Annotated in this window: 49 protein-coding genes and 1 tRNA gene (1 of these 50 running past the window's edge); 24 read left to right on the forward strand and 26 right to left on the reverse strand. The window is 58.6% G+C overall.

The features are described from left to right. Window positions 1-70: 70 nt before the first annotated feature. Entirely contained in the window at window positions 71-451 is a 381-nt protein-coding gene (locus tag G6R15_RS03650; RefSeq protein WP_164658419.1) for a hypothetical protein, read from the reverse strand. 316 nt (window positions 452-767) lie between these two features. Between G6R15_RS03650 and G6R15_RS03655 the strand changes: the two genes are divergently transcribed. Further along, window positions 768-968, forward strand: coding sequence for a hypothetical protein (locus tag G6R15_RS03655; protein WP_164658420.1), 201 nt, complete (start codon window positions 768-770; stop codon window positions 966-968). A gap of 63 nt (window positions 969-1,031) precedes the next feature. Here G6R15_RS03655 and G6R15_RS03660 read toward each other — a convergent pair whose 3' ends face one another. Together G6R15_RS03660 and G6R15_RS03665 are read right to left on the reverse strand one after the other, a co-directional pair. After that, window positions 1,032-2,588 (reverse strand): hypothetical protein, encoded by a 1,557-nt coding sequence (locus tag G6R15_RS03660; RefSeq protein ID WP_164658421.1) that lies wholly within the window; start codon window positions 2,586-2,588, stop codon window positions 1,032-1,034. After that, window positions 2,585-3,964: a toll/interleukin-1 receptor domain-containing protein gene (locus tag G6R15_RS03665; RefSeq protein ID WP_164658422.1), complete on the reverse strand. Its 1,380-nt coding sequence runs from the start codon at window positions 3,962-3,964 to the stop codon at window positions 2,585-2,587. Before G6R15_RS03665 ends, G6R15_RS03660 begins: the two co-directional genes overlap by 4 nt. Window positions 3,965-4,112: 148 nt before the next feature. On the opposite strand from G6R15_RS03665, the gene G6R15_RS03670 reads away from it, so the two are divergent. Beyond that, a complete protein-coding gene (locus G6R15_RS03670; protein ID WP_164658423.1) occupies window positions 4,113-4,676 on the forward strand; it encodes a hypothetical protein in 564 nt (187 codons plus the stop codon). Between the two features lie 228 nt (window positions 4,677-4,904). On the opposite strand, the gene G6R15_RS03675 is transcribed toward G6R15_RS03670, so the two are convergent. The 14 genes from G6R15_RS03675 to G6R15_RS03740 all read right to left on the reverse strand — a co-directional run bounded on the left by G6R15_RS03675 (window position 4,905) and on the right by G6R15_RS03740 (window position 18,179). Beyond that, window positions 4,905-4,979 (reverse strand) — tRNA-Phe (locus G6R15_RS03675). A gap of 80 nt (window positions 4,980-5,059) precedes the next feature. Further along, window positions 5,060-5,242 (reverse strand): DNA gyrase inhibitor YacG, encoded by a 183-nt coding sequence (locus G6R15_RS03680; protein WP_164658424.1) that lies wholly within the window; start codon window positions 5,240-5,242, stop codon window positions 5,060-5,062. Then, window positions 5,239-6,261, reverse strand: coding sequence for a ribonuclease E/G (locus G6R15_RS03685; protein WP_164658425.1), 1,023 nt, complete (start codon window positions 6,259-6,261; stop codon window positions 5,239-5,241). Before G6R15_RS03685 ends, G6R15_RS03680 begins: the two co-directional genes overlap by 4 nt. Then, the gene (locus G6R15_RS03690; protein WP_164658426.1) at window positions 6,258-6,836 is read right to left on the reverse strand and encodes a nucleoside triphosphate pyrophosphatase; all 579 of its coding nucleotides are present in this window, start codon (window positions 6,834-6,836) and stop codon (window positions 6,258-6,260) included. Before G6R15_RS03690 ends, G6R15_RS03685 begins: the two co-directional genes overlap by 4 nt. Window positions 6,837-6,846: 10 nt before the next feature. After that, window positions 6,847-7,065, reverse strand: coding sequence for a translation initiation factor IF-1 (gene infA / locus G6R15_RS03695; RefSeq protein ID WP_005978431.1), 219 nt, complete (start codon window positions 7,063-7,065; stop codon window positions 6,847-6,849). Window positions 7,066-7,155: 90 nt separating this feature from the next. Further along, window positions 7,156-8,031 carry a carbon-nitrogen hydrolase family protein gene (locus G6R15_RS03700; RefSeq protein ID WP_164658427.1) on the reverse strand — a complete coding sequence of 292 codons (876 nt, stop codon included), beginning with the start codon at window positions 8,029-8,031 and terminating at the stop codon, window positions 7,156-7,158. A gap of 178 nt (window positions 8,032-8,209) precedes the next feature. Further along, window positions 8,210-10,429 carry a catalase/peroxidase HPI gene (gene katG / locus G6R15_RS03705; protein WP_164658428.1) on the reverse strand — a complete coding sequence of 740 codons (2,220 nt, stop codon included), beginning with the start codon at window positions 10,427-10,429 and terminating at the stop codon, window positions 8,210-8,212. Window positions 10,430-10,692: 263 nt separating this feature from the next. Continuing rightward, window positions 10,693-11,682 carry a HAMP domain-containing sensor histidine kinase gene (locus G6R15_RS03710; RefSeq protein WP_240336687.1) on the reverse strand — a complete coding sequence of 330 codons (990 nt, stop codon included), beginning with the start codon at window positions 11,680-11,682 and terminating at the stop codon, window positions 10,693-10,695. Beyond that, window positions 11,679-12,356: a response regulator transcription factor gene (locus G6R15_RS03715; protein ID WP_164658430.1), complete on the reverse strand. Its 678-nt coding sequence runs from the start codon at window positions 12,354-12,356 to the stop codon at window positions 11,679-11,681. The genes G6R15_RS03710 and G6R15_RS03715 overlap by 4 nt, the downstream gene beginning before the upstream one ends. Beyond that, window positions 12,337-13,833 carry a DUF4173 domain-containing protein gene (locus tag G6R15_RS03720; RefSeq protein ID WP_164658431.1) on the reverse strand — a complete coding sequence of 499 codons (1,497 nt, stop codon included), beginning with the start codon at window positions 13,831-13,833 and terminating at the stop codon, window positions 12,337-12,339. Before G6R15_RS03720 ends, G6R15_RS03715 begins: the two co-directional genes overlap by 20 nt. Before the next feature lie 88 nt (window positions 13,834-13,921). Next, window positions 13,922-14,671: an aspartate/glutamate racemase family protein gene (locus G6R15_RS03725; protein ID WP_164658432.1), complete on the reverse strand. Its 750-nt coding sequence runs from the start codon at window positions 14,669-14,671 to the stop codon at window positions 13,922-13,924. Next, window positions 14,649-15,848, reverse strand: coding sequence for a Xaa-Pro peptidase family protein (locus G6R15_RS03730; RefSeq protein WP_164658433.1), 1,200 nt, complete (start codon window positions 15,846-15,848; stop codon window positions 14,649-14,651). The genes G6R15_RS03725 and G6R15_RS03730 overlap by 23 nt, the downstream gene beginning before the upstream one ends. Further along, on the reverse strand, window positions 15,841-17,028 hold the full coding sequence (locus tag G6R15_RS03735; protein WP_240336650.1) for a diaminopropionate ammonia-lyase: 1,188 nt from the start codon (window positions 17,026-17,028) through the stop codon (window positions 15,841-15,843). Before G6R15_RS03735 ends, G6R15_RS03730 begins: the two co-directional genes overlap by 8 nt. Before the next feature lie 5 nt (window positions 17,029-17,033). Continuing rightward, entirely contained in the window at window positions 17,034-18,179 is a 1,146-nt protein-coding gene (locus G6R15_RS03740; RefSeq protein WP_164658434.1) for an amidohydrolase, read from the reverse strand. A 122-nt stretch (window positions 18,180-18,301) separates the two neighbouring features. On the opposite strand from G6R15_RS03740, the gene G6R15_RS03745 reads away from it, so the two are divergent. After that, complete coding sequence (locus G6R15_RS03745; protein ID WP_164658435.1) at window positions 18,302-18,751, forward strand: Lrp/AsnC family transcriptional regulator; 450 nt, start codon at window positions 18,302-18,304, stop codon at window positions 18,749-18,751. 73 nt (window positions 18,752-18,824) lie between these two features. On the opposite strand, the gene speB is transcribed toward G6R15_RS03745, so the two are convergent. The 5 genes from speB to G6R15_RS03770 form a co-directional block, all read right to left on the reverse strand. Continuing rightward, window positions 18,825-19,670 (reverse strand): agmatinase, encoded by an 846-nt coding sequence (gene speB / locus G6R15_RS03750; protein ID WP_164658436.1) that lies wholly within the window; start codon window positions 19,668-19,670, stop codon window positions 18,825-18,827. Next, window positions 19,667-20,836: a carboxynorspermidine decarboxylase gene (gene nspC / locus G6R15_RS03755; protein WP_164658437.1), complete on the reverse strand. Its 1,170-nt coding sequence runs from the start codon at window positions 20,834-20,836 to the stop codon at window positions 19,667-19,669. The genes speB and nspC overlap by 4 nt, the downstream gene beginning before the upstream one ends. 105 nt (window positions 20,837-20,941) lie before the next feature. Further along, entirely contained in the window at window positions 20,942-22,153 is a 1,212-nt protein-coding gene (locus G6R15_RS03760; protein WP_164658438.1) for a saccharopine dehydrogenase family protein, read from the reverse strand. 24 nt (window positions 22,154-22,177) lie between these two features. Then, window positions 22,178-24,067 carry a biosynthetic arginine decarboxylase gene (speA, locus tag G6R15_RS03765; protein WP_240336651.1) on the reverse strand — a complete coding sequence of 630 codons (1,890 nt, stop codon included), beginning with the start codon at window positions 24,065-24,067 and terminating at the stop codon, window positions 22,178-22,180. A gap of 105 nt (window positions 24,068-24,172) precedes the next feature. After that, window positions 24,173-25,048, reverse strand: a complete 876-nt coding sequence (locus G6R15_RS03770; RefSeq protein WP_164658439.1) for a LysR substrate-binding domain-containing protein — start codon at window positions 25,046-25,048, stop codon at window positions 24,173-24,175. Window positions 25,049-25,157: 109 nt separating this feature from the next. Here G6R15_RS03770 and G6R15_RS03775 point away from each other — a divergent pair, with 109 nt between their 5' ends. The 8 genes from G6R15_RS03775 to G6R15_RS03810 all read left to right on the forward strand — a co-directional run bounded on the left by G6R15_RS03775 (window position 25,158) and on the right by G6R15_RS03810 (window position 37,692). Next, window positions 25,158-26,705, forward strand: a complete 1,548-nt coding sequence (locus G6R15_RS03775; RefSeq protein WP_164658440.1) for a trimethylamine methyltransferase family protein — start codon at window positions 25,158-25,160, stop codon at window positions 26,703-26,705. Next, a complete protein-coding gene (locus G6R15_RS03780; protein ID WP_164658441.1) occupies window positions 26,702-26,992 on the forward strand; it encodes an aldehyde dehydrogenase family protein in 291 nt (96 codons plus the stop codon). The genes G6R15_RS03775 and G6R15_RS03780 overlap by 4 nt, the downstream gene beginning before the upstream one ends. Further along, a complete protein-coding gene (locus G6R15_RS03785) occupies window positions 26,989-28,284 on the forward strand; it encodes an aspartate aminotransferase family protein (RefSeq protein ID WP_164658442.1) in 1,296 nt (431 codons plus the stop codon). Before G6R15_RS03780 ends, G6R15_RS03785 begins: the two co-directional genes overlap by 4 nt. Next, on the forward strand, window positions 28,281-30,683 hold the full coding sequence (locus G6R15_RS03790; protein WP_164658443.1) for an FAD-dependent oxidoreductase: 2,403 nt from the start codon (window positions 28,281-28,283) through the stop codon (window positions 30,681-30,683). Before G6R15_RS03785 ends, G6R15_RS03790 begins: the two co-directional genes overlap by 4 nt. Beyond that, entirely contained in the window at window positions 30,680-33,097 is a 2,418-nt protein-coding gene (locus G6R15_RS03795; RefSeq protein ID WP_164658444.1) for an FAD-dependent oxidoreductase, read from the forward strand. Before G6R15_RS03790 ends, G6R15_RS03795 begins: the two co-directional genes overlap by 4 nt. Before the next feature lie 201 nt (window positions 33,098-33,298). After that, entirely contained in the window at window positions 33,299-34,660 is a 1,362-nt protein-coding gene (locus G6R15_RS03800; RefSeq protein WP_164658445.1) for an amidase, read from the forward strand. Next, entirely contained in the window at window positions 34,657-36,327 is a 1,671-nt protein-coding gene (locus tag G6R15_RS03805) for a thiamine pyrophosphate-binding protein (RefSeq protein ID WP_164658446.1), read from the forward strand. Before G6R15_RS03800 ends, G6R15_RS03805 begins: the two co-directional genes overlap by 4 nt. Before the next feature lie 168 nt (window positions 36,328-36,495). Further along, window positions 36,496-37,692 carry a glycosyltransferase family 4 protein gene (locus G6R15_RS03810; protein WP_164658447.1) on the forward strand — a complete coding sequence of 399 codons (1,197 nt, stop codon included), beginning with the start codon at window positions 36,496-36,498 and terminating at the stop codon, window positions 37,690-37,692. 7 nt (window positions 37,693-37,699) lie between these two features. On the opposite strand, the gene G6R15_RS03815 is transcribed toward G6R15_RS03810, so the two are convergent. Both G6R15_RS03815 and G6R15_RS03820 read right to left on the reverse strand, forming a co-directional pair. Continuing rightward, window positions 37,700-38,593, reverse strand: a complete 894-nt coding sequence (locus G6R15_RS03815; RefSeq protein ID WP_164658448.1) for a sulfotransferase domain-containing protein — start codon at window positions 38,591-38,593, stop codon at window positions 37,700-37,702. Beyond that, window positions 38,590-39,777 carry a glycosyltransferase family 4 protein gene (locus G6R15_RS03820; RefSeq protein ID WP_164658449.1) on the reverse strand — a complete coding sequence of 396 codons (1,188 nt, stop codon included), beginning with the start codon at window positions 39,775-39,777 and terminating at the stop codon, window positions 38,590-38,592. The genes G6R15_RS03815 and G6R15_RS03820 overlap by 4 nt, the downstream gene beginning before the upstream one ends. Window positions 39,778-39,986: 209 nt before the next feature. On the opposite strand from G6R15_RS03820, the gene G6R15_RS03825 reads away from it, so the two are divergent. Genes G6R15_RS03825 through G6R15_RS03850 form a run of 6 tightly spaced genes read left to right on the forward strand, consistent with a single transcriptional unit; the run spans window position 39,987 to window position 47,270 of the window. Beyond that, window positions 39,987-40,673, forward strand: a complete 687-nt coding sequence (locus G6R15_RS03825) for a sugar transferase (RefSeq protein WP_164658450.1) — start codon at window positions 39,987-39,989, stop codon at window positions 40,671-40,673. Then, window positions 40,670-42,913: an AAA family ATPase gene (locus G6R15_RS03830; RefSeq protein WP_164658451.1), complete on the forward strand. Its 2,244-nt coding sequence runs from the start codon at window positions 40,670-40,672 to the stop codon at window positions 42,911-42,913. The genes G6R15_RS03825 and G6R15_RS03830 overlap by 4 nt, the downstream gene beginning before the upstream one ends. Next, the gene (locus tag G6R15_RS03835; protein WP_164658452.1) at window positions 42,910-44,256 is read left to right on the forward strand and encodes a hypothetical protein; all 1,347 of its coding nucleotides are present in this window, start codon (window positions 42,910-42,912) and stop codon (window positions 44,254-44,256) included. The genes G6R15_RS03830 and G6R15_RS03835 overlap by 4 nt, the downstream gene beginning before the upstream one ends. Continuing rightward, complete coding sequence (locus G6R15_RS03840) at window positions 44,253-45,569, forward strand: lipopolysaccharide biosynthesis protein (RefSeq protein ID WP_164658453.1); 1,317 nt, start codon at window positions 44,253-44,255, stop codon at window positions 45,567-45,569. The genes G6R15_RS03835 and G6R15_RS03840 overlap by 4 nt, the downstream gene beginning before the upstream one ends. Next, a complete protein-coding gene (locus G6R15_RS03845) occupies window positions 45,569-46,438 on the forward strand; it encodes a glycosyltransferase family 2 protein (RefSeq protein WP_240336689.1) in 870 nt (289 codons plus the stop codon). The genes G6R15_RS03840 and G6R15_RS03845 overlap by 1 nt, the downstream gene beginning before the upstream one ends. A 13-nt stretch (window positions 46,439-46,451) precedes the next feature. Beyond that, window positions 46,452-47,270 (forward strand): sulfotransferase family 2 domain-containing protein, encoded by an 819-nt coding sequence (locus G6R15_RS03850; RefSeq protein ID WP_164658455.1) that lies wholly within the window; start codon window positions 46,452-46,454, stop codon window positions 47,268-47,270. On the opposite strand, the gene G6R15_RS03855 is transcribed toward G6R15_RS03850, so the two are convergent. Next, window positions 47,267-48,397 (reverse strand): DegT/DnrJ/EryC1/StrS aminotransferase family protein, encoded by a 1,131-nt coding sequence (locus G6R15_RS03855; protein ID WP_164658456.1) that lies wholly within the window; start codon window positions 48,395-48,397, stop codon window positions 47,267-47,269. The two genes, G6R15_RS03850 and G6R15_RS03855, sit on opposite strands and share 4 nt — an antisense overlap. 119 nt (window positions 48,398-48,516) lie before the next feature. Between G6R15_RS03855 and G6R15_RS03860 the strand changes: the two genes are divergently transcribed. Beyond that, complete coding sequence (locus G6R15_RS03860) at window positions 48,517-50,250, forward strand: GMC oxidoreductase (RefSeq protein ID WP_164658457.1); 1,734 nt, start codon at window positions 48,517-48,519, stop codon at window positions 50,248-50,250. Between the two features lie 2 nt (window positions 50,251-50,252). Here G6R15_RS03860 and G6R15_RS03865 read toward each other — a convergent pair whose 3' ends face one another. Then, window positions 50,253-50,645, reverse strand: a complete 393-nt coding sequence (locus tag G6R15_RS03865; RefSeq protein WP_240336652.1) for a DUF983 domain-containing protein — start codon at window positions 50,643-50,645, stop codon at window positions 50,253-50,255. 83 nt (window positions 50,646-50,728) lie between these two features. Here G6R15_RS03865 and G6R15_RS03870 point away from each other — a divergent pair, with 83 nt between their 5' ends. From G6R15_RS03870 to G6R15_RS03895, 6 genes are all read left to right on the forward strand, one after another. Continuing rightward, on the forward strand, window positions 50,729-52,189 hold the full coding sequence (locus G6R15_RS03870) for a PLP-dependent aminotransferase family protein (protein WP_306432338.1): 1,461 nt from the start codon (window positions 50,729-50,731) through the stop codon (window positions 52,187-52,189). Between the two features lie 83 nt (window positions 52,190-52,272). Continuing rightward, window positions 52,273-53,340 carry a nitronate monooxygenase family protein gene (locus tag G6R15_RS03875; RefSeq protein ID WP_164658459.1) on the forward strand — a complete coding sequence of 356 codons (1,068 nt, stop codon included), beginning with the start codon at window positions 52,273-52,275 and terminating at the stop codon, window positions 53,338-53,340. 61 nt (window positions 53,341-53,401) lie between these two features. Then, window positions 53,402-54,016, forward strand: coding sequence for a DUF2796 domain-containing protein (locus G6R15_RS03880; RefSeq protein ID WP_164658460.1), 615 nt, complete (start codon window positions 53,402-53,404; stop codon window positions 54,014-54,016). Between the two features lie 15 nt (window positions 54,017-54,031). Next, the gene (locus G6R15_RS03885; protein ID WP_164658461.1) at window positions 54,032-54,745 is read left to right on the forward strand and encodes an ABC transporter ATP-binding protein; all 714 of its coding nucleotides are present in this window, start codon (window positions 54,032-54,034) and stop codon (window positions 54,743-54,745) included. Then, window positions 54,742-55,995 carry an ABC transporter permease gene (locus G6R15_RS03890; protein WP_164658462.1) on the forward strand — a complete coding sequence of 418 codons (1,254 nt, stop codon included), beginning with the start codon at window positions 54,742-54,744 and terminating at the stop codon, window positions 55,993-55,995. Before G6R15_RS03885 ends, G6R15_RS03890 begins: the two co-directional genes overlap by 4 nt. 36 nt (window positions 55,996-56,031) lie before the next feature. Further along, a protein-coding gene (locus G6R15_RS03895; RefSeq protein ID WP_164658463.1) for a hypothetical protein crosses the window boundary here: on the forward strand, window positions 56,032-56,998 show its 5' portion. Its footprint extends 80 nt past the window's final position; 967 of the gene's 1,047 nt are visible here — the first part of the coding sequence; it begins with the start codon at window positions 56,032-56,034; its stop codon lies beyond the right edge, outside the window.

Here is a 56,998-nt window from a genome sequence, read left to right on the forward strand (position 1 = left end):
CGGCGCTGCTGGCTCATTGTAACGCCGCCGCGCACGCGTTTCGCTCTACCTGCCGGGGATTTGTTGCAGATCATTCCGAGTTGCATAGGGGCAATCGCCCATGGTCCCTCACGAAATCCCATATCAGCTTGCGTTCGGCGTATGAGATGTAGGGATGTAAGATTTCTGGATTTGGATCGATGTCGTCGGCCAAATGCGTTCGAATGATCAAACCCTCAGTATCGCCGCACAACTTGCTATGGAATGTCAAACCGCCTGCATGGCCTTTCTTGCCAGTGGTGGCCGACCGATGAAATGTGCGAATGCGATTTTTGATGCCTTTTCGACCCCACGTCCTACCGATGTAAATGAGGTTGGCGATTTCACCCCTTGAGATCAGGTAGATGCCTGCACGCTCTGGCAGTGATGTACGATCTTCCCAAGGGATGGGTTCGGTGATGAGTAAATCCATTGCGCCCCGATCTGCGAGCGCCCTCGCAATGCTGACTGGTGATCGGGGTGTTAGAAAACCGCGCGAAGACGGTCCCTGCGCCTTTAGCCGGAACCTGTTGTATAACACAGGCACCCCGACCATAGGTCATGGGTGTTGCTGGTCGCCCAGCAACGTTTCTTCGCGAGGGGTTTCTAAGACCCAACGTGACCGCGTCTGCCACGTCGAAACCAGTGGTAGCAGCAATGCGAGAAAAGCTAAAGACGTTCTGGGGTTATCCCTGACAGCCCACTGGCGGGCGTCTTATCGATCTGCATCAGAAACTTAGGAGATCGACATGCCCGACATCATCACGCTTAAAGCCCTTTGCGAAGAACTCAAGATCGACCCGCGCGAGGCCCGCGAACGCCTGCGCGCCGCTGTCAGTGACGCCAAGGCGAACCCCGAACTGGCAAAGGCGCGGAAACCACGTGCGCCGTGGCAATGGGTGAAGGGTTCCAAAAGCTTAGCGGAAGCGAGGAAAGCACTGGCCAGCTAGATACAAACCTCAAGGTTGCAATAGCGCAATAGACAGGATGTCTCGCGAAACGGAATTGGTTGTTCAGATATAGTACTTAAACGGCTGCCGTTCCGCATTTTTCGCGCTGCCCATAACAAGAATATCGCCTACCTTATCGGCAAAGCGAATGGTGACGGGCAGACCGTCACTGTAGCTGGCAGAATTGAAGTTCACCTTTGTTAAAGACAGGATATCGTTGAGCACTGATCGCAGTGGTGGCGTAGGACCGGTAGATCGCAAGATCGTGACGAATAGTGGGTTGGGGGTCTCTGGTCCCATATAGGTGTCTATATGTGGCACGTATCCCGTTGACCAAAGATATCCGTTGCGTTCGTCTAGCAGAAGCGATGTACCCCGAATGCAGGGGTAATCGCCATCACGGAAAAGCTTGATTTCACCGCGAGTCGGCTGAATTCGAACGGCAACTAAGTTGGTGCCTTCTGGAGCGGCTTCGGAGAAGGCTTCCCATTCTTCATCACTGAACTTAGTTTTCCCATGAATGAACAGCTCCTGGGGATAGGCTCCGAACTTTGACTTGTAAGTTCTCAAGACCTGCTCAACCAATTGCTTTGCTGCTTTTTTTGAAAGATGGAACTCATAGCGATCTGTTGCCCATGGGCCATTGGCTCCGCGGAAAACGACCCCATCACCTTCGCTGAGAAACATCTGTGCCGCGCAGCAAGCATGATTTTCTTTGTTGTTCGGCAGCATTTTGAAGACGAGGCCGATATAACAAACACCCTCACGCATGGTGGCAACTTTCCAAGGCGGTTCGTCTTGGCTTTTGTAATAGAGGCCCGTCGCCAAATTCCATGCTACCGTTGCGCGATCTTGGGTGCCGCGTAGCGGATACCCTGCCTTATTGAGAAATTTGTCTGGCGCGAGCGTTGTTTCGCGCGTCAATTGACATGTCTGCCCTTCCTTCAGCAACTTAGCTTTCACCTGCCTATGGAAATCAGGAATGTCATCAAAAGCGCTTTCTGCACTCTGATCCAATACTGCAGCAAGGAGCGGTAGGTCACTCCGTATCTTTTGCCTTTTCGAGAATTCCCCGGGGGTGAGTTCTACTTTTCGACGATTGCCCTGCATGGGTCGACACCGTTCAAAGACTATCTCAGGCGTCACCAAAACCCAGACATCGATTTCGCGTTCTTCTTCACGGCAATGCTGAAGTAGAGGGTTCAGGAACAACTCGACGGTTTTTTGAACAGCTTCATGGTGATTTTCCAGAAGAGTGCGGTCTTCAATATCGCTCAAACTGAGCGAGTATGTCACAAGCCGGTCTGGATCGAGCGTGATGCCATAGGCTTCTTCTAGGCCAGGGAAGTCAGACAGGTGCGGGCGGAATTCTTTTTCTCGTTCGGTTCGAGGTGGCACTGGAATACCAGCATTGGCCAGTTCAAGCCAATCGCGAAACATTTTGATGCCGTCAGTTGTACCGATGACGCCCACGGAGATTTCGGCCCGTCGTGGGGCTCTATTTGGGCCGTACAGAAAAAGCCCATCCTTGGGGCTGTCGCTCTTTTGTTTGAAACCGAATTCCAGCTCAGGTTCATCGAGGTGAATGATTTCGAGCGAACGTTCAGAAAAATCCGTCATGCATCCTCCTCATCGAAATAACCGCCCAATGTCGTAGCATCGACTTCTTCTGCATCCTCTCCAAGTTTAAGGGTGTTATGCGCTGTGACAGGCGACGTAGCTTGAATTGGTGACCCATCGACAACAACGTCTTGATCTCCTCCGACGCGTAAAGAGATGTAGGGGCTTTCACCCATCAACAGCTCAAGGTAGGCCATCAGGCGACCATGCCATGCGCGGTTCCGCCACGCTCCACAAACCGATCTGCGCAATCGATGTTGCGCTTTGTGGTCATCGATCACTGGGCCTTTGTCTTTTCCTTTACTCTCAGAAAACAAGACTCGGCCCTTCAAGCGAATATGCGGGAATGGAAACAAACTGGGATGACCGCTAGTGCCATATTCCCATACCTTTCCGCGTGCTCGATTGCGAAGTACTGAAAGTCGCTGCTCACCTTGGCGACCCCATCGAACCCGCTTATTGAGTTCAATTTGATTGCGCGTCGCTGTAAAGGCCATTCCGTTCGAAAACTCGTAAGGCATAAAACCCATGGCCTTGGCATGAGCTTCCCAAGCTTGCCGAATGAGATTGACGACTACGCGCCGCGCATCGATTCTGTCGAAGTCTTTTTCGAGCCATCCATCTTCGACAAAGTCCAAAAAGGAAACTTCGCTACGAGTTACAAAAGATGCTCTGCCTGCAAAGTGCTCATCAAAATCATGTGGCGCAGCGAATGTCAGGAACCCCTTTTCAAAAGGTGCAGTCGGGAGTGAAAATTCTTTGATAATTTTGTTGGTGGCTTTCTCCGAAACAACACCTTTTGGCACGACGAAACGTATCGTATCCGGGACACTGAGAATACGAAGCCAGTTTGACGTCAGAACCTCCGGTTCTTTGATCAACTTGATTGCGCGGCGGCGTTGGTAAGCGGCCCACTCGGGCTGAATGGTGGGAGTTTGAAGCTTAGGCACTCCCTGACGCTCAAGTGATTTTAGCAATTTCGACAAACCTTGCGCCCATCCGGATTCAAAGTCGATGTATTGCAAGCTACCGATACCAAAAACTTTCTTGTAACGTTTCAGCTTAAGCGGAATGATGAAATTGGGGTCGTCCAATGAGCGCACAAGATCCTTGGCGATTTCGATCTCTTCGATTACACCGTCGCGAGCCAACGTCTCGTCGCTACAGCAGAGCAGCATTTTGACGGCGGAATCTTGAAGATTAGTGGTAATTTTTCGACGCCAGCCATCACCAGCATCTAGATCAAGAATATCAGCAAACACTTCATATCCATGGGCTTCCAAGCGTGTGGCAAGCCACAAGGCGAATGGATCATCTCCGGGTGTCGCTTTGGATATGAAAAGCTTAGTGCGCTGCGAATCTGGCTCAATTGTCATAAAGAGATTGTAGCGCCTGCATTGCACAACTTATAGGGGCTAACGTGAGTGATAACACAGGATACAGTCATTAGTTGGTGTCATCGTTAGGTGGGTATGAGTGAAACCCAGTGATATTCTGACCACCTGCCAGAATTGAGAGTTGGAAATGCCAGACAATCAAGAATTCGTGGAAGAGCTAAGAAAGCGATTTGCTCCTGAGATTGAACGACTAGACAAGATGGCTTTGAACCTAATTGCAGTGAATAATATCCGGTTCATCTACACCCAGCTGAAGACAATTGATGTCGAAATGACGATGGAGTTCTTTATGGAAGTAGAAGCGTTGACGACGGCGCTTGTTATTTCCTACGGGCGATTGTTTGCGAAGACTGCCGGAACGACCAAGCTCCGAAGAGTAGCAGTTCCAACAGATCTACGTTCGATACATGATGAGTTAATCGAATACCGAAACGAACGCTTTGCTCACCATGGCGGCCACGAAACTATTCAGACAGGGATCGAGCTAGAATTTGATGGCGAGAGCATCACTGTAAACCCGGTGATGCAAATCGGTTTCTGGGTCGGCGCTTCAAGGGCTTGGGAACCTCTGTTTGTCTGGCTAAGCGCCCATATGCTCGATGTTTTCAATGCTCAACTCGCTCATTTGAGCAAGGTCAGTGAAATAGATTGGTCCATGAACTATGGCGACCCGCCCGCGTGGGTAACTTAGCCTTTTAAGGCTAACCTGTCGTTTCAAATTCCAAAGCATGTACAGATGTCCGCAAAGCCGGTCTACGCCGTACAAATTAGTGATGTGGCGAAGTCGTCAAATGTGTATGCGCAATTCTCCAAGGATTTTGAGTTGGCCAAACAGCACCCATATGGCACCCAGCACAAATGTTGCAATGAGCAACCTGTGTACAAATACACTTAAGCTATTGTTTTTGTTTGATTTAAGTGGTGCCCGGGGGCGGAATCGAACCACCGACACGAGGATTTTCAATCCACTGCTCTACCCCTGAGCTACCCGGGCACGGGAACGACGATTGTCGTTGGGTGGGGGCGTTCTATGACGTGCCACAGGCAGTGTCCAGAGGCTATTTTAGGTTTTTTTCACTGCAGGCGGTTTAGAGTATTTTCTTCTGCGAACACATCCAATTCCAGACTTTCTGGTGCTTTTGACGGCAAAGCATAGGAACCGTTGAGCCACTTGGCCAGGTCTAGATCTGAGCAGCGCTTTGAGCAGAACGGGCGGTACTTTTGTGCCGACTGGTCTTGGCAGATGGGGCAGCTCATTTAAGAGCCTCGGACAAAAGCACGCGGCCGCGTTTGCGCTGCAGTTCGAAGTGACCCAAGGGAGTCCACCCAACAAGCGTCGTCTCTTCCGGGTCGGCGCGGAAGGCCGCGCGTAACGAGGTCTCAAAGCCCCGTCGGTCCTTCTTGGGCATCGGGGCTAGGTCCAGTGTGATCTGGCCGCCCAGTCCGCGAACGCGCAGCGCGCGGGGCAGGGCCTTGGCACAGGAAAAATTGACTTTTTGCCCGGCCGCCAACGAGGTGTCGCTGCCTGTGTTCACATCTACTGCAATTAGGGCGCGGGTGGGTTCGATGTACAGGTACCCGCCGCCAGGCAAGGGTTCGGCAATGCCTTGCGCCTGATCCAGCGCGTCCAGGACGCCGTGGTCTTCGAAACCGCCAGAGGTCGTGATCACTTCGGCCGGGTCAGTCCAGTCGCGCCAGGCGAGCGTATGGGGGCTATCGCCTTCGACAAGGCGGGCTATGTCAGAGCTCTCGTCGGACAGAACCCTGGCTGCTGTGTCAGCCATTTCGGCAATGTCGTCGCTGATGTCATCGATATCCGCCCCGGCGCAGGACGAGCGCACAATCAGGCCGTATTCGGATGCGCCCATTTCGCCATGAGCGATTTCCAGCAGACGGTCACGTTCATCCTCGTCCCGGATGCTGCGTGAGATGTTCAGTCCGGGCGCATCAGGTGTGACGATGGCATAGCGGCTTTTGAACAGAACCTTGGTGGTCACTGGAATGGCCTTGCCGGCTTCGGCGTAGCCGGTAACCTGCACCAAAAGCATGGCACCTGGCGCTAGCCCTTTGACCTGACGCAAAAAGGCGGGGCCATCCGGCGTGCTTAGGAACATTCCACCTTGGCCCTTCACGGGGCGATCAGCGCGCGCACGGTATATTGTGCCAGGGGCAGGGGCTTCGCTTGCGATCAGGAAATCTTCGAGCTTGCCATCCACCATCAACGCCGCAGCTTCGCGGCTGTTGATGTGGTCCAGAACGATTGTGCGGCCCTTCATGTGCGCTCCTGGTACAAGGGGTATCCTGCGGCCTGCAACAGGCTCGCAGTTTCTGATAGCGGTAGGCCCACGATACCGGTGAAAGAGCCGTTGATCCATGGGATGAAAGCCCCGGCGGCGCCTTGGATGGCATAGCCACCCGCTTTACCCCGCCAGTCGCCGGTGGCGAGGTAGGCGTTGATTTCGGCATCTGACAGGCGTTTGACTTTGACCTGGCTTACCACATCACGTTCCCACAACTTGTCGCCACGTCGTACGGCGACAGCGGTGATCACACGGTGGCGGCGGCCCGACAGGGAATGCAGGAATTCGGCAGCCTCGCCTGCATTCGCAGGCTTACCCATGATGCGACGACCCAAGGCCACGGTGGTGTCGGCGCAAAGGACAATATCGCCTGGCGCGGCCTCAACCGCCTGCACCTTTTCGCGCGCAATGCGGGCGCAATAAGGGCGTGGCAGCTCGCCCTTGGCCGGGTCTTCGTCGATGTCGGGGGGGCGGACGGCATCGGGCTGCACGCCAAGCTGCGCCAGCAGGTCCAACCGCCGCGGGCTGCCCGATCCGAGAATGAACGCCATGAGGCTGGCGTTACTTGAAGCGATAGTTGATCCGACCCTTGGTCAGATCGTAGGGGGTCATTTCGACCTGAACTTTGTCGCCGGCCAGAACACGGATGCGGTTTTTGCGCATCTTGCCTGCCGTATGTGCGATGATCTCATGGCCGTTTTCCAGCTCGACCCGAAACGTCGCATTCGGCAGGAGTTCCTTCACGACACCGGGAAATTCGAGCGTATCTTCCTTGGCCATGTTGTCTCCATCTTGATGTTGCACCCGCAGAATCTGCGGGCCGTGCGCTTAAATGAGCCTATTCCCCCCTTATTTCAAGGCCTCAATCGCTCAAACAAGACTGTTTGTGACCGAATTGACCCGACTGTCCTGTTCTGCCCAGTGGGTACGGTTCAAAACCACGCCATCTGCGCGCACATGGGCGATAGCCTCCATGTCAACATCGGCGTAGGTCCAGCCAGGTTGGTTCAGGGTGCCTTCGGCCAGAACTCCGGTCATGGGAAAGCCGGTGTCAGGCGGACCAAAGACGCCGCCCATGCCAGTGGTTACATCCACAGACTCCGACCACGGCGCTTCGCCCACCAGCGAAGCCATCACGCTGACGCATTGATTCTCCAAAGCCCGCGCCATGGCTCCGATGCGAACACGCCAATACCCTGACAGGGCTTCGGTACACGAGGGGACAAGGAGGATTTCGCACGAGCTCAGCTCGCGTCCCAACAGGGGAAATTCGCTGTCGTAACAGATCAGTACGCCAATCTTTCCCAACTCGGTTTCAAAAATTTGCAAGCCATCTCCGGGCACCACATTCCAGGGATCACGTTCAAACCGGGTCATGATCTGTTTGTCCTGATGGCCACGCTTGCCGTTGGGCGCATAAAGCGTGGCGCGGTTGACGGGCCGGTCATAGCCATCGTTTACCGGGGCCGAGGCGCCCAGGATGTGAACGCCGTGTTCCGCCGCCAGTTTCTGGTACAGATCATGCACCGGCTCCATCCGGTCAGATACTGCATGCAGTGATTGCTCCAGATCGGCCGCCACGGTGGCGCCTGCCAGCGTGCACAGCTCCATTGCGCCATATTCGGGGAACACGAGAAGATCGGCGCCTTGTTCTGCCGCGTCGCTGACCCAATGGGCGATCTTGTCTTCGTACTGGGACCAGCTGTCCAGCCAGTCGAGCGGATAGGCGGCAGTCGCGATTTTCATGAACGTCTCTCCCTGTTGTTGTGCAGATTAAAGTCATGTCCGTTCTGGAGGGGCAACGGTAAAGCAAATGTGACGCACGGGCTGTTTAGGCACGGACAGCTCGGCCCGGATCCAGTTTTCAAGTGCGCCAAGAAAAAGGGCGCAGGTTAACCGCGCCCTTTTTCAGTTACTTAGGGATTTATGCGACGTCGAAACGATCTGCGTTCATAACCTTGGACCAGGCTTCGATGAATTGCTGCACGAAAGCCGCTTCGCCATCGCCAGAGCCATAAACCTCGGCCAGGGCCCGCAGTTGCGAGTTCGACCCAAACACCAGATCAGCGCGGGTGCCGGTCCATTTGACCTGACCTGATGCGCGATCCTTACCCTCAAAGACACGGCTGTCTTCGTCTGCGGCGCTCCATTCGATGCTTGCATCCAGAAGATTGACGAAGAAGTCGTTCGACAACTGACCGGGACGGTTGGTCAACACGCCATGCGCCGAACCATCCCAGTTGGTGTCAAGCACACGCATGCCGCCGATCAGTGCGGTCATTTCCGGCGCGGTCAGGGTCAGCAGCTGCGCCTTGTCGACCAGCAGCTCCTCGTCCGCGACGCTGAAACGGCCCTTGGTGTAGTTGCGGAAACCATCGGCGATGGGTTCCAGAACGGCGATGGATTCAACATCCGTCTGTTCATCGCTGGCATCTGTGCGACCTGCGGTAAAGGGTATCTCGACGGTGTGACCCGCGGCCTTGGCGGCCTGCTCGATCCCCGCGGAACCACCCAGCACGATCAGGTCTGCAAGCGAGACTTTCTTACTGCCGGACTGAGAACTGTTAAAGGCCGATTGCACACCTTCAAGCGCCGACAGTACCTTGGACAGTTGCGCCGGGTTGTTGGCCTCCCAGTCCTTTTGCGGCGCAAGACGAACGCGCGCACCATTGGCGCCACCACGCTTGTCCGATCCGCGGAAGGTCGAGGCCGAGGCCCAAGCCGCCGAGACCAGGTCTGATACGGAAAGCCCAGTTGCCAGGATCTGCTCTTTCAGCGCAGCCACATCGCCCGCATCCACCAGATCGTGGTCAACGGCGGGAACGTTGTCTTGCCACAGCAGTTCTTCGGCGGGGACATCATCGCCAAGATACAGGCTGCGCGGGCCCATGTCGCGGTGCGTCAGCTTGAACCATGCGCGTGCAAAGGCGTCGGCAAACTGATCCGGGTTTTCGTGGAATCGGCGCGAGATCGGTTCAAGGTCGGGGTGCATCCGCAAGGACATGTCGGCGGTGGTCATCATCGGCGCATGGTTTTTCGATGGGTCATGCGCGTCGACAACCATGTGTTCGGCCGCGACATCCTTGGCCTGCCACTGCTGGGCACCAGCGGGGCTTTTTACCAGCTCCCATTCGTAACCAAACAGCACGTCGAAATAGCCGTTGTCCCATGTGGTGGGGTTCGGTTTCCACGCACCTTCAACACCGCTGGTGGTGGTGTCTCCGCCCTTGCCGGTACCAAGGCCATTCTTCCAGCCCAGACCCATCTGTTCGATGGATGCCGCTTCAGGTTCTGCGCCAACCAGATCGGGATCGCCCGCACCATGTGCCTTGCCAAAGGTGTGGCCACCGGCGACCAGCGCAACGGTTTCTTCGGGGTTCATTGCCATACGGCCAAAGGTGTCGATGACGTCATTGCCCGACAGAACTGGGTCAGGGTTGCCATCGGGGCCTTCGGGGTTGACGTAGATCAGGCCCATCTGAACAGCGGCCAGCGGGTTTTCTAGATCACGCTCGCCCGAGTAGCGGCTGTCTTCCTTGTCCGAAGTTGCCAGCCATTCTTTTTCGGTGCCCCAGTAGATGTCCTGCTCGGGCTCCCAGATGTCAGCGCGACCACCGGCAAAACCAAAAACCGGCCCGCCCATGGATTCGATTGCAACGTTACCGGCCAAGATCATCAGGTCGGCCCAAGAGACACTGTTGCCGTACTTCTGCTTGATCGGCCACAGCAGGCGACGTGCCTTGTCCAGGTTGCCGTTGTCTGGCCAGCTGTTAAGCGGCGCAAACCGTTGGTTGCCGGTCGAGCCGCCGCCGCGACCATCAGCCGTGCGATAGGTGCCCGCGCTGTGCCACGCCATACGGATAAACAGACCGCCGTAGTGCCCATAGTCGGCAGGCCACCAATCCTGACTATCGGTCATCAGGGCGGTAAGGTCGGCCTTGAGCGCCTTGAGGTCGAGCGACTTGAATGCCTCGGCGTAGTCGAAGTCGGTGTTCATCGGGTTCGATTTTGACGAATGCTGATGCAGAATGTTCAGGTTCAACTGGTTCGGCCACCAGTCGCGGTTTCCGGTTCCGCCTCGTGATGTGTTCACGGGCGCGCCGTGCATCACCGGGCATTTCCCTGCGCTGTTGTTTCCGTCCATTTTGATCTCCGATCGTAGCTGTACTGTTCAATATCGCTGCGCGAATGTTGACTGAGGCGCACGTAGACCCACCCGTCTGATTCTCGCGGCATACGCAGGAATCTGAACACGGGTGGGGCCTGCGGGTATCCTCAATAGGTTGGCCACAAAGGAAAATGACCCTCAGCCGACCAACCTGACTTCAACGCTTCGACTCAAAGCCTAGCGGACAAAATGAATTGGAGAAAATTGTTTATCGTCATCGTTTTGATAGGTTTTAGTTATCACGTTGGGAGGCAGGCCGGATCCGAAAAAGAAATCTTGAAACACGCGCCTTCGTCCGTGGGAACCAGTGTGATTTCCGCGCCATGAGCCTGTACCAGATTGCGCACGATGGGCAGACCCATGCCAGTGCCACCGCTATCACGACGCGAGGTGAAAAAGGGTTCAAAGACATGCGCTTGATTGCCTTGGGACACCCCTGGTCCATTGTCAAAGATCAGCAGGTACGAACCCGCGTACACGACCCCGACGCTCAGATCGGCTCGTGTGGCCCCATGTTGCGTCGCATTGTCCAGCAGATGGGTCACCACGATCTGTAAGCCCTGCGGGGCAAGTGGCAGAGCGATGTTGCCGCCAGAGACAGTCAGTTTGATACCAGAGTTCGTGGATTGCAAAGATTCCGCGATGTCGTTCAAGGCGCATTTTCCGTGATAGGCTGGTTCGCGTGCAGCGGTGATGCGCTGAAGGGCTTTCAATTGGTCCTGCATCTGCTGCGCTGCCCCTTGAATCTGTGCGATCAGTTGTCGGTCCTCGGCTTTCAAGTCGGGGCTGTCTTCTAAGAGTTCAGATGCCGCATGGATAGCGGATACAGGCGTTTTCAGCTCATGCGTCACGTGATCCGCAAATGTGCGGATCGAAGCCTCTCGCCGTTGCAGGGTCTGCGCCATGTCCAGCACGCTTTGACCCAACCGGTGCAATTCCTGCGTACCATAGTGCTCAAGCGGTTTTGCGCCCTCAGAACGGCCGGTTCGAACCGCTTCCGCCCGACGGGACAGTTCTGTCACAGGGCGCAGCAGCAACCGCACCAGCAGAATGCCTAGTGCCAAAGTGGCCAAGCCGATCGCGGTTGCCAACAAAGCTGCTGCGGGGCGAAAACCGATTTCAGGTCCAAGATATCGTAAGGCCACGAGCCCGACCAATGACAAACCCAAGGTGCCCGCCAATGCACCACCAAGCACAAACCAGAGAGAGGGGCGCCATTTGCCGCTCATGTCAGCCACGGTTTTAGACGCAGGCCGACGCCGTGTATGGTTTCAACGCTCTCGCTCCAACCTGCCTCGGAAAGCTTGCGGCGCAGGTTTCTCAGGTGACTGTCGAGCGTGCGGTCAGATACAGGGCTGCCAATGCCATAGATGGCATCCGTCAGTTGCGACCGGGTAATGACATGATCCGGGCGTTGGAGCAGCGTTAGCAAAATTTGCGACTCCGTCCGTGTCAGCGCGACAGGCGTTCCGTTCACTGCGCAATGGTGGCGGTCAGGGTCCAGTGTCAGGTCCCCGTGATGGTGAATGGTGGGTGCTGTCGCGCGCTGGCTGCGTTTCAGGATCGTCTTAATCCGCGCCACCAACTCGCGCGGGCTGAAGGGTTTGGTGACATAGTCGTCGGCGCCCAGTTCCAGTCCGAGAATGCGGTCGATCTCGTCATCTCGGGCTGTCAGGAACAGGATCGGTACATCCGAGGTTTGGCGCAGACGGCGGCACACTTCGAGCCCGTCCAGTTCGGGCAGTCCCACGTCCAGAACGATCAGGTCAGGGTTGTCCCGCGTGGCTGATATCAGTGCCTGCTGCCCGTTCGAGGCGGTCACGACCTGAAACCCGGCGCGGTTCAGTGTCAGGGTCAGCAGTTCACGCAGACGCGGGTCATCGTCAACGACGAGGATATTCATGGCCGACCTCAGCTTGATCCATTGACGCGAGAATATCCAGCACGCGCCAGCTTCGAAAGCCCCAATCCCGCCAACCATCGATCCGGGGGGCGATGATGTGGCAATCGGGAATGTCTTGCAAAGCGGCCGCAGCCATGGGGCCGAATTGGCAGGCATAGTAAGTGTCAACGTTGTCTGAGCGCGACAGGTTTGAGCGCACGATCAGGTCAGCGAAATTCACGAAGGCGCAGGCGTAGAGCACGCCCAAGCCCAGGGCCGTGCACCGCGCCATTAGCCAGAGGTTGGATTTGGTGCGCGAGATTTGCCAGGCCACGAGTATGAGCCCGATGGCAACAACGCCCATCCAGATTGCTGCATGAACCCTCAGAAAGGTCAGGCCGTAGGCAGAGGTGTATAGCTCGAGACGCAGGAGTGATGACAACACTAGCGCCACGTTCTGGGCCAGCCACAGAATCAGCAACGGCTTCAGCCAGCTTTTGATGGCGAGATGAGGACGGGCCGCCAAGGCAAAGGCACCGGCCAGCAAGGCCGTGATGAGCAATGGATAGGCTCCGCGGTGGGCATAGGTGGCATAGCTCATCCCTTCGGGCAGGCTGGCACCGCCCCAGAGGTAGAGAGCATCCAGAATGGTTTGCAGACCAAGCAGCAAGTTGAAGGTGATCAACGCATTGCCGGTGCTGGTCCTGTTCACACCCCAGGTCTGCGCGTGAAAGAGGCCGGATAACGGGCCGGGTTTGCGGGGGTAGGTCTGGCGCTGCGGCAATGGGGGGACGAGAAGCGGCCAGATCAAGATCGCCATGCCGATCCAGAAGAGAAAGCGGTGGAGGGCGTCCTGTGGGTTGAAAGTGCCCAGCCGAATTGCGTTTGTCCAATGCAAAAATACCGGGTTAGCCTCGATCAGCAGCGCGCTTAGAATCAGAATCCCACCCAGAGGAAATCCCCAAGCGCGCAGCGTTGCGCTGATCCCAAAGGTCGCGTCCGATTGCGGGCGCAGGGCGACGGCCCGATGCCGTCTACTCCAAAGGTCGCGCGCGCCCCGCAGCGGCACCGAGCGCAGGATGAGGCCGCCGGTGCGGGCGACCTGGGCTAGCGTTGCCCTGTCCCCCAGGGCGATCCAGGCGAGGCTGCCCAAAAGGCCCAAGGCGAGAAAGAAGACAGACAGCGCCTGTAGGTGTTCGATTACCGGAAGGCTACCGACTGCCAGAAGCGAAGCAGGGCCAGACCAGTGCACTTTTGGTGCACGCAATACCCAGGCCGCAGCCAGGACAACAACTGCGAAGATCACCAGCGACAGACCTTTGCGGTGGTCGAAGAACAGAAGATCCGCGAATGCAATCAGCCCAAACAATGCTGACAACCAATACGCGCGTCTGTTGCCGTACCGGAGCGATGGTGTTTGTCTAGGAGTGTCTTCCAGCCACCAGCTGTCTTGTGCGATCGAGGCGGGAAGCCCGCGAACCTCAAATACCTGTGTCATGTCCCTTGGCCCTTGTTGTTGGCTTTGGGGCAGTCATGACAGGCGCAGTTGCAGCTCCTGCGCAGCAGATGTGCAGATTTCGCGCAGATCAGAGGGTGCGGGTGAACAACTGCCCGAACTCAGGGCGCGGGTCAGACACACCGCCCAGGCGCAACATATGCCAAGCCAATGCTTGATTGCTCGAAACCACAGGGACACCGGCCCGCGCCTCGGCCTGCGGAATGACGTCGAGACATCGCAAGTTTGTGCACGATATCACCACCGCGTCGCAATCCGCGTCGTGCGTCACCGCGTCAACGGCGCTCAGGATTGCGCTGGGCGTGATCCGGGCCACAACACGGTCGTCGCATTCTTCGAACGAGCCGAAGCTGGAGATGGTGTTTCCAGCTTCTTCCAGCTTTGTTCGCATTTGCGCCGACACTTCGGGCAGATAGGGCGTGACGAAACCCAACCGCGATGCACCTAGCGCTTTGCAACCCGCGATGATGGCGCTAAGCGGGTCAGTGACCTGTGCCTCGGGGCGGGCAGACTGGATGGCGTCGCGTACGCCGTCAGGGCCGATCACGGTCGAGGCCGAAGTGCAGCCGTATCCGATCACGTCGAACTGTAGCGACGAAGGGAACAGGCTGGCCGAAGCGGGCAGGTCGGCAGCCATCTGTTTCAGGGTTTCGGGGCGGATATCAGGCACCATTGGGATGCGACTGTGATAAAGCGCCACTCCGGGTTCTTGCGTCATCCGCGCGAATTCCTGCTCCAGCGTTTCGTCGGTTTCCAGCACCACAACGCCCAGGTTGGCCCTTGTTCCGATCCCGGCATCAGTTTCGAATGGTAGCTTCAATTTGTCCTCCTTGGATGACCGGCAACTCGGGCGCAGCCCTGCGGCTTAGCAAGCGGGGTGCACCGTCCACGATCACCAGGTTTTCCTCATGCACCATGGTACGGCCATCGCCGTAGCAGAGCGACGGTTCCAACGTAATCACCATATTCTCTTGCAGGACGGTTTCGTCAAACGCTGCGTGCGAGGGCCATTCGGTCAACTGCATCCCCAGCCCATGCCCCAGACGGCCAACATTGGCGTCTTGGTCGTCCAATTCTGCGATTACCCTGCGCATGGCGATGAACAGATCGCGGCATGTGTTGCCGGGGCGGGCCGCGTCCAGGCCGGCCTCGGTCGCGCGCCATAGCACGTCGTATGCCTGACGGGACGCATCGTCGGCGCGGGTGATGGCAAAGTTGCGGTCGAAGTCGCAGAAATAGCCGTCAAAGGTCGCGCCGGTGTCCAGCATCAGGATGTCGCCGACCTGCAATGGGCGGCGAGAGGGCGGCGAGATCACGTCTTGATACCCACCCTGATCTGCCCCACCCACCAGATAAGGTACGTCATCAGCCCCGAGCGAAAGCGCACTACGGCGGAAGGCGCGAAAGACGCCCTCAAGCGGAGCGCCTTCGTGGGCAAAGTTCGGGACGGTGTCAAATGTGTTCGAGCCGATGGTGCAGATGTGGGCGAGCTTGGCGATTTCGGCTTCTGATTTGACCATCCGGAGCTGCCGAATCAGTTTAGTCGCGTCTTTCACGCCGATGTTGGGTAAGCCATCCATCAGGCGCTCGTAGTCGCCAAGGGGCATGCGCAGGCCCGTTTCGTGGCCTTTCAGGATGCCCAATGTGTGTCCGGCAGCATTCAACGGCCCGAGCAGATCGAGCAGCAGCGAAATACCGTCATCGCCTGGATTGGGCGCATCCCAAGTGCGGATGTCGCGGACCCAGGTACGACCCATCAGATCAGCCCCGATGCCGGGGATCACTGCGACGGGTTCGCCCGCGCTGGGCAGGTACAGGAACCAGGGCCGCGTCGGACTCTGCCAGAACAGGGTGTGAAAACCGCTGAAATAGCGCACTTCGGGCTCGCTGAGTAGCAGGATGCCGTCAAAACCCTGCTGGACCATCAAGCCCTGCGCTTTGTTCAGGCGTGCTTCAAATTCAGAGCGTTCGAACCCGCGTGCAGGGGCTTCATGCATCGTGACCCTCCATGATGCGGGCATAGATCTCGGGGTCGGTGACCCCTTCGGAGCCGATGAGCAGAATGCGAGACGCATCGTTCAACCCCAAATCGGCCTTGAGGTCAGCAGTCTGACACGCCGCGATCACGGCAGCCAGACCGGCGACGGCGCTTTCGCCCGCCTCGATGGGGGTTTCGCCGTTCTGCGGGCAAGCCAGCATTCGGACTGTGGGTGCGACGATGCTGTCAGGGATGGTCAGGTAATCGCTGGCCTCCTGGCTCAGGATCTCCCACGCCATCGGAGAGGGTTCACCGCAGCTGAGGCCAGCCATGATGGTCTCCTCTTGGATGGCGAAATTTGTGGCGGCCCCTGCTTTGGCGCTTTCAAAGAGGCAGGCCGCCAGTTCGGGTTCCACCACAACCACGCGCGGGCTGTGCTCGCCCCAATACTGGCGCAGGCCTGCCGCGACAGAGGCTGCCAACCCGCCAACCCCACCTTGCAGGAAGACGTGGGTTGGGGCCTGATCCATTGCTTCGCAGGCCTCGCGCGTCATCACACCGTAACCTGCCATCACATCACGGGGCGGCTCGGAGTAGCCGGGCCACGAGGTGTCGGACACCACGTACCAGCCGTTCTGCTCGGCCTCTTGGCGCGCTAAGGCGACCGAGGCGTCGTAGTCGCCGGTGATGCGGATGATCTCGGCCCCCAGCTCGCGCATCGCCACAGCCCGGCCTTCGCTGACCTCGGCGTGGATATAGATGCGGCACGGTGCGCCAAGGCGTTGGCAACCCCAGGCCAGCGAGCGCCCGTGGTTTCCGTCGGTGGCCGACACAAGTGTTATCTTGGTGCACTCATCCCGGTATTTGCCAGCGCTGATGTCGGCCAGTGTTACGTCGGTACCCAATTGTTCAGACAGCACCCGCTGCAGGACACGCATCGCGGCATAAGACCCCCCAAGCGCCTTGAAGCTGCCAAGGCCAAATCGCGGGCCTTCATGTTTGTAAAGGATCGCGCCCAGGCCTAGTTCCGTTGCCAGGCCATCCAACGATGCGAGCGGTGTTTCAGTATATCCGGGCCAGCTGGTGATCTCTGCCACAGCGCAAGAAAAATCCTCGGAGGACAACACGCGGGTGGCCGCATCGCCGACTTCGGGCATGCGATGGACGTGGTGCAGTGTGGCGGTCTGATAAGGGGTCATCTGGGTCAGTCCTGTCGTTGTGGCAGCCGGTCACGAACCAGCTGCGCCCATAGGTTTGCGCCAATCGGCAGCAGGGCGTCGTTGAAATCATAATCCGCCGAATGCAGCGGTTGGCCGTTGCGCCTCTCGGTCCCGTTGCCCAAGAGCAGGAAACATCCGGGAACGGCAGCGGCGAAATGGGCGAAATCCTCGGAAAAGCTCATCGGGGTGCGGTCGGGTATGGTGTCGAGGCCCTGCGCAAGGGCGGCCTGAACAACCGCGCGCGTCGGACCAGGTGCGTTGATGGTTTCGACAAATTCGGTGTTAAACGAGACGTCAATTTGCACGTCATGTGCAGTAGCCAAGCCTGCTGCAATCCGACGCATGTGCCGTTCGACTTCGGCCCGATCTTGCGGCGAACGCGCCCGTGCGTCGCCTTTGAGCGTGGCATGTCCGGGTAGAACATTACGTTGCCCGTCGGTCAGAAATTCGGTCACGGACACCACAGCACCCGCGCCGGGCGCCAACTTGCGCGACACGATGGTCTGCAGCGCCTGCACCAGTTCCGCGCCCACGGTGATGGCGTCCACCCCGACCTGTGGCATCGAGGCATGGCCGCCCTGACCGGTGATGGTCAGTTCAAACAGGCTCTCGGACGAACAGATCAACCCGGATCGGGTCGAGACCTGCCCGACCGGTGCGCCGGGCAGGTTGTGGATGGCATAGACCTCTTCAACGGGGAACTGCTCTAACACACCCTCGTTGATCATCGCTTGTGCGCCAAGCCCATGCTCTTCGTTGGGTTGGAAAATGAAGACGGCGGAACCATCAAAGTCAGGGTCAGCCGCCAGAGTCTCAGCTGCACCCAACAGCATCGTCATATGCCCGTCATGGCCGCAGGCGTGCATGACGCCGGGGGTCTGCGAGGCGTAGTCCAACCCTTCAACTTCCGTGATCGGCAGCGCATCCATATCGGCCCGTAGCCCAATGGCGCGATTGCCGGAGCCCGCGCGCAGAATGCCGATGACGCCCACACCCTCATGAACCTCTAGCCCAAGCGCGCGCAGGTGATCGGCGACGCGGGCCTTGGTGCGCTCCTCTTGAAAGCCAAGCTCGGGCGCGCGGTGAAAGTCGTGCCGCAAAGCGGTCAAGGCGTCGTGGGAGGGTGGCATTGTTGTATCTCCGCGTAGGTGCAGCGAGTATCCGTCGGATTTCGGTTTTTTGAGCGTCAGAGTTTGGGAGGTTCGTGACGAAAAAAGTTGCCATTAATCAAAATTGATACGAAATTCGTACCATGGATGAAAAAGATAAACAGATCTTGCAGCTGGTGCAGACTAATGCCCGTATGACCGCCGAGGCGATCAGCCAGGACGTGGGGCTATCCCCGGCAGCAGTGCAGAAGCGGTTGAAAAAGTTGCGCGAAACCGGCGTGATCGAGCGTGAGATCGCGGTTGTGTCCCCGGCCAAGGCAGGCCGCGAACTGACCATCATCGTCGAGGTCATTCTGGAACGCGAGAACCTGGCGCAACTCGACTCCTTCAAGCGGCGCATCCGGGCGGCGGAGTGCGTGCAGCAGTGTTATTACACCACAGGCGAGGCGGATTTTGTGCTGATCTTGACCGTGGCGGACATCAAGGAATACGAACGTTTCACCCAGGAGCATTTCTTTGAACAATCCAACATCAGCCGGTTCAAGACCTCGATTGTGATGGACCGGGTGAAGGTGTCGTTGGACGTGGTTTGAGTGGGGAAAGGAGCCGCTGCCTCCATCGCTGCGCTCCGCTCCCGGAGTATTTTTGAAAGGGTGAAGAGGGGGGCTATTGGCAGGCGGCCATCAGGCGATAAACGATCTGGGCGGCGGTGAAATCCCAGGCGGCATTGCCGTCGGGGGCAAGTTCAACCACGTCAAAGCCTATGCATTTGCGCCCCTTCAGGGCGTGTTCGACCAGATGCAGCGCTTGGTAATAGCCCAGACCGCCGGGGACAGGGGTTCCGGTGGCGGGCATCAAGCTGGGGTCAAGGCCATCGACATCAAAGCTGACATAGACCAGCTCGGGAAAGTCATCGGGCAGCTCGACGGCGTGGGTGTTGTGGGTCACCAGTTCCTCGGCGTCTTTGAAGAACACGCCGTTTTTGGTGCGGCTGTCGACCTCTTGCTGACACAAGGCGCGGACGCCGAATTGGGCCAGTTTGATCCCGTCTTCGACCAGCAGATGCATGACGCTGGCGTGAGAGTGTTTTTCGTCTTGATAGGCCACGCGCAGGTCGGCGTGGGCATCGATTTGCACGATCCCGATGGGTTGGCCGAGCGCGCGGGCAACGCCACTGACGGCGCCGTAAGACAGGGAATGCTCGCCACCCAGAGTTACCGGCACTTTGCCTGCGTGGATCGCGGCCTCGGTACGCTTGGCCAGCCGTTCCATCACCTCGGGCAGGGGGCCGTCACAGTCGAGCGGATCTTCGGTGAAGATGCCGTTGGCGCAAGGTTCCGCCGTGCCCACGATGCGCTCGAGTTCGTTGCTGGCCTCAACGATCGCGGCTGGGCCGTTTGCGGTGCCTGACCCATACGACACCGTGCGTTCCAGCGGCACAGGGATCACGCGGAAGCGAGCGCTGTCTGTGCGTTCCGCGTCTGTCAGTTCACTGTCGAGGAAAATGCTCATGAGAGTCGGTCCTTGAAGTCGTCATAGCCGAACTGTTTGATGATTTTCAAATCGTCTGTTTCGCTGTTCCAAAGTGCGATGGTGGGTAGGGGTACACCGTTGAATGTGTTGGTTTTGACCATCGAATAATGTGCCTGATCGAGGAAGGCAAAGCGTTGGCCGATCTCAAGAGGATTAGTCCAAGTATAGTCCCCGATCACATCGCCCGCGAGGCAAGACGGCCCGCCTAAGCGGTAAGTGGTGCCGGTCTCTGGCTCACCCATCAAGGCAGGGCGATAGGGTGCTTCGATAACGTCGGGCATGTGGCACGTGGCCGAAATGTCGGTGATCGCCAGGTTCATGCCATTCATCGGCAGATCAAGGATTTCGCCGACTAGGATGCCCGCATCCAGCGCCACCGCTTCACCGGGTTCAAGGTAGACCTCAACACCGTGCTTCCGGCGGATGCCTTGGATAAAGCTGATCAGAGCATCTCGGTCGTAATCGTCTCGGGTGATGTGGTGCCCGCCGCCAAAGTTCAGCCATTTGAGCTGACCCAGATAGGGCGCAAGTTTTGGTTCCACAGCAGTCCACGTGCGTTGCAATGGTTCAAACCCCTGCTCGCACAGTGTGTGCATGTGCACCCCGTCCACACCGTTCAAAACTTCGAATGAGAGCTGGCTGGCCGGGGTGCCCAAACGCGAACAAGGCGCACAGGGGTCGTATTTGGGGATTTCACCCTCAGAGTGTTCCGGGTTGATGCGCAGACCGACTTGCACGCCCGCAGACTGGGCCTTGGCGAGGAAGCGGTTTTTTTGCGCGGGGCTGTTGAAGATGATGTGATCGGACAGAGTCAGGATCTCGTTGATGTCCTGATCCTTGTAACCAGCACAGAAGGTTGCGACTTCGCCGCCGTATTCTTCGCGACCCAGACGCGCCTCGAAGATGCCGGACGCGCAGGTGCCACCCACGTGCTGACGTATCAGAGGGGCAAGGGCAAACATGGAAAACGCCTTGAGGGCCGACAAGATATGGGCGCCAGAGCGCTCGGCCACTTCGGACAGGATACTTAGGTTTTGTTCCACTGCTTTTTCATCGACGACGAAGCAAGGGGAAGGAACGCGGCTGAGATCTAAGTCGCGAAAAGCGCCGGCGTCGCCGGCCTGTGTTGCCATCATATCGGACATATCCAACGTCTCCGTGAAAGGGAGAAGCCGGGGGCGCTGCCCCCGGACCCCCGGGATATTTTGGCAAGAAGAAAAGGTGGACTGCTCGCCAAGCTGTACTGGCGATTAAAACTCGACCGGGCTGTCCAATTCGTGGACTTGCCAAGGCAAACCGTGCTCGTTGAGCATGTCCATGAAGTTGTCGGGATCCAGCTGCTCCATGTTCCACACACCAGGTTCGACCCAGTTGCCTTTCAGCACCTGTGCCGCGCCAATCATGGCCGGAACGCCGGTGGTGTAGGACACAGCTTGCGAGCCGACCTCGGCATAACATTCTTCGTGGTCGCAGATGTTGTAGATGTAGTAGGTCTTTTCCCCCGAGCCATCTTTGGCCTGACCTGTCGCAATGTCACCGATGCAGGCCTTGCCCTTGGTTTCCGCGCCCAGATCGCCGGGATCGGGCAGCAGGGTTTTCAGGAACTGGATCGGGATGATTTCCTGACCGTCATGCATCACCGGGTCGATGCGGGTCATGCCTACGTTTTCCAGCACTTTGGCATGCATGATGTAAGCATCGCCAAAGGTCATCCAGAAACGCGCGCGCTCGATCTCGGGGAAGTGGGTTGTCAGGCTCTCCAGCTCCTCGTGATACATCTGGTACATGTTTTTCTGCCCAATGGCGGGGAAGTCGTATTCGACCTTGGTCGTCATCGCCGGGCTGGTGTGCCATGCGCCATTTTCCCAATGACGCACCTCGGCGAGTACCTCGCGCAGGTTGATCTCGGGGTTGAAGTTGGTGGCAAACTCCTGATCGTTGGAACCGCCATTGGCGTCCAGAATGTCGATCTGGCGGATAGCGTCCAGTTTATGTTTCTTCAGCCATGTGGCGAAGACCGATGTCACACCCGGATCAAAACCCGAACCCAGAATGGCGGTCAGACCGGCCTCTTTGAACTTGTCCTGATAAGCCCACTGCCAGTGGTATTCGAACTTGGCCACGTCCTCGGGCTCGTAATTCGCGGTGTCCAGATAGTGACAGCCAGCTTCCAGGCAGGCGTCCATCAGCACGAGATCCTGATAGGGCAGCGCCAGATTGACCAACAGCTCGGCCCCGGTTTCCTTGATCAGCGCAACGGTATCGGCCACCTTGTAGGCGTCCAGTTCCGCGGTCTTGATGTCAACGCCCACGCGCTCTTTGACAGCGGCAGCAATCGCGTCGCATTTCGACTTGGTTCGGCTGGCCAGCGTAATCTCGGTAAAGATGTCGCTGTTCATCGCCATTTTGTGCACTGCGGCGTGGGATACGCCCCCTGCACCGACAACCAGTGTCTTACCCATGCGCAAATCTCCTCTGGATGGGGGTTATTCGTAGTAAGTATAGCCGTTGATGCTGTCGCGATAAGCACCAATGATCAGCTTGCGTTCGCTGGCTTTCAGCGTACCGGCGGAAATCGCGCCGTCAACGAGCTTGCGGAAGGCGGCGACGCAATCGGTTGGGTCGAATTCCACATACGACATGACCTGGCTGATCGTATCACCCTCTTGTTCATGCAACAGGTCGAACCCGCCGTCCACGCGCAAGTCGATGGTGACGACGTTGGTGTCACCGAACAGATTGTGCAGATCGCCAAGCGTTTCCTGATAGGCGCCCACAAAGAAGACACCCAGGTGATAGGGGTCATCCTCGGGCAGGGAATGCACGGGCAATGATGGCGAAACGCCATCGGCCAGGATGAACTTGTCGACCTTGCCGTCGCTGTCGCAGGTGATATCGGACAGAACCGCGCGGCGATCCGGCGTCTGGTTCAACATCTGCAAGGGCACGATCGGGTGCAGCTGGTCAATCGCCCAGACGTCAGGCAACGATTGGAACAGGGAAAAGTTGCAATGATAGATGTCGGCCAGCTTTTCCAGCTGGTCGTCCACGTCCGTCTCGCCCTCTTGGGCTGCGACCACTGCCTTAATGCGGGCCATCAGGTTCAGATAGATGCGTTCGCCTCGGGCCATCTGGCGCAGATCGATGTAGCCGCGCCGGAACAAGGCACGCAGTTCGTTGCGGTAAAAGGTGGCGTCGTTCCAGCATTCCTGCAGTCGTTCCGCTTTCAGATAGCTAGCCACCGCCGCCAGATCGGAAATCAGGTGGTTGTCATCGGGGTCGACGTCTGGCGCGTTTGGCGCGTCATACAGCGTGCTTTCGAGCACATTGAACACCAGCATGGACGAGGTCGCCACAACCGCCCGCCCGCTTTCAGTAACGATGGTGGGATGGGCCGCTTCGGCCTCGTCCATGGCATAGCTGACGGTTTCGACCACATTGGCGCAGTATTCTTCGACCGTGTAGTTGATCGAGTTTTCGGCCGCCTTTTTCTCGCCGGTGTAATCCACACCCATGCCACCGCCCAGGTCCAGGTGGGTCAGGGGCACGCCCTGACCAGTCAGTTCGGTGTAGTACCGGCAGGCCTCTCCCACAGCGCGGCGCACGTCATTGACGTCCTGCACTTGGCTGCCCAGATGCGAATGCTGCAGCTTGAGGCAATGGAGCAGCCCGGCCCCTTGCAGCTTGTCCACCACGGCCACCAGCTGGTCGGTGTTCATGCCAAAGGCGGAGCGGTCGCCCGAGCTTTCTTCCCATTTGCCGCTGATCTGATTGGTCAGCTTCACCCGCACGCCCAGCAAGGGCTCGATCCCGAGCTCATTGTAGACTGCGATCACGGTGTCGGCCTCTTTCGGGCTTTCCAGCACGATCACGGTGTTGAACCCCAGCTTGCGCGACAGGATCGCCAACTGGATGAACTCGGCATCCTTGACGCCGTTACAGACAATCAGCGCCTCTTTGGCCAAACGATGCGCTAGCGCGATCACCAGTTCGGGTTTGGACCCAGCCTCTAGCCCGTAGTTGTATTTGTGGCCGAATTCGACAATCCGCTCGATGACCTGCGCTTGCTGGTTCACCTTGATCGGAAAGACGCCGCGATAGGCACCCTGATAGCCAGTGCGCGCAATGGCGTTTGCAAAGCTCTCGTTGATGTGTGCGATCTCGTGTTCAAGATACGAACTGACCCGCAACACCATCGGCGATTTGATCCCGCGTTCGTCCAGATCGCTTAAGATACCCGGCAGGCTGACGGCGGGGGCCTTTGGGGCCAGCGGGTTTCGCAAGCCGATATCCCCCTCGTCGGTCACCACAATCAGGCCCTTGCCCCATTTGTTTACGCCGTAGACCATGTGCGGTTCGTCGAGAGGTTGTTTCAATCAAAGACACCCATTCAGCAGGAGTTTCGTCAAAGGTGGACGCCCTTTAGGCGAGGTGCGCGATTCGTCCAAGTTAAAACTTTCGGCTTATCTAGTAACTTGCGCTTACCTGGCTTGATGGATCAACCAATTGCAGATCTCCGCGATGCCTTCGACCTGTTGACCTGAGGTGCGGCGCACCAGGTAGTACGCGCGGTTTTCGCTGAGCACGGCGTCAAAGAGTTGGATCAGGCTGCCGCTTTCCAATTCGGAATTGATCAAGGGAACCCATCCCATGACCACACCTTGCCCTGCAATTGCGGCCTGCAAAACCACATTGGTGTCTTCGATGACCGGGCCGCGCAAGTCGCTGGTATTTACGTCCGTGGCGGTAAACCATGCCGACCACCCAAGGGTATCGCGTTGATGAATAAGGGGGAACGACAACAGGTCTTCGGGGGTATCTGGTTTGCCAAGTCGTTCGACCAGCGCGGGGCTGGCAACAGGCGCCGTCAGGACATTTACGAGTGGATCGGCGATCATTTCCGGAAACACGCCGTCCCCCCAGGTGATGAAGATGTCGGCATCCACGTTTTGCGGCGACACCAGCAGCGGGGTTTGAACCAACTCCAGATCGACCTGCGGGAATTGCTCGTGAAAGGCAGCGAACCGGGGCAACAGCCAACGGGTGGCAAAACTAGGTCCCATGGCCATGCGGATCTTGGTCTTGCCGGGGTTTTGCGCCACTGCCTCGACCGATGCTTCGATCAGTCGAAACGCTTTGCCCAATCCATCGGCCAGACGCATGCCCTCATCCGTCAGGTGCACGGCGCGGATTTCGCGAGTGAACAGCTGCACGTTCAGTTGCGCCTCGAGTCCGCGAATGTGATGGCTGATTGCCGTGGGGGACACATTGATTGCCTCTGCCGCAGCGCGAAAGCTGCCGAACCGGGCGGCGGCCTCGAACGCGCGTAACGCTGGCAGAGAGGGGAGGCTGGTCATACCGTGAATAAATGAGTTTTCCTCACCCATGGCAAGAGAAACATGTTTTTGTACAGAAAATGCGGGGCCTTTAACCTTTGAACCTTAAAGGGAAGAGGAGGCAGGCTCTATGGCGCAAAGACCGCGACGTCGCGGGCGCACAGCCCGGATCGAAGCCGAAGGCGAGACCGAGGTTGAGGCTCCTCCGGTTTGGCCGGGCGTGCAAGGTGGCGCGTTCCAACCGCTCAGCGTGCACGACATCGCCCAGGTGGATGAAGCAGTTCTGTCGCTTTTGGAAAATTTGGGACTCAGCCAGGCGACGCCGTCGATGATCGACAAGGTCTGCGCGGCGGGCGGGAGCTTTACTGATGACGACCGATTGCTCTTTCCGCGAACCCTTGTGCGCCGGACGATTACCGAGGCGCGCCGTGATGTGGTGTTGTGTGGACAGGAACCGGCTTACGACCTGAATCTATCCGGTACCCGCGTTCACATGAGCTCCGGCGGGGGCGCGCCGGGTGTCTTTGACATAGAGGATGGGCGTTATCGCGATGGCACTGTGCGTGATCTCTATGACGCTGCGCGGATTTGTGACGCGATGGAGAACATCCACCATTTCAGCCGTTCCATCGTGGCACGCGACATCGAAGACACCGCCGAGATGGATCTGAATACGGCCTATGCCTGCCTGATGGGGACATCGAAACATGTCTCGGTTTCAGTTTCCGAGCCCGAGAATGTCGCGCAGCTGGCCGAGCTTTGCTACACCATCGCGGGCAACGAGGCGGCCTTTCGCGCGCGGCCTTTCCTGACCGTGATGGTCTGTCATGTGGTGCCTCCCATGCGCTTTGCCGAAGAGGCGATTGATACGCTAGAGGCAGCGATCCTTGCAGGCTTCCCTGTGCAATTGATCTCGGCCGGACAGGCCGGGGCCACCAGTCCGGCCACTATTGCTGGATCGCTGGTTCAGGCGGTGGCCGAGACTTTGGCGGGGCTGGTCTTTGCCCGCTTGGTCGATCCAAACGTGGCCACGATTTTTGCCCCAAAACCCCTTGTGGCAGACCTGCGCACCGGTTCGATGTGTGCGGGAGGGGGGGAACAAGCAATTTTGATGGCGGCGGCGGCTCAGATGGGGCGGTACTATGACCTGCCCACGTCGTCCATCGCCGGGATCACCGATTCCAAGACGTTGGATGCGCAGTTTGGCAGCGAAAAGAACCTCGCCGTCGCCTCGGCCGCGCACGCAGGATCAAACCTGATCACCCAGGCTTGCGGGATGCAGGCCAGCCTGCTTGGCGTCTCGCTAGAGGCTTACGTGGCGGACAACGACATGCTGGGCAACATTCTGCGCACAGTTCGTGGGGTCGAGGTGACACCAGAGAACATCGGTGCGGACGTCATTGCCGAGGTTTGTCGTGGGGAAGGTCACTACTTGGGCCATCGCCACACGTTTTCGCGGATGAAATCGGATTACTTTTATCCCCATCTTGGCGACCGGCGGACACCGCGCGAGTGGGAAGAGGATGGAGCACGCGCCATCGGGGACGTCGCCCGAGACAAGGCCCGAACCCTAATGGCTGAACATTTTCCGCAGCACATCCCGGATCAACTGGATCGTAAGCTGCGTACACGGTTCAACATCCGCCTCAGTCGGGCACAGATTGGGCGTTCGGAATGACGCATCTGGCTGATCTGATCGCGGCGAGAGCGGACGAGCTGGCGGGTGTTGAGTGCGTGAATGTCAGAAAACTGCTGTCGCAAGTCGGGCGTGATGTGATGCAGGCGGCACCGGAACCTGTTGCAGAATCCATTCTGCAGCAGGGTGGAAAATCCTCGGTCGTTATCTGGCCCGACGCGGATCTGGACGTGTCCGCTGACGGTATCGGGCGCGAAAAAGGGCTGTCGGGGCTGCGCGCCTATCTGGCGGAAAAATCCAACGTGCTCAACCATGGGGAGCAACCATGACCACCAACGCAAGCCTTACTGAGCGCGCCCGCCGTGTCATGCCCGGCGGTGTCAGCCACGAACTGCGCTATCGCTCGCCCCATCCAAGCTATATCGCGCGGGCGGCAGGGGCAGAGAAATGGGACATCGAAGGCAAGCGGTACATCGATTTCAAGCTGGGGGCGGCGAGCCAACTTTTGGGGAATTCCTGCCCTCAGGTGATGGAAGCAGTGGCCGCGCAGCTGACCAAAACGCCTTACACCGGCGATTGCCACGAACTCGAGATCGAATGGGCCGAATGGATTCAGCGCCTACTGCCTTCGGCTGATCTGGTGCGGTTCACCGGCTCGGGCACGGAAAGCACGATGTTGGCCTTGCGGCTGGGACGGGCGTATTCCGGGCGCGACAAAGTGCTGCGGATCGACGGTCATTTCCACGGCTGGCACGACATGCTCCTGAAAGGGGCCAAGCCGGGCTTTGCGGGCGCGCCGTCTTTGGGCGTGCCGCAGGCGGTTATCGATCTGACTGTGGTTGCACTGCCGTCATTGGACGCGGTGGCAAACCTGCTGACGGATGACCAGATCGGCACGATCTTTGTCGAAGCATCAGGCGCAAACTATGGCTCGGTTCCGCTGCCGGATGGGTTTTTGCAGGGCATCCGCGAGCTGGCCACGAAAACCGGCAAGGTGCTGATCTTTGACGAGGTGATCACCGGCTTTCGCTGGTCCCCCGGAGGGCGACAGGCGCGCGATGGCGTCGTGCCGGACCTGACCACATTGGCCAAGGTCGTAACCGGCGGTCTGCCGGGCGGCGCGATCTGCGGCAGGGCGGACATCATGGACCTGCTCGACCCAGGCAAGCCGCGCGAGGGGCTCGCTCCGTCAGTCAGCCACAAGGGCACGTTCAATGCCGCTCCACTGGTGGCGGCAGGCGCAATTGCGGCGATGAAACTGCTCTCGACCGGCAAGGTTCAGGCCCAAGCCGACGCCATGGCCGCGCGGTTGCGAGATGGGATCAACCGCTGCTTTGAGACCCGCCAGATCAGCGCGCTGGCATATGGCGACAGCTCGACCTGCCACCTCTATTTCGGCGGGCGCAGCATCGATGGGTTGAGCGCGGCTGAAATCCGCACCGTGCCCGCGCCGCTGGTGAACGGGCTGCGCGACGGGTTGCTCGAACGGGGAGTTGACTTCATGTCCTTCACCTCTTGCGTGACCTCCTGTGCCCACACGCCTGCGTTGATCGACGAGGCAATTGATATCTTTGACGAAACTCTGGCCGACCTGGTCATGAACCGAGTGATCGCGGCATGAGCACGCTTCCCTCTCACGCTCGCACTGTTGTCATTGGTGGCGGTGTTGTTGGCTGTTCTATCGCCTACCATTTGGCACGCGAGGGGCGGCAGGACATTGTGGTTCTTGAACGTTCGAAATTGACCTCTGGCACGACTTGGCATGCCGCCGGTTTGGTGCGTCGGTTGCGCCCCTCGGCGACGCTGACCAAGCTGATCAACTACTCGATCGACCTGTACGGCGAGCTGGAACGCGAAACCGGGCAAGCCACAGGCTGGATTCAGACCGGATCGCTGACGTTGGCCACCAATCCCGACCGGTTGACCAACATCAAACGCCAGGTTTCGCTTGGCCGCGCCTTTGGGCTAGAGGCTGACGTGGTCGATGCAACCCGCGCCAAAGAGCTGTGGCCGTTGATCGAAACGGACGACGTAATCGGCGCGGTCTGGTCGCCTGCGGATGGGCGGGTGAACCCCTCGGACGTGGCGCTGGCGCTGTCCAAAGGCGCTCGGGCGCGCGGGGTTCAGATCTTCGAAGATACCCGCGTTACAGGGCTGCAAAAGAAAAGCGGGCGCATTTCCGGGGTCGAAGTGGGCGATCATGTGGTTGAGGCTGATGAGGTGGTGATTGCCTGCGGGCTTTGGTCTCGCGAAGTGGCCGCAATGGCAGGCGCGCGCATGCCGCTTTACGCTTGCGAACATTTCTACATCCTGACCAAACCGTTGCCCGAGGTTCGGGCGCTTGGCAAAGGCGCACATCTGCCAACGCTGAACGATCAGGACGCGTTCCTGTATGCCCGCGACGATGTCGAAGGGCTTTTGGTGGGCTGCTTTGAACCCCATGCCAAGGGATTATCGCTGGACAAACTGCCCGCCGATTTCTCGTTCGACCTGCTGGATGAGGATTGGGATCACTTCATGCCGATGATGGAAAACGCCCTGCGCCGCATTCCGGCGCTGGAACAGGCCGAGGTGCGGATGCTGCTGAACGGACCCGAGAGTTTTACTCTCGATAGCCAGTTCATGCTGGGTGAAAGTCCTGATGTGCCGGGGCTGTTCCTGATGGGCGGCATGAACTCCACTGGCATTGCGCTTGCCGGCGGGGCTGGCAAAGCGATGGCGGAATGGATCATCGCAGGAGAGCCGACGATGGAGCTGAACGAAGCTGATATCCGTCGTTTTTCGCCTGAAATGAACGTGCTCGGTGCATTGGAAGCCCGCATCCCCGAGGTTTTGGGCCGCCACTACGACAACCCTTATCCGGGCCGTTCGATGGAAACGGCGCGCGGGCAACGCCGATCACCGATCCATGCAGCTTTGGCGGCGGCTGGCGCTCGGTTCGAGGCGCGTGGTGGCTGGGAACGGGCGGTGCATTTCGGTGGCGAAGCTGCACATCTTCCGCTTACCTTTGGCGTGCCAGCCTGGCGTGAACAGGTGGAGCTTGAGGTCGAGGCTTGCCGTACCGGCGCAGCAATTCTGGACCAAAGTGCGTTTGGTAAGATCATGGTGCAGGGACCGGATGCTTGTGCTTTTCTTAACCGCCTGTGCGCAGCACAGATGGACATCGCGGTGGGGCGGATCGCGTACACTCAGATATTGAATGCCAAGGGGGGCGTTGAAAGCGACCTGACTGTGCAGCGCCACGGTCGGGACAGCTACTTTATGATCGTGGGTGCGGGCGAGGTTGTACGTGACCTCAAACGAATGCGCGAAACGCGCGGCGAGTTTCAGGTCGAGTTCACTGATGTCACCAGCGGTTATGCAATCCTCGGGTTAGCCGGGGCACGGGCACACGAGGTTTTGCAAGCCACCAGCAATTTGCCAGTGCCCACCCTGAAACGTTTCAACTTTGCACCGGTCGAGATTGGGCTGGCGCAGGCCTGGGCTGGGCAGCTGAGTTTCACCGGCGAACAGGGGTATGAGCTTTACATCCCCTCCGACATGGCCATGACAGCTTATGAGGCGTTGATTGCCGCCGGAGCATCCCATGCGGGTCTTTATGCCAGTGGTTCGTTGCGGATAGAAAGCGGGTTTCGCGCCTTTGGGCATGAGCTGTCGCCGGGCACCATTCCGCAAGAGGCTGGGCTTGGCACGTTCTGCGCCTTTGGCACGGGCTTTGTTGGCGAAGAGGCTTTGCGGGATCACCGGCCCAAACGCAGGATTGTGTCGCTGTTGTTTGATGATCCACAGGCGATACCAATCCATGACGAACCGGTCTATTTCAATGGCAAGGTTGCAGGACAAGTGACATCTGCTGCGTGGAGCTATCGGTTTGATCGGTCTGTCGCGCTGGCGATGATCGAAAATCCCACCGCTGAGCTGCTGCGGGGCGAAATTGTTCCCGGCTTAGAGGTGGAAATCGCCTGTACGCGCTACGCGGCGCGCGCATCCCTCAAACCCGCCAAAGAGGCGTTCCAATGACCGACACCCTGCGCACCACCCGCGTCGCCATCATCGGCGGCGGCATCATGGGCGTCGCGGCCCAGTTTCAGCTCGCTGAAAACGGATGGACCGATACGATCCTGTTTGAGAAGGCGGAATTGACGAGCGGCTCAACCTGGCACGCCGCAGGACAGATCGCCCACGCTGTCGGAAGCCGCATTGCGGGGTGGATCAACAAGACGTCGGTTGCGACCTACAAACAGGTCGAGCAGGAAACGGGGCAGAGCATCGGCTGGCATGAGGTCGGGGGCTTTCGCATCGCCACCACGAACGATGAAGTGGACTGGATGAAGTCCATCATGGGGGTCGGCAAATTGCTTGATCTGCCGATGGAACTGGTGGGGCCGGACGAGGTCGCCAAAGGCAACCCATTCTACAAGGTCGATGACGTCAAGGCCGCGATCCAAACGTTTAAGGATGGGCACATCGACCCCTCGGGCGTGACTATGGCGCTGGCCGCCGCGGCCCGCGCTCGTGGGGCCAAGATTGAGCGCCGCAACCGCGTGATCGGGGCCAGCCGCAAGGGTGACATGTGGTTGCTGCGCACCGAAAAGGGCGATGTGCTGGCTGAACATGTGGTGATCGCCGCCGGATCTTATGCCAATCAGGTGGGCGAATGGTTTGGGTTGAAGATCCCGAGCGTTTCCTGCCTGCATCACTATCTGGTCACTGACACCGTGTCGGAATTCCTGGACCGTCCAGAACTGCCTGTCATGCGCGACAACGCTTTTGGCGGTTACATCCGGCAAGAACAGAAATCGGGCCTGATCGGGATTTATGAGGGGCATGTTTGTCCCACAGTTTGGGAAATGCCCCATGGCGCGCCCTGGGCGGTCGAGAATGAGCTGTTCGAGGCAGATTACGACTCGATTGGTGATTTCTTGATGGTCGCCTTTGACAAGATGCCGATCCTGGCTGAACTGGGTATCAAGCGTGTGGTGCGCGGGGCAATCACTCACACTCCAGATGGGGGCATGCTGGTTGGTCCAAGTGGCGCGCCGAATGTCTGGCTGTCTTGTGGCTCGTCCATCGGTCTTGCCTGGGGCGGTGGCGCGGGCAAAGTGCTGGCAGATTGGATGGTGCATGGTGCGACCGAGATCAACACGCGGTCGATGGACCCGCGTCGCTATGGAGATTTCAGCACCGATCACTATATCGTCGAACGCACCAAGGACGAATTCATGCGCCGCCACGACACGCCTTGTCCGGGTAAGCAATTTCATTCGTTGCGGCCGTTGAACAAGCACCCGCTCTATGTCCGTCTTGCCGCCAAGGGCGCGGTCTTTGGCGAGGTTTCAGGCTGGGAACGCCCGCGCTACTTCGGCGCGGTGGGCGAGATCGAACAGATCGGCTGGGAGCACCAGAGCTGGCACGCAAACGCCATGGCCGAAGCCAAGGCGACGCGCGCGGCAGCGGGGGTCATCGACCTGTGCGCCTTTGCCCAATTCGAAATCACCGGGCGAGACGCCGGCAAACTGTTGGATCGCCTGTCCGCCAACCGCATCCCGGCCAAGGACGGTTCCATTGGCCTGTGTCACCTGCTGACCGAGCAAGGCCGGTTCGAGACGGAAATTACCATCTGGCGCATCGCCGAGGGGCGCTATTTCACCGGCTCTCCCATTGCCCGTGCCACCCCCGATTTTGCCTGGATGCAGTCCCATGTCCTGCCGGGTGAAGATGTCACTCTGATCAACCGCACCAACGACTGGGGGATGCTGGCGCTTTCGGGTCCGTCCTCTCGCACGATTTTGGCGCAGGGCACGGATGCGGAGCTGTCCAATGCTGCTTTCCGGTGGCTATCCGGTCAGGAAATCGAGGTCTTTGGTGTGCCATGTTACGCTCTGCGCGTGGCCTTTACCGGCGAACTGGGATGGGAATTGCACATGCCACTGGACCGCATCGCCGAGGTTTATGACAAGCTGCATGAGGTGGGCGCGACGCATGGTCTGGTCGATCTGGGCGGCTATGCATTCAACGGGTTGCGTATGGAAAAAGCCTATCGCGCGTCTGGCGAGCTGACCACGGATATCGGCATGTTCGACGTTGACCTGGATCGGTTCTTTCGGGGCGAAGGGCGCGATTTCATCGGCAAGAAGGCGGCGCTGGCGGCCAAGGATCATGTCGGCTGGGAGTTGCTCTACTGCGAGGTTCACAGCGAGCACATCGACGTGCATGGCGGCGAGGTTGTGTTGCTCGATGGTGCGCCGGTTGGGCTGACCACGTCGGGTGGTTATGGTTACACCGTAGGCAAGAGCCTGGCCTTTGTTTTTGTCCGCAAGGGAACGCCGCACAAGGGGCTGAGTGTTTCGCTGCTCAATCAGGAACATCCCCTGACCGTGCTGGACGAGGCCGCGTTCGATCCAGAAAACCTGCGGCCGCGGCAGAATGCTTGATCCCATGACTGCACCCTTTAACTCCTCAGCGGCAAATGTGATCGCCTTGCGCCCGTCAGGGCCCCCGCAGGCCGCGCGCATGGTCGCTGAGCGGCTTTTTGAGGGTCGGTATGTTGGCGAAAACACGGGCGCGGTTTTCTATCGTCCCGGTGACACGCCTGCCATTGTGAGGACAGGCCAGACCACCGGAAGGCCACCCACATGACCGATATTGCCACTCTGAATGCCGTCGACATAGTCGATCAAATCCGCACCGGAGCCTTGACGGCCACCCAAGTTCTGGCCGCCCATCGTGATCGGGTCGAGGCGGTGAATGGCGCGGTGAATGCCTTTGTCACGCTTGATTGGGAGGCATCACAGGCCCGCGCGGCAGAGCTGGACTACATGGCGGCTCAGGGCCAATTTGCCGGTCCCTTGCACGGGGTGCCCGTTGCGATCAAGGATGTGTTCGAAACCAAAGGGCTGCGCACCACCTATGGCTCCAAATCATTTGAAACCCATGTGCCAGATGCCGACGCGCTGCATGTGAAACGGTTGCGCGACGCGGGCGCGGTGATCTTTGGCAAAACCAACACGCCTGAATTTGCCTTCTCTGGCCAAACATCAAATCCAGTTTCGGGCACCACCCGCAACCCGCACGATCCGACCAAAACGGTCGCGGGCAGTTCCGGTGGCGCGGCGGCGGCTTTGGCGGCTGGGATGGCACCGCTGGCAGATGGGTCGGATCTGGGCGGCTCAACCCGCACCCCGGGGGCGTGGTGTGGGGTTGTTGGGTATCGCCCAACATCTGGTTTGATCCCCTACGACCCGAACCCAACCCCCTTTGACGGGCTGTCCATCCCCGGTCCCATGGCGCGCAATGTAAGCGACCTCACCCTGATGCTTGAGGTGATGCTGGGTAACACCGCAAAGCAGCCCCTGGGATATTGGGCCGAACCGCCAAGCCTTGCCTCCTTGAACGCGCCTGTGCAGCCGCGCAAGCTAGCGCTGTCGCTGGCCCCCTTTGGCGCTTCGGTCGATCCCTCGATCCAAGCCGCAATCGCGTCGGTCGCGGACATCTGCCGATCGGGGGGATGGCAGATCGAAGAGGGCGCGCCTGACCTTGCTCCGCTCTTGCCGTTCGGCGGGCTGATCCGTGGGTTGTCGGCGCTTGGCTACCGCGATGCGATGCAGCCCGACATGGCGCTGGCCAGCCCCAGTTTTGCCAGAGCCTGCGCCGCGGGCGAAGGGCTGAGCCTGCAGGATTACATCGACTATCGCCGCGTCCGAACTCAGGTATGGCAGAACACGGTGCGGTTCTTTGACACCTATGATTTTGCGCTCTGGCCCACCACCACCGGCCTTGCATTTTCCGCCGACCAGCCAGATCACGACCTGCCCGAGGACTGGCGCAGCGTGACCCTGACCCCGGTCATGGAGCTACCGTCAATTTCCATCCCCTTCGGCACCTCAAGTGACGGGATGCCGGTCGGATTGCACATCACCGGGCCACGCGGGTCCGATGCCAAACTCTTGCGCTTTGCCAGGTGGATCGAGCGCACCGTTTCAGGAGACCTTAGATGACAAAAATCACCGGCGGCGAAGCGGCCTATCGTGTTCTCAAGGCCAACGGGATCGACACCGTGTTTGGCCTGTTGGGCGGCTCGATGCTCGAGCTTTATGACGCGATGTACAAGGATGGTGCGATTGCCTACGTGGGCGCGCGGGATGAGCGCGCGGCGGGGCACATGGCCGATGCTTGGGCGCGGATGACTGGTAAACCGGGTGTTGTGCTGGGGGCGCAGGCCGGGCCGGGTGTTGTGAACCTGGTGACGGCGGTGGCCGAAGCGCAGTTGGCTTATTCGCCGCTGGTGGTCATCGCGGGTGCCATCAGCCGCTGCGATCACGCCAAGGATACATTCCAAGAGGTCGATCAGGTTGCGCTCTTTGCGCCGATCAGCAAGCGTTCGGTCATGGTCAGTGACGCCGCGCGCCTGCCTGCAATGCTTGAGGATGCGATCCGCCTGGCAAACTCGGGTCGACGGGGGCCGGTGGTTCTGCATGTGCCGCGCGATCTTTTTGCCGAAGCGGTGCCTGCAAACGATCCGCAACCGGTGAATTTTGCCCGCCCGGGCCCTGCCGCGCCAGACGATGTTGCCGCCATCGCCGAGTTGCTGACCGGGGCCGAACGCCCGGTGATCTTTGCAGGCGGTGGCTTCAAATGGGGCAGAGGGCGCGACGCGTTGACCGCCTTGGCTGAACAACTGGAGGTGCCAGTTGTGGCCTCGACTGGCCATGCAGATGTTATGCGCCACGGCCATCCGTGGTTTGCCGGTCAGGCCGGGCCGCGCGGCAACTGGGTGGCCAGCCGCCTGACGAAAGAGGCGGATGTGATGCTGGTGTTGGGTGCACGGCTGGGGTTCAATTCGACCTTTCATTCCAACGACTACGTCGGGCTTCAGACGCGCATTGCCCATGTGGACATCGACGGATCTGCGGTGGGGCGCTACTTTCCGGCCGAGATCGCAGTGCAGGCGGACGCCCGTTTGACGGCCGAGGCGTTAGCTTCGACGGCCCGCAAACCGCAGACCCACGATTGGCGTGCGGCTTTCGCGGCAGACATGGCCAGCTTGCGGGCCGAAAGGGACGAAGAGGCGCAGATCGCGACCTTGCCCATACATCCGCGCCGCGCACTGGCCGAAATCCGCGCGGCCCTTCCCGAAGACGCCATCGTCACCCTGGACACTGGCAACACCTGCCTGCAGGCCGCTGACCGACTGGCGCATTACGAACCGCTTTCGCTGATCACGCCGCTGGACTTCGGGCTGGTGGGCTTTGGTCTGGCTGCTGCTATCGGCGCCAAGGCAGCCATGCCCGAACGACCAGTGGTGGCGGTGATGGGGGACGGGGCGATCGGGTACACGATGATCGAGATTCAGACCGCGATTCAGTACCAGCTGCCCATCGTGGTCGTCGTTCTGGATAACGAAGCATGGGGAGCCGAGAAGGCTTATCAGCAGGAGTTCTACGGCGGACGCTTGCTGGGGGCAGAGATACAATCGCCCCGGTTCGACAAGTTTGCCGAGCTTTGTGGTGGGCAGGGGATCTGGGTGAATGGCCCGGGCGAAGTCGGCCCCGCGCTGACCCGCGCCGTAGCCAGCAATCAGACCACCGTCATCCAGGGAAAGATAGACCCCAAAGCGCTGATGACTCTGCGAAAGGACCTGTTCAAAACGGTTGATCAAGATTGATTTGCCTGCGTATCGCGCAATCCTTTGTTGTCCTCCGCCAGCTTAGGTCGATAGATGTGTTGCACGCGTGCCGGGCGCGCTCGCGGTTTCGGCTTTTCGGACAGCCGCTTGCCCGGCCATGATGCTGTGACCTAAAGTAAGACGTAGTCTGAGGGGGCATCACGGCGTATGCGGGTTCGAAATGTTCTGATCGTGGGCGATTTTGCTGACGTCAACGGCGGGCAGGCCAAGGTTGCCATCGACAGCGCGCGTTTGCTGGCTGATGTAGGTGTGCAAGTGGTGTTTTTCGCTGCCTCTGGTGATCCGGATCCGCAACTGATCCATGACAATATCCGCACTGTTTGCCTCCACCAGTACACGTTGGCGTATAACCCTCGGCGACTGAATGCAATGACGACCGGACTCTGGAACCGAGCGGCTTTGCAGGCTCTCCGGCAAGAGGTTTCCAAGCTAGACCCGGCCAACTCGGTCATTCATTGCCACGGTTGGGCCAAGGCGCTGTCGCCCTCTGTTGGAAGGGTTCTGGCGTCTGGTCCGCTGTCTGCGCTTTATACGATGCACGAATACTTCCTGGCCTGTCCCAACGGTGGGTTCTACGATTATCGACGGCAAGAAATTTGCACGCGCACGCCCCTTTCGCCCTCTTGTCTTTCGGTGAACTGCGACGCCCGCCACGTCAGCCACAAAGTTTGGCGCGTGGCGCGTTCGGTGGTGGCACGTGGTCCTGGGCAGATCCCACGCGGCCTGACCGATGTGGCCTATATTTCGCAAACACAGCTTCGCGCCATGCGGCCCTCACTGCCCAAATCTGCGCGTTTGCACAGCCTGCCCAATCCGGTAGAGGCGGGCGGCCCTTTGGTCGAAGCGGTACAAAACAAAGCCTTTGTTTTTGTGGGGCGATTCTCGCCAGAAAAAGGCGCATTGCAATTTGCCAAAGCCGCTCAGTTGGCTGGGGTAGGCGCGGTGTTCGTGGGCGATGGCCCCGAGTCTGAGGCCATTCGCAAGGCCAACCCAGGTGCCCGGATCACAGGATGGCTTGATGCGGCGCAGGTTCAGGTTGAATTGGGACAGGCACGGGCGCTGGTCTTTCCCAGCCAATGGTACGAATGCCAGCCGCTTGTCCCGATCGAGGCACTGCTGCGCGGGGTACCCGTGGTCTGCGGCAGTTGGACTGCCGCCGCGGAAGTGGTCGAGAACGGCATCAATGGCATCGTCCATGATAGCCGAGACGTTGAAACTCTGGCAGACAGCCTGCGTCGGATACAGAAAATCGGGCGTTTTGACAGCAGCGTGTTGGCGTCCCAAGTGTCGCCCGAGCACCATCTGTCGCGGCTGATCGAAATATACGATGGGATGCTGGGATAATTCCGGCTCAGTTTCGCCAGGCACTCAGGTCCAACCCAAACTCGTCTTCGAGTGGGGCATATGAGGCTACAAATTCCTGCTTCAAACGCAGCAATTCCTCGGCATCAACATCCTTGGCAACAGGCCGCGTGTTGAAACGCCGATAGATCTTGCGCGCCAGATCATAGAGCCACCCTTTGGGCAATCGATCCCGGACAGCCATGTTCAACCCGTGCAGCGACCGATTAACCACCTCGTAGCTCTCGTTGCTGGTCTCAAATGAGAAATCGGCGTAAAACTTTGGGTCCAAGTCACACCATTGGGACAGGTCGATCATGAAGGTGCCAGGATCGCGTTTGAGGTCTTCGAACAAGCAGATTTTCATGCGCTCAGGCCCCAGCCGCGTGCGCCAACGGCGCAACCATGGTGCATAATCCGCGTTGATCAACGCATCGCGGGCCAATTCGTTGCCGCCAAAATCATGGTCCTGGGTACGGACGGCAATCAAATAGTCGGCAAAGCTCATTTCAACTGGGATATAGGACCAGGTATTGCGAAAAAACTGATAGGTTGACCGGATCTGCGCCGCCGGTTCACGTAGGATAAACAGGCATTTAGGTTTCGACGGCAAAGACGGGATCTGTTCCAATGCCCGAGTGCTGTAGATGTAGAGAGGTGTCGCTTCGAACAGAAGATTGGCATCTGCGTCGTTTCCCGCAAAAACGGTTCGATAGACGTCCAGACCTAGATCGCTGTTAAAGTCCGGTCGAAATGCGTGGCTATCGGGATCTGCAAAGAAGCAGGTTTCTTTCAGAGACGAGCCTTGGGCGTGCGGATGGGCATTCAGCCAATCAAAGACCGAAGTTGTGCCGGTCTTCGGCACACCTGCAATGATCAAGGATGGAAGCGCGCGCGTAGTCATTTGTTGAGCTTGGCCCCCAGTCCCGTAATCAACGCCCGCAGGTGCCTGGCCATCTCGTGGCTGAACCGTTCGATAGCAAAACGCTTTTCATAGAGCGCCCTAGCCTGCGGGCGCATCTTGTCCAGACCCTGACGATCAACCAAGGCTAACAGCTTGGCCAGTTCACCAACGTTCGGGGCGAAGGAATACCCTGTTGCACCCTCTTCAACCAGATGCTCCATCCAGCTTGTGCGTGCAACCAGAACTGGGGTGCCGTTGCGATAGGCCTCGGGTATCACCAGCGGCAGCCCCTCCCACCGTGACGGCACAACAAGTGCATCGGCTGAGCGATAGTAGGAGTCGATCTGTTCGGGCGCGATCCAGCCGTGATGCGTTACAGCCGTTGGTAGACTGGGTATCTGTCCGCCGCGCACAGGCTCGCCCACAAGGTGTAAGTGCAACGCTGGGTTTTCGACCTGAGCCAGCTGAAAGGCTTCCAGCAGGATGTCCAACCCTTTTTGCCGGTCGAACCGTCCAACAAACAGCAAATTGATGGCCTTGAGAGATCTGCGTCGAAAAATGTCGTCACGGGCATCCGGTGAGGGTTCCGCCACAGCATTTTCAACGACCACATGGTTTCCGCGATACCCGAAATCTTGCGCTGTTTGCGCGTCCGATTGGGACACATTCACAATTAGATCCGCTAGGCCGCAAAGGCGCCCCTCGACTTGGCGGATGATCTTCTTTTTCAACGTCTCTTTGTCATCTGATGAGGCGGCCCAGCAATGGGCACAGTACACGGCCGGAGACTTGTCGCCGATCACGCGCAGGATCAAAAGTGGAAACAGCGTAAAAGTGCTGTGGAAGAAATAGATATTGGGTTTAAGTCGCTGACGCTCGGCCATAAACCCGCTCAACAAACGCAGTATTGCAACCGGGCCTCGTCTTGAACGGGAAAAGGTAGTCGCTCGTGATGCGTCAGACAAAATGTCGATGTCCGAATCAGGAAGTAGAACATGGCAGGAAAAACCATGATTCGAGAGGGCGGACAAAGCGTCCTGATAACGACCTACACCCCCTTGGGCTGTTTCGCAGACATTAAAAATTGCAAGCGTTTCGGCTGACATAATAGTTGCTTCTGCCGATGCAGTCCCAACTGTAATGTCACGAGACCCCAGATCGGGATCAATTGCCGAATCATCCATTGTCGTTCCTTTTCAAACCCTTCTGTCAGTTCTGCTTAACGTGACAATTCTATTGTTTTCTCGGAAATTGTTGCCGCATTTTCATGCGGAAACAGTCTGTTTCCAAAGGGATAAAGATGAATCTCAGTCAAAAACTGATGCATTTCGGACAAATATGCTAGGGTCGACCTCGTATTGCTTGAAATCTTTAGGGTTGGGGGACTCTCAAGATGAAAGAAGATTTAGGACAGCTTCGGCTGAACGAATGCGCACGCCTTTCTGACGGAATATCGTCAAATGGAAGACAATTATACAGGTCGGTTGGCAAGCGTGTGCTTGATATAGTGTTAGCAGTTGTTTTGTTAGTTTTGTGTTTCCCGATTTTTGTGCTGCTTGCAATTTTGGTGTGGCTTGATGGCGGGCCGCCGGTGTTTTCGCACGAAAGAGTCGGTCGTGGAGGGCGGGATTTCCGTTGCCTGAAATTTCGCACGATGCGGGTGGATTCCGAACGCGTACTCAGACGTCACTTGCGGCAAAATTCGCACGCAAGGCGCGAATGGGACAAACATCAAAAGCTGACCGAGGACCCTAGGGTTACCCGGCTGGGCCGTTTTCTAAGGCAGACAAGCTTGGACGAACTGCCTCAACTTGTTAACGTTCTACGTGGAGAGATGAGCCTTGTGGGCCCGCGGCCAGTGACGGTCGAAGAATTGGAGCGCTACACTGTCAATCTTCCGAAATACCTGGCCCTCCGGCCGGGAGTGACCGGTTTGTGGCAAGTTCACGGACGCGGGCGCGTGAGTTACGAGGAGCGGGTCGAGATGGATGCACGATATTTTACCAGCGTGACGTTTGGCGGTGATTTGTCGCTGATCCTCAAGACCAGCCTGATTGTGCTGCGACGACAAGGACAATGACAGAAGACCGAACCAGATACGGCCACAGAGGGCCTGCCGATCAAGACATGACCCTGGCGGAACTTTTTCGCCAGTCGTTGTCGTTTTTGCGGCGGCATTTCTGGCGCATCGCAATCTTGGGTCTGTTGTGCGCCTGCGTGGCGCTTTATGCGGCGTTGAACATGGAGCGACTTTACAAAAGTTCCGCTCAGCTGATGATCGAGCGCCCGGCCACCAACCCGATCGAAGAAGAAAACCCGACCTTTCCCACCATCGGAACCAGTTATGTTGACGGTCAGATTCTGGTGCTCGAGGCACACGACACTTTGCTTAAAGTGGTCGAGCGGGCTGATCTGACGTCCGAGCCGTTCTTCCAGTCCAAGCCGCCCAACTACTTTGAATTGGCCATCAGATACATCAAACAACTGGTTCCCAGTGACCGGCAAAAGGGGCGCGGCCCCTTGCCTGTCGACGCGCCTGACCCGGCGGCCTTGAGCGCCAGAAAGACTTTGGATGATGCGTTGACCGTATCACGCGAGGGGGACACCAACGTTATCACCATCGATATTCGGGCCAATTCCCCCAGGTTGGCGCACCGTGTGACCCAAGCTGTCGTTGCCACCTATGTCGATTTGCGGATCAGTCAGCGTCGTGATGATGCGCTGCAGATGTCCGCGTGGATCGGTGCTCGGGCCGAAGAGCTACGCCAAGAGGTCGAGATCGCGGAAAAGGCGGTCACCGATTTCCGTGTCAAACACGGGTTGATCGGTGAGGCCGACGGGGCGTCGCTAAGCGATCAACAGATCACCGAATTGAACGCCGAATTGGTGCGTGCGCGCTCAGAACTAGCGCTGAAACGCGCAGCATTCGAGCGGGCGCAAACCTTGTTGAGCGAAGGTGGTGATATTCTGGACCTGCCCGAAGTGCAGTCATCGGACATCCTGACAGAGCTCCGTCAGCAACTGCTGCAGATTGAACTGCGTGAGCGGGACCTGAGCGCGACCTCGCGCGGGGACAATGCGCGTTTGGATCAAGTTCGACAGATCCGGGCCGCGATTGAGCGTCAGATCGACCGACAGGTGCGGCGTATCGTGAACGTGCTGGGCAACGAGGTCGAAACATTGGAGAACCGCACGCGTCTACTCAGTGAGGCGCTGACGCGCGCCAGTGGGCAATCCAAGATTGAGATCCGCAACAACGTCGATTTGCAACAGCTTGAACGCGTCGCCGAGGCCTATCGCCTGCGGTATGAAACCTACCTGAACAACGCAGGCCTGGCCGAAGAGCTCAGTTCTTTCTCGACCAGCGGCACGCAGGTCGTAACCAGTGCCACAACCCCTTTGGAGCCGGTTTTTCCGCCAGTCCGGGTGTTTGTCATTCTTGGCTTCATGTTTGGGGCTTTGATCGCCGTCCTCTGGGGCCTTGCACGCGAGGCGCTGGATACGACGTTCCGCACGGTGGCCCAGATCGAAGGCGCATTAGGGGTGCAAATTCTGGTTCAACTGCCCAAGCTGGACAGGCGGCAGGCCATTCCCGACATCATCGAGGCCGAACCCCTGTCACCCTTTACCGAAACCGTGGCAGCGCTGCGCTATTCTGTCAGCGCAGATCATCAGGGCAGCGACATTGCGCCGGTGATCTACTTGGCCTCGACTGCCCCGCTCGAGGGCAAGACCTCGATCGCGGCGGCCTTGGCGACATCTGGCAGCGTGGCCGGACAGCGGGTTCTGTTGATAGACGGCGATCTTCGCCGGGCAGGGTTGTCCGATCAATTCGGTTTGGCTAACGAGATTGGCTTGGCGGACATCCTGCAAGGGGCCGATTGGCAAGCCAGCCCGGATGTTCAGGACGGTGTATTGGATGTACTGCCTGCTGGCATCCTGACGGATATGCCGATCAACGCATTAGAATCGCCGCAACTGCCCAAATTTCTGGAGCAGGCACGGCGGGACTACGACCTGGTTGTGATCGATGGCCCACCTGCTGCCAATGTGGCTGATTGTGCGATCCTGTCCCGCCACAGCGACCGCATCCTGTTTGTTGTCCGTTGGGGGCAGACCCAGATCGACGCGGCCCGACGTGCCATGGCGCGTCTGCCGCGTAAGAAACTGGCGGGTGTGGTTCTGAACTTCAGCGAGTTGAACGAAGACCCCTGGCTGGGTGAAACTTATCGCCTGTATGGCCGGTCGGGCACAGGTGCAGCGCGCAGATCACGGAGCGGCACGGTCACGTCGATCTCAGATTGGGGGCGCCGGGCATGAGCGTCGGGGCCGCAGGGCCACCCGTTTCACCGATCCTGCGGGTGGCAGTGACAGCAGCAATTGCGACCGTGACGCTGACTTGGGTGCCGGTGACTTCGGCTGGCGGGTTTGACCTGCGGTTGCCGTACATGATGGCCATGATCCTGGGTGCGATTCTGTGTCTTTTCCCAATGCAGCTTGCCACCGGTGTCAGTTCACTGTTGCGGATGATCTTGCCGTGGCTGGCGGCCTATGTCCTTTATCTGATTTTGTTGCAGGTCAACCTGGTCGGTGGGCCAACCAAAGGCATGGTGTTCCGGCAAGTCTTTTTCCTGACCTGTGCACTAACTTTGGCCGTGGGCCTTGTGGGCACGCGGGCGGATGCGCGCGTTCTGCGGTGGGGCGGGATGCTGGCGATTATCGGTTTTTTTGCCTTTACCGAATACCTCGCCCGGCAAATCGGGCTGAGCTGGATCAGTACGTTGGTGCATTTCCTGTCGACCGGGGACTTGGGGTTTGTCTTCTACCATTTCCTGCGCGAGATGTTTCAGATGGTTGCGCCCGAGGGCGTCGATGTTCCGGCCTCAAACAAGAACATCGTGGCCGTGTGTATGTTCATTGCCATGGTTCTGATGCGGGCGGGATTTACCGGAAAAGGGGCGGATCGTATCGGCGGGTTCATCACTGCCGTAACTTTGGTGACGCTGGTGGTTTTCAACACGCGCTCGGTCTTGCTGATGTCTGCTTTGGGCATACCGCTTGCGGCCTGGATCGGGTTGATCTGCCGCGGCGTTCAAAGTCCGGGTGAGTTCTATGTGAAAACGGCGCTGATCGTGGCAAGTGCCCTGGCTCTGATCCTGGTCCTCTCTGCGGGATCGGCGGCCATGGACGAGATTGCTGCCCGTCTGTCGTTCGAGGATCAATCGACCGAGGGGCGGTTCAATCAATATTCCTGGGCCTTCGGTCGCATTGAGCAGAATCCGATGGTGGGCGCAGGTCTGGTGGAGTTCAATGGCCAAAATGTCCACAACCTGTTCATTGGCGCCTGGCTCCACGCCGGGTTGGTGCCATTCCTTCTGGTGGTGGCGGCTTATCTGGGGCTCTTCCTGTCGTGGGTCCTGTTCGTGTTTCGCCTTGTGGCCGCACCCGGAAGCTGGGTCTTGCCGGTGCGAGTCGAATGGGTGGCGATCCTGCCGCTCTTGCCCCTGTTCCGGGTCTGGGTGGCGGGTGATGCGGGTCATCCGGGGTTCGGTGAGTGGATCGGTTTTGGCGCCTTTTTCGGGCTGGTCCTGGCCAACCGCAGGGCCCGGGGGCTAGAGCAGAGTTTCGTATTGCAACCGGCCTATCGGGTTGCGCCCTCGTGAGCGAACCCAAGCCTCAAATAGACGAAACAGCGCCGCAACCATCCTTGCGGCGCAATGTATTTTTTGCGGCCATCGGACGCGGGTATTTGGCGCTGACGCAGTTGGGACTGATCATGGTCACAGCGCATTTGGGGCAGGTCGAAGACGTGGGTGCGCTCACATTGGCGACAGCCGTGGTCACGCCGCTGTTCTTTCTGGCGTCACTGGGGATGCGAGAGGTTCACACAGTTGACGACCTGACCCGTTTCTCCCGCTCTGATTATGTGGCGTTGCGCTTTGTTGGCGGCAGTCTGGCTTTGGCGCTGACGGTGGTGATCGCATTCACCCTATTCGCTGGATCAGGCTGCATGGTTCAAAGTACACTTTTGTTGTTGGCGCTGGTGCGGTTCTTTGGCACCCAATCCGATCTGAACCACGGCATGTTTCAGCGGGCCGAGCGGTTGGATTTTGTGGCCTGGTCCATTCTGGCTCGCGGATCAGCCGGATTTTTGGCTTTTGCGGTGGCATTCTGGTTCTGGCGCAGCCTACCGCTAGCGTTGTGCTTTCAGGCGCTCGCCTGGGCATTGGCCTATCGCGTCGCCGACCTGCAATTGCTCGACCGGCTGGGGCAGCGGGTGGCGTGGCGTGAACTTTGGGCGACTGACGGTCGCAAGGTGTTGCATCTGGCCTGGTGGCTTTTGCCGGTGGGGTTGGCGTTGCTGTTGGCGCGCGGGGCGATCAGTGTGCCGTCCATCGTGTTGGAACGGTCGGCGGGGTTGGCGGCCGTGGGGGTGTTCGGGGCGTTGGCCTATGTGCACACCGGGCTCAATATGGTCGCTAACACTTTGGGGAGCGCCACGGCGGCCCGGCTGCGCAAACACATCCGTTTGGGACAGGTGCAGGCGCTGAAAACACTGATAAGGCGACTGATCGGGACGTCTCTGGCGCTGGCTGTGATTTCGGTTGCCGTGGCTTGGGTGTTTGGCGCACAGATTTTGACGTTCATGTTTGGCTCTGATTACGCCGCCCGCGACTTGTTTACGGTCATCGTAATCGGCTCCTCCCTGACCCTGCTGGCCGCACCGATGATCACTTTGCTGACAGCGGCGCAGGTGCTTAGTGTACGGTTGATCATTGCGGCAGCCTCGTTCGGGGTCAGCCTGACGGCCTGCGCATTGCTGATCCCAGATCACGGCGCAATGGGTGCGGCCTGGGCCTTTGTCCTGACCTGTGCGGCACAATTGGGGGCAGCCTGCGTAGCAGTTTGGTGGTGTAGATCGACCATAATAGGGCGCGCGCAAGCCTCTGGAAGCGGTCATGAGGTTCAGGGGTGATGCAAGTGACTGTGGGCATAGCCTCGACCGGGCGCCCTGCTATTTTGCGGCAGATGTTGAAATACATGGGCACCCTTGCGGATCTGCCGGATAAGGTGGTGGTCAGCATCGCCGAACCCCAGGATTTTGACGGGCCAAAGCCCGACAACATGCCGTTTGAGCTTTCTGTCATTACTTCAACCAAGGGCAGCTGTGCACAGCGCAACGCCATTCTAAGAAGCGAAGTCGATAGCGACATTGTTTTGTTTTTGGATGACGATTTCCTGATCGCCGAAGGCTATGTTGCGGAACTTCGCCGCCTGTTTGCCCAAGATCCGTCGATCATGATCGCAACCGGGCAGGTTCTGGCCGACGGTGCCAGGGGGCCGGGATTGGCGTTTGACGATGCTGCTCAGATGTTAGGCCAAGCCGGGCCTGCAAACCCCACTCGGTCAATGGACATCCGATCTGGCTATGGCTGTAATATGGCGGTGCGTGTGATGGCCTCCCCGGATCTATTCGATGAGAAACTGCCACTTTATGGCTGGCTTGAGGATCTGGATCTGTCGCGCCGGGCTGCCTGGCGGGGTAGGGTGGTGCGGGCCGATGGGTTGCTGGGGGTTCATTTGGGTATCAAAAGCGGGCGGACCCCCGGCGTTCGGCTGGGGTACTCGCAGATTGCCAATCCAGTTTACATGCTGGGTAAGGGGACCCTGGGTCGGCGCCATGCCTTTCGGTTGATGTCACGCAACTTCGCGGCCAATCTGTTGGGAGCGATCAAGCCACCGCCCTACTTGGACCGCAGGGGGCGGTTGCGGGGCAATCTGATCGCGATGGGGGATATCCTGCGCCGCCGTAGTAATCCGCAGCGAATACTGGAGCTAGACTGACCGATGCACACGCATGACTGCGCTCACGCCAGAGAGCTTACCTGAGATGGACTTGATCGGGCGCGCGCGACAGCTGAACCGGGCGATGCTGAACCGCCTTACGCCGCAGCGGTTTGTCTTTCATCACGTGCCAAAATGCGGTGGCACTTCGGTTGGGCGTGCGCTGAGGATGCGATATTTGACCAGCCAGGCCACGGTCAAGCCGGAGGCCTCCTTCCGTGCGTTTCAGACCTTCACTGGGCGCAACGACACCGAACGCTTGATGTATGAGGTTAACGATCTGCGCATGCAGATGCTGCTTTATCTGATGTATGACGACGTGCGCTGTATCTCATCCCACGTGCCGTTTTCCAGCGCGGCTTTCGCTGAATTCCAGGGCAGCTACAAGTTCATCACCCTGCTAAGAGAGCCGGTCTCGCGGTTCCTGTCGCACTACAATTGGAACCGAAACAGGCCCGGCTCGCATGGCTATATCGCTGAAGAGTTCGATGCCTTTCTGGCCACCCATAGGGCGAGAGCGATGGGGGCTGAATTTGTGGAGATTTTCGCTGATCTGCCTATTGATGCTGATCTGCGATCAGCCGACGCCATCAATCGGGCCGTGCGACATTTGATGGGATTTGACCTTGTAGGACGCCTGGATGATCTGGATGGGTTCTCGCGCGACGTTCGCCAAATTCTTGGAGTACGGGTGCGGATCAGGCATGAAAACAAGACAAGCCAAGTAGCAGGCAAGATTACTTTGTCGTCTTTGACGGATACGCAATTGGCTCAGGTGCGCGATATCTGTGCCCCCGATATCGAGGTTTGGAACCAGGTGTTCCTGCCCTAGGCTGCCAGTTTCTTGGCTAGATAGCGCACAACCGGCATTGGTACATCCGGCATGGCGTTGATCGCACAACTGCGTTTGAGCAGATCAAGCGTCTTTGGGCAGCTTTCTGGTCCTGGTCCATTACGGTTGCCAGCCCAGGCCCAAGGGGTGATGCCGGAATGCGCCATCTTGCGTGTCAGGATCGGGTCCCATTCGGTGTAGACATGTTTAGAGGTATCAAACAGTCGCCGTGCACCACGTCGTTCAGCGAATTGAATGGCCTCGCCCTCGGCATCGAAAGTTAGCACCAAACTGGCTGCGGGCCCTTGCCCATGCAGTTTTGCAACCGGATAGCCCCCGCTGTTCAGCATGTCTGCCATCATGGTGACGCGACGTGCCATGCGGTTGATCCGGCTTTGCAGCTTGCGCAGTTGAACGCGCAGGATTGCGCCCTGGATTTCGCTGATGCGAAAGTTGTTGCCCAGGAAAATCTCGTCAGGGTCGATGGTGTTGGCCTGGCGAAACCCCAGCCCCATGTCATGCGCGTTTCGGGCGCGGTCGAACAATTGTGCGTCGCTGGTCAGGATCGCGCCTCCCTCACCGCAGGTCATGTTCTTGTGCTGATTAAAGCTGAAGGTGCCGATATCGCCCAATGTTCCCAAAACCTGACCGTTGTATCGGATACCGATCGCCTGACAGGCATCTTCGATCACTTTCAGATCATGTATTTGGGCGATGTTCAAAATGCGGTCCATGTCACAAGGCCGGTTGAGCATATGGACGGGGATGATCCCTCGGCTGCGCGAGGTGATCTTGGTTTCAAGGTCGTCCACGTCCAGTGTCAGCGTCTCGTCGACCTCGACCAAAACCGGCACCGCGCCCACCTGCAACACAGCCCCGGCGCTTGCCATCCAGGTGTAAGCGGGCACAAGAACCTCGTCCCCTGGGCCGATGCCGCAAGCCTGCAGCGCCGAAATCAGAGCCGCCGTACCGCTGGACACTGCCAACGAGTGGGGGCATTCGGCAAAACCGGCCAGCTCTTGTTCGAACTTATCGCAAGCACCGCCCGCGTGTTCTGTACGTGTCAGAGTGCCGCCCGCAATGACGCGCCCAACGGTCAACCACTCACGCAATCCCAAGCGAGCCATCACAGAACCCCGCTGCCTGGATCACCAGTATCGGGATGCACCCGAAAACAGACGGTTGCCGCATGAGGCAGATTATATGACACTTTGCTATACATCCCGGTCACTAAAGCAAAATTCTGATGCCCATTCAAAGTCTCAATGAGGTCGAGACCTCAAACCCTCTGCGTGCCGATCTGGTGATCGTGGGCGGAGGGGCGTGTGGGTTGACGCTGGCACGGGCGATGTCAGGGCAGGGGCGGCGGATCATTGTGCTGGAAAGCGGTGGTCTGGATCAGGATGCCGAACATGAGGTTTTGAATGCCGTTCGCATGGACGATTGGAACGCACAAGAAGCGGCGTCCCGCGAAAGCTATCACAAAACGCTGACCCGCCATTGGGATGGGGACCGTCAGCAATACGGTGTGCGATGCCGGGGCTTGGGCGGCTCGACGCAGGCCTGGGCGGGCAAGTCGGCCCCGCTTGATGGGGTCGATTATGAGGCGCGCGATTGGGTGCCTTTTTCCGGCTGGCCCATCAACGATAACGAGGTAGCGCCTTTCCTGGATCAAGCCTCTGATCTTCTGAACCTTGGGCCCCGTGTTTATGACGCGCAGCTTTGGGAGCGGTTGCGGCATGACCGGCCCGCGCAAACGCTCGAAGGGGACGCCTTTCGAACCATGTTCTGGCAGTTTGCCCGTTCGCGCCGCCAGGTGACCGACATCATGCGGTTTGGGCCGGATTTTCGTGCTGACGTGCCGGACGGCGTGCTCGTTCTGACACAGGCCACCGTCGCGACGCTGCACAGTAATGGTCAAGGAACGCACTGCACCGGCTTGACTGCGCGCAGCCTTACGGGTCGGGAAGTAACGGTTGAGGCCCCGCATTGCGTCTTGGCCTCTGGCGCAATTGAAAATGCGCGGCTTCTTTTGATGTCAGGTTTGGGTAACGTGCATGGCACAGTTGGTCGCTACCTGATGGATCATCCTACCACTACTATTGCGCGGGCTTCCCCGGATCAGGTGTCGGACCTGGCTGCAAGGTTTGGCCTTTTCGGTCTGCGGGATCAGGGGCAGAGCCACGTTTACATGTATGGTCTAGCTTTGACCGATCCGATGCAGCGGGCCGAGAAAATGTTGAACGGTGCGGTCTTTGTAACCGAAGAGCGGGCCGCGGACGATCCGTTTGCAGCATTACGCCGGTTACTGCGTGGCCAAAGCAAGGCGCGGTTGTCGGATGCAGGATCGGTCTTGCGCAGCCCAATGCGATTGGTGCGCGGGGCAGGGGCGCGGGTTCTGGAACGAGGGTATCTGCCCGATCGCATGTCTCGCGGCATTTCTGACACCGCGTTGCGGCTGTTTCCAAATACATTGGCCAGCGATCACCGGTTCGGGCGCCTACCGGTTAAACTCTCGGGCGTCCGGTTTGAGGCAACGTCTGAGCACCCCCCTGACCCCAACAATCGCGTTACCTTGTCCGGGGAACTGGACCCTCTGGGGCTACCAGTGCCAAAAATTAGGTGGTCACCGGGCGATGCAGCCCGATCAAATCTACTGCACATGGGCCGCAAACTATGTGAGAGCTTCGATCACGCGGGTCTACCGCCGTTGATCCCCGAACCTTGGGTGCGCGATGACAAGCCCGAGGCCGCGACGGTCATTGATCTGGGCCATTCCCTGGGGACGACGCGGATGTCGGATGATCCCAGGCAGGGCGTTGTCGATCGAAATTGCGCGGTGCACGGGGTGGCGGGGCTTTATGCAATCGGTGGGTCAGTTTTCCCGACATCTGGTCATGCCAATCCTACGTTGATGATGATCGCTCTGACCTTGCGCCTTGCGGATCATCTACAGGGTGAGGGGCCAGAAGTTATCTGACCTCAGAACCCGTGCATCCGTTTGGCCCATTGATAGGCAATCATCAGACCTTTCATCCGGGGCAGAAGGGTAAGCGCCCCCACGACTGCCACGATAGACATCGTGGTTGCCAGCACCCAGGGTTCAGGGCGAAAATTGACCCAGGTGATATGCAGGGCAAAACCCATCAGGTGACCCACGATCAGGATTGTCAGATAGGCGGGGCCGTCATCGGCGCGCTGATAATGGAACGGCTGCTGGCATTCGCTGCAATGGTCGTTCACCTTGACATAGCTGTGGAGCAACTTGCCCTGACCGCACTTGGGGCAGCGCAAACGCAGCCCGTTGAACACGGCTGGTTTCAAGTCTCGGGTTTCGTCTTGGTGTTCGCATGTGGCTTGGATGTCAGTGGTCATCATCAGCGTCCTTCGGTTTCAGTGTTGCATTTAGGTAAGTCGTTCGATAAATGCAATCAATATCCATACAATATTCAAAATTGATGGATAATGATTATGAGGGAACGAATGCGGGCCGGTGTCACCGGGCCAATTTCAAGGACGCCCCGGCGATACAGGCGATGGAGACAGCGATGACGCAATGGCAGCTTACCCTGCGGGATACAGGTAAACCGCGCTATATCGAAATCGCCGAAACCATTCACGCCGATATCGAGGCCGGAACGCTCAAGCCGGGAGATCGCCTGCCGTCACAGCGCAAGGTCGCGCAGCAGGTTGGTGTGGATTTCACCACTGTATCGCGCGGCTATGCCGAAGCGGTCAAACGCGGCTACATCGAAAGCTTTGTGGGGCGCGGCACCTTTGTGCGCGAGCTGTCCGAGGAACGCGAGGCGCCAGACCCGCGCCGCGCCGTGGAAGAAGACCCGATGATGAACATGCCGCCAGAACCAGATGACCCGGATTTGATCGCGCAGATGGAGCAGGGCCTGCGACATGTCTCGGCCAATCTGGTGCCGCTTTTGCGCTATCAATCCGTCACCGGCAGCCTTCAGGATCGCGAGATTGCTGGGCGCTGGATGGCCGAAAACGGGTTTGAGGTGGCGCCGGAACAATTGGCCATCACCCCCGGCGCACATGCTAGCGTCCACGCGGTGTTGTCGCATCTGAGCGAGAGCGGCCCGACTGTCCTGTGCGAAGCTGTGACCTATCCCGGCATTCGCGCCATTGCCGCACAATTGGGGGTGCATTTGATCGGGGTTGAGATGGACGCGCATGGCATTTTGCCGGATGCGCTGGACCGTGCGATTGGCACTCATTGGCCTTCCGCGGTCTATCTAAACCCGACACTCCAGAACCCCGGAACCTACACAATGCCTGCGGATCGCAGGGAGCAGGTGGCCGACATCCTAAGGCGGCATGAAATTCCTCTGATCGAGGACGACGCCTGTTGCTTTGTCGCCTCTGACGCGCCGCTGCCGATCTCGCGCTTGATCCCTGATCTGGGTTGGCACATCGCAGGTCTGTCGAAATGTTTTGGGGCGGGGTTGCGCCTTGCGTTAACCACTGTGCCCGAGGGGCAGGCCAAAGGGCGATTTGCGCAAGTGCTGCAGGCGAGCAATGTCATGACTTCTCCCATCAGTGCTGCATTGATGAGCCGTTGGGTCGAAGACGGCACCGCGCGTGCGTTGCAATCCTTTGTCAGGCAGGCCGCGGCGCAACGTCAGGCTTTGGCGCGTGACTTGCTCAAGGGGTGTGACATTCGCGGTCAGGACGAGGCGTTCAATGTCTGGCTGACTTTGCCGCAGGGAACCAGTCGGGCTGAAGTGATGGGCCGTATGGCGAACCGTCAGATTGGGCTGATGCCCAGTGATGCCTTTACCGTTATGGGGTCACCAGCAGAAGCAATGCGGGTCTGCCTTGGTGGCCCGATTACCAAGACCCAGCTGGCCGAAGATCTGACCGAGTTGAGGGACGCGGTTCTGAACAAAGTCTGGGTGGGATAGCGCAATCTCTTGCGATGGCGTTTTTCTTTCTCTGCTCCTAACTTGAAACGCAGTTTCACAATTGATTTCCAAAGGGGCGTTTCATGAGCAGCGCAGAGTTTTGCAACCGGTTGAATTTGCAGGTTCCGATCATTCAGGCGCCGATGGCTGGGGTCTCCACGCCGGCGATGGCGGCGGCAGTATCGAACGCGGGCGGTTTGGGCTCTTTGGGCGTGGGGGCCGCGACAGTGGATGGGGCCCGGGCGATGATCGAAGAAGCGCGGACCCTGACAGATCATCCCATAAACGCGAATGTTTTTTGTCATCGCCCGGCGCGGGCCGACACTCAAAAGGATACCGCTTGGTTGTCCCGCCTTCGTTCTGAGTTCGGCAGATTCGACGCCGAACCGCCCGAAATTCTGAACAAGATCTATGACACGTTTGTGGGCAACGATGCCATGACCAGCATGCTTTTGGATGCGCGGCCCGGCGTCGTCAGCTTTCATTTCGGTTTGCCGACAAACGACCAGATCGCGGCGTTCAAGGCCCAAGGAACGTATCTGATCGCCAGTGCCATCAATCTGGCCGAAGCGCGCCAGGCCCAAGCCGTCGGGATAGATGCGATCGTCGCACAGGGGTGGGAAGCCGGCGGCCACCGAGGGTGTTTTGATGAAAACGCCGAGGATGACCGGCACGGTACTTTTGCGCTGACCCGAACACTGGTGCAGCACTTGAGCGTCCCGGTGATCGCTGCGGGTGGGATCATGGACGGGGCCGGTGTTCGGGCTGCCTTGAACCTAGGCGCGGTCGCGGCGCAACTGGGAACGGCCTTTGTCGCCTGTGATGAGAGCAGTGCTAATGCATCCTATCGCGACGCGTTGTTGGGAGGACCGGCGCACCACACCGTGATGACGCGCGTGATTTCGGGTCGGCCGGCGCGGTGCTTGCAGAACCGGTTTACGCAGTGGGGGCAGGGTGTTGCTGATTTGGATGTGCCCAATTACCCAAGGGCTTATGATGCCGGCAAGGCGCTGAATGCGGCGGCCAGTGACTGGGGCGAAGGTGGGTATGGTGCGCAATGGGCAGGGCAGGGCGCGCCGCTTGCGCGGTCCATGCCAACGGCTGATCTGATGTCCGCCTTGAAGGATGAGTTTATGACCATTTCGGTATAGACACGTTATAACATTACGGTACTATTGCGCGTATCCAGTTTTGTTATTCAGAGGTCTGACCATGAAGCTCGCACCGATTGCCTGTTTGCTTTTGCCCCTTGTTCCTGTTGCTGGCGTGGCCGAAGGAACCCGTACCTTGGAGGCCCACGAGCACGGTTCGGGTACGTTGAACATTGCCTTTGAGGGCAACACCATCGCCATGGAAATTGAAGCCCCCGGTGCAGACATCGTGGGATTTGAGCATGCAGCCACAACCGACGAGGACCGTAAATCGATCGAAGATGCGGTGTCAGAGCTGGCCCGTCCAATGGAGCTGTTTGTTCTGAGCGCCGACGCAGGGTGTTCTGTTGTATCCGCCAGTGTTGAGGTGCACGGTGACGAGGAAGAGGAACACCACGATGATGAGCACGAGCATGATGCTAAGGATGAGCATGGCGATGAGGACCACAACGACCACGCAGAGCACGAAGGTGAAGGCATTGAGCATTCTGAGTTCCACGCCGAGTACGAGCTAACTTGCAGCGACCCGGCAGCCGTGGATAAGATTGAGTTTGCCTATTTCGAACGCTTTCCAAACGCACTAGAACTGGATGTTCAGATTGTTTCTGCCAAAGGCGCTCAAGCCCATGAAGTCGAGCGTGACGAACCTGTTCTGGATTTGCGGGGCATGTTCTAGTACCAGCTTTCCCTAATGGCCTCGGAAAACACAGCCCCCTGTGCAATCGCAGTGCGCGATGTGCGTTTTGACTGGCCGGGCGGGCAGTTCGGTCTGGACGTGCCCACGTTCGACGTTTTGCAGAACGAGTCGGTGTTGCTGCTAGGGCAGAGTGGGTCGGGTAAGTCGACCCTGCTGAGCCTGATCTGCGGAATTCTGGCGCCAAGCCAAGGCGTTATCCAGGTCGCGGGTACTGACATCGGCGCTTTGGGGCGTGCGAGCCGGGACAGGTTCCGGGCTGACCACATCGGGATCATCTTTCAGATGTTCAATCTGCTGCCCTATGCGACCGCGCTGGACAACATCTTAGTACCGTTGCGCTTTTCCAAGGCGCGCCGGGCTCGGATGCAATCCCCCCGGCAAGAGGCGCTGGCACTGACCAAGGCATTGGGTTTGCCCGAAACCCTGGTGACAGGGGTACAGGCCTCGACACTTTCCGTCGGGCAGCAGCAGCGCGTTGCCGTGGCGCGCGCGATGATTGGCAACCCAAAAGTAGTGATCGCGGACGAACCGACGTCGGCGTTGGACAGCGACGCTCAGGGTGAGTTTCTGGAGCTGGTGTTCCGACAGGTGCAAGACGCAGAGGCAGCCCTGCTGATGGTCAGCCATGATGAACGGCTCGCGGATCGTTTTGACCGGGTGATCCGGCTGGACCAGATCGCCAGTCTACGCAGGGCGGGGGGCGCATGACGCTCACACGTCTCGCCTTGGCATCGTTGAAAAGCCGCTGGCTGACAGTGGGATTGACCATTTTTGCGGTGGCCATGTCAGTGGCTTTGTATCTGGGGGTCGAGAAACTGCGTACAGGCGCGCGCGACAGCTTTACCGACACGATCTCGGGCACTGATCTGATCGTCGGCGCGCGTTCGGGCAGTGTGCAATTGCTGCTTTATTCCGTGTTCCGGATCGGCAATGCCACCAACAACATCACGTGGGATAGCTATCGGGACATCGCCAACCGTCCCGAAGTGTCTTGGGCCGTGCCGATGTCCCTGGGCGACAGCCACCGACAGTTCCGCGTCATGGGAACCACAGAGGCCTATTTTGATCGCTACAAGTACCGCGGTGATCGGTCGTTGGAATTTGCCGGTGGCGATCGCATGAACGACCTGTTTGATGCTGTTGTTGGTGCCGATGTTGCGGCGCAACTGGGATATTCGGTTGGTGATCCGATTGTGGTGGCCCATGGTCTGGCCTCATTTTCGGAACATGCGGATACGCCGTTTCGTATTTCCGGCATTCTGGCCAAAACGGGAACACCGGTCGATCGAACAGTTATTGTCAGCCTCACGGCGATCGAGGCCATTCATGTTGATTGGAAGAGCGGGGCGCAAAAGCCAGGCGCACCGACCTCGGTCGATGTGATCCGCTCCATGAATCTGCAGCCCAAGGCCATCACTGCGATTATGCTGGGCGCTGAATCTCGGCTCAAGATTTTCTCGTTACAGCGGGCCATAAACGAATACCCGCAAGAGCCGCTACTGGCCGTGTTGCCCGGTGTGGCCCTGCAAGAGTTGTGGAGCATTGTCGGTATAGCTGAGGTCGCGCTGATCGGCGTGTCAGCCATGGTGGTGGTCACAGCGTTGCTGGGAATGGCTGCGATGCTCCTGGCCAGTCTGAACGCACGGCGGCGCGAGATGGCGATCCTGCGCGCTATTGGGGCCGGACCGATGACAGTTGTGGGGCTGCTGCTGATCGAGGCGCTTTTGATGGCTGCTGTTGGCGCGGCACTTGGCGTTGGGTTTCTGTATCTGGGATTGATTGTGGCGCAGCCCATCCTGGACGCGCGGTTTGGGCTTTTTGTACCGATTTCGGGCCTGTCAGGGCGCGAGGCCGCAACGCTTATCGCCGTTGTCTGTGCCGCAGCTGCGGTGAGCCTTCTGCCGGCCATCCGCGCCTACAGGATTTCTTTGGCCGATGGGATGATGGTGAAGATGTGACTTCTAAAGCCGTCCATAGTTTGGCATTCTAACTGCATGCTTCGTCGTACCGTTTCCCTTGCCGCTGTGTCAGTTTTGTGCGCCTCTCAGGCGTGGGCATGTGCTTTTCATAGTTATAACCCGCAAATCACCTTTGTAGAGCGCTTGCTGGGAAGCGAACACATCGTTCTGGCGCGGCCGTCCAAGGCGCAACCGTTCCGTTTTGCAGAAATCGAGGTGCTGGAAGGCACGGCAGATTACGTCGACATCCCGCATTTGGTTGACAGCAATGCGCGGCGCAGATTGGCGGCCAATCCGGAAGATCATATCCTGTTTGCGCGGGATGGCGCCTATGGCCCATGGCAGCGCGTCGCTTATGTCAACGATGCGATGGGGGATGTCCTGGACGTCGTGATGGAGGAATTGCCCGAATGGGAGATGGGGGCGGATGATGAACGGTTCGCCTATTTTGCATCACTTCTGAACCATCCCGACAAAGAGGTTCACGCGCTGGCCTTGCGTGAATTGGATTTGGCTGATTACAGCCTGCTACGAGAGCTGTCGCTGGAAGTCGATCCAGCGCGCCTGACCTCGCGTTTAGGGCTGAGATCAGAAGCTGATCTTCGTCCGATCAGAGTTCTTTTGTTGGGATTGAGCGGGGACCGCGTCGATCAAACCTTTTTCGAAGTGGGCCTGGCGAAGTCATCCGATTATTCCGGCGGCCTTTTGGGGGCCTTGGCGATGGCAATGATCGAACACGGCGGGAGCGCGGCAGCCCTGCGGTTGGTCAACAACCACCTATTGGAGCGAGATCTGTCCCCCGCCAGCCGTGAATTGCTGATCGAAGTGCTAGCCATACACGGCACTGTTGGTGACGAAGACACCCGCGACACCATCAGTTCGGCGCTGGGACAGGCGCTTCGTAAAGACCCGCAGCTGGTTGCCATGGCGGCTCGCCAGTTGGGGGCCCGCTGGGATTGGTCGCAAAGTGCCCTAATTTCAGAACTGATGCGTAGTGGCGCGG

The organism is Tropicibacter sp. Alg240-R139 (assembly GCF_900537075.1).
GTDB lineage: Bacteria > Pseudomonadota > Alphaproteobacteria > Rhodobacterales > Rhodobacteraceae > Falsiruegeria.

What these genes read in the sequence shown, in the direction of transcription:
- G6R15_RS03650 (WP_164658419.1), bottom strand. Translation starts at nt 451, where the DNA reads ATGGATTTACTCATCACCGAACCCATCCCTTGGGAAGATCGTACATCA.
- G6R15_RS03655 (WP_164658420.1), top strand. Translation starts at nt 768, where the DNA reads ATGCCCGACATCATCACGCTTAAAGCCCTTTGCGAAGAACTCAAGATC.
- G6R15_RS03660 (WP_164658421.1), bottom strand. Translation starts at nt 2,588, where the DNA reads ATGACGGATTTTTCTGAACGTTCGCTCGAAATCATTCACCTCGATGAA.
- G6R15_RS03665 (WP_164658422.1), bottom strand. Translation starts at nt 3,964, where the DNA reads ATGACAATTGAGCCAGATTCGCAGCGCACTAAGCTTTTCATATCCAAA.
- G6R15_RS03670 (WP_164658423.1), top strand. Translation starts at nt 4,113, where the DNA reads ATGCCAGACAATCAAGAATTCGTGGAAGAGCTAAGAAAGCGATTTGCT.
- G6R15_RS03680 (WP_164658424.1), bottom strand. Translation starts at nt 5,242, where the DNA reads ATGAGCTGCCCCATCTGCCAAGACCAGTCGGCACAAAAGTACCGCCCG.
- G6R15_RS03685 (WP_164658425.1), bottom strand. Translation starts at nt 6,261, where the DNA reads ATGAAGGGCCGCACAATCGTTCTGGACCACATCAACAGCCGCGAAGCT.
- G6R15_RS03690 (WP_164658426.1), bottom strand. Translation starts at nt 6,836, where the DNA reads ATGGCGTTCATTCTCGGATCGGGCAGCCCGCGGCGGTTGGACCTGCTG.
- infA (WP_005978431.1), bottom strand. Translation starts at nt 7,065, where the DNA reads ATGGCCAAGGAAGATACGCTCGAATTTCCCGGTGTCGTGAAGGAACTC.
- G6R15_RS03700 (WP_164658427.1), bottom strand. Translation starts at nt 8,031, where the DNA reads ATGAAAATCGCGACTGCCGCCTATCCGCTCGACTGGCTGGACAGCTGG.
- katG (WP_164658428.1), bottom strand. Translation starts at nt 10,429, where the DNA reads ATGGACGGAAACAACAGCGCAGGGAAATGCCCGGTGATGCACGGCGCG.
- G6R15_RS03710 (WP_240336687.1), bottom strand. Translation starts at nt 11,682, where the DNA reads ATGAGCGGCAAATGGCGCCCCTCTCTCTGGTTTGTGCTTGGTGGTGCA.
- G6R15_RS03715 (WP_164658430.1), bottom strand. Translation starts at nt 12,356, where the DNA reads ATGAATATCCTCGTCGTTGACGATGACCCGCGTCTGCGTGAACTGCTG.
- G6R15_RS03720 (WP_164658431.1), bottom strand. Translation starts at nt 13,833, where the DNA reads ATGACACAGGTATTTGAGGTTCGCGGGCTTCCCGCCTCGATCGCACAA.
- G6R15_RS03730 (WP_164658433.1), bottom strand. Translation starts at nt 15,848, where the DNA reads ATGCATGAAGCCCCTGCACGCGGGTTCGAACGCTCTGAATTTGAAGCA.
- G6R15_RS03735 (WP_240336650.1), bottom strand. Translation starts at nt 17,028, where the DNA reads ATGACCCCTTATCAGACCGCCACACTGCACCACGTCCATCGCATGCCC.
- G6R15_RS03740 (WP_164658434.1), bottom strand. Translation starts at nt 18,179, where the DNA reads ATGCCACCCTCCCACGACGCCTTGACCGCTTTGCGGCACGACTTTCAC.
- G6R15_RS03745 (WP_164658435.1), top strand. Translation starts at nt 18,302, where the DNA reads ATGGATGAAAAAGATAAACAGATCTTGCAGCTGGTGCAGACTAATGCC.
- speB (WP_164658436.1), bottom strand. Translation starts at nt 19,670, where the DNA reads ATGAGCATTTTCCTCGACAGTGAACTGACAGACGCGGAACGCACAGAC.
- nspC (WP_164658437.1), bottom strand. Translation starts at nt 20,836, where the DNA reads ATGTCCGATATGATGGCAACACAGGCCGGCGACGCCGGCGCTTTTCGC.
- G6R15_RS03760 (WP_164658438.1), bottom strand. Translation starts at nt 22,153, where the DNA reads ATGGGTAAGACACTGGTTGTCGGTGCAGGGGGCGTATCCCACGCCGCA.
- G6R15_RS03770 (WP_164658439.1), bottom strand. Translation starts at nt 25,048, where the DNA reads ATGACCAGCCTCCCCTCTCTGCCAGCGTTACGCGCGTTCGAGGCCGCC.
- G6R15_RS03775 (WP_164658440.1), top strand. Translation starts at nt 25,158, where the DNA reads ATGGCGCAAAGACCGCGACGTCGCGGGCGCACAGCCCGGATCGAAGCC.
- G6R15_RS03780 (WP_164658441.1), top strand. Translation starts at nt 26,702, where the DNA reads ATGACGCATCTGGCTGATCTGATCGCGGCGAGAGCGGACGAGCTGGCG.
- G6R15_RS03785 (WP_164658442.1), top strand. Translation starts at nt 26,989, where the DNA reads ATGACCACCAACGCAAGCCTTACTGAGCGCGCCCGCCGTGTCATGCCC.
- G6R15_RS03790 (WP_164658443.1), top strand. Translation starts at nt 28,281, where the DNA reads ATGAGCACGCTTCCCTCTCACGCTCGCACTGTTGTCATTGGTGGCGGT.
- G6R15_RS03795 (WP_164658444.1), top strand. Translation starts at nt 30,680, where the DNA reads ATGACCGACACCCTGCGCACCACCCGCGTCGCCATCATCGGCGGCGGC.
- G6R15_RS03800 (WP_164658445.1), top strand. Translation starts at nt 33,299, where the DNA reads ATGACCGATATTGCCACTCTGAATGCCGTCGACATAGTCGATCAAATC.
- G6R15_RS03805 (WP_164658446.1), top strand. Translation starts at nt 34,657, where the DNA reads ATGACAAAAATCACCGGCGGCGAAGCGGCCTATCGTGTTCTCAAGGCC.
- G6R15_RS03810 (WP_164658447.1), top strand. Translation starts at nt 36,496, where the DNA reads ATGCGGGTTCGAAATGTTCTGATCGTGGGCGATTTTGCTGACGTCAAC.
- G6R15_RS03815 (WP_164658448.1), bottom strand. Translation starts at nt 38,593, where the DNA reads ATGACTACGCGCGCGCTTCCATCCTTGATCATTGCAGGTGTGCCGAAG.
- G6R15_RS03820 (WP_164658449.1), bottom strand. Translation starts at nt 39,777, where the DNA reads ATGGATGATTCGGCAATTGATCCCGATCTGGGGTCTCGTGACATTACA.
- G6R15_RS03825 (WP_164658450.1), top strand. Translation starts at nt 39,987, where the DNA reads ATGAAAGAAGATTTAGGACAGCTTCGGCTGAACGAATGCGCACGCCTT.
- G6R15_RS03830 (WP_164658451.1), top strand. Translation starts at nt 40,670, where the DNA reads ATGACAGAAGACCGAACCAGATACGGCCACAGAGGGCCTGCCGATCAA.
- G6R15_RS03835 (WP_164658452.1), top strand. Translation starts at nt 42,910, where the DNA reads ATGAGCGTCGGGGCCGCAGGGCCACCCGTTTCACCGATCCTGCGGGTG.
- G6R15_RS03845 (WP_240336689.1), top strand. Translation starts at nt 45,569, where the DNA reads ATGCAAGTGACTGTGGGCATAGCCTCGACCGGGCGCCCTGCTATTTTG.
- G6R15_RS03850 (WP_164658455.1), top strand. Translation starts at nt 46,452, where the DNA reads ATGACTGCGCTCACGCCAGAGAGCTTACCTGAGATGGACTTGATCGGG.
- G6R15_RS03855 (WP_164658456.1), bottom strand. Translation starts at nt 48,397, where the DNA reads ATGGCTCGCTTGGGATTGCGTGAGTGGTTGACCGTTGGGCGCGTCATT.
- G6R15_RS03860 (WP_164658457.1), top strand. Translation starts at nt 48,517, where the DNA reads ATGCCCATTCAAAGTCTCAATGAGGTCGAGACCTCAAACCCTCTGCGT.
- G6R15_RS03865 (WP_240336652.1), bottom strand. Translation starts at nt 50,645, where the DNA reads ATGACCACTGACATCCAAGCCACATGCGAACACCAAGACGAAACCCGA.
- G6R15_RS03870 (WP_306432338.1), top strand. Translation starts at nt 50,729, where the DNA reads ATGGATAATGATTATGAGGGAACGAATGCGGGCCGGTGTCACCGGGCC.
- G6R15_RS03875 (WP_164658459.1), top strand. Translation starts at nt 52,273, where the DNA reads ATGAGCAGCGCAGAGTTTTGCAACCGGTTGAATTTGCAGGTTCCGATC.
- G6R15_RS03880 (WP_164658460.1), top strand. Translation starts at nt 53,402, where the DNA reads ATGAAGCTCGCACCGATTGCCTGTTTGCTTTTGCCCCTTGTTCCTGTT.
- G6R15_RS03885 (WP_164658461.1), top strand. Translation starts at nt 54,032, where the DNA reads ATGGCCTCGGAAAACACAGCCCCCTGTGCAATCGCAGTGCGCGATGTG.
- G6R15_RS03890 (WP_164658462.1), top strand. Translation starts at nt 54,742, where the DNA reads ATGACGCTCACACGTCTCGCCTTGGCATCGTTGAAAAGCCGCTGGCTG.